The sequence below is a fragment of the Cryobacterium sp. MDB2-A-1 genome (assembly GCF_004402675.1).
GTDB lineage: Bacteria > Actinomycetota > Actinomycetes > Actinomycetales > Microbacteriaceae > Cryobacterium > Cryobacterium glucosi.
Map to the genome: position 1 here is coordinate 56,431 of NZ_SOFK01000051.1, position 57,671 is coordinate 114,101.

Consider the following 57,671-nt stretch of genomic DNA (forward strand, 5'->3'; position numbering starts at 1 on the left):
GCGGGCAACCGGGTCGCCAGGCGCCGGATCGCCCGGCGGATCCCCGCGCCGGCCGCGGGGCTGGACACCGAGCGCGGGTATCCCCTGCGCGCCACGAGGACCGCGTATCCGGTCACAGCGAGCACGGCCCCCCACAGGGCCGCCGCGGCCGGCCCTGCGGACACCGGGGCGCCCGTGAGCCACCAGGCCGTCGCCCAGGCCGTCGCCGCGGGGATCACGAGGCGTGCGTCCGCCCTGGAACTACCTCCCGTCGGCGGCCTCACACCGTCACGAGGTCTTTCAGGACCTCGAAGGTCTTGTCTCCGATCCCGGTCACGTTCCGGAGGTCCTCGATGGCGGCGAAGGGTCCGTTCGCGGACCGGTAGTCGACGATGCGCTGCGCCATGGCCGGGCCGATCCGTGGCAGCGCGTCCAGCTCGGACACCGTCGCCCGGTTGAGATTGATCTTCACCGCCGGAAGACCGGCCGCTCCACCTGAACCGGCCGCGCTTCCGCCGGTGCCGCCGATGCCACCGGTGCCGGCCGCTCCACCCGGTACCGTCTCACCGATGGCGGGCAGGTAGACCTGTTCGCCGTCCGCGAGCGGCCGGGCGAGATTGGTCCCTGCCGGATCGGCCGCCGCGGTGAATCCCCCTGCAGCCGACACGGCGTCGACCACGCGGGCACCGACCGGCAATTCGAACAGGCCCGGCCGGAGGACGGCACCGAGGACGTGCACGAGGATGACGGGTGTGCGAGCGGCGTCCGGAGACGGCGAGGCCCGCCCCGTTCCGGAGCCGGCCGCTCCGGAGGCAGGACCCTTGTCTGGGGAGGCCGGCGGGGACGCCGTCGACGTTCCGCGGCCTGCGGCTCCGCCCACCGCGGAGACGAGGACCTGCCGCCCGGCCTGCGGCCCGAGCGCGGTGACGATCACCGCGATGAGGAGAGCGGCCAGCACAAGCACGACCGCCGCGCCCAGGCCCATCCGGAGCCTGGCCCGGTTCGGCCGGCGGGCGGACGGCGAGAGGGTGTCGAGCGGCGACATCCGTTCGGGAAACGGCTCAGCCGCGTCGGCGGGGTTCGGCTCCAGGTCGTGACCCTTGCCGGACCGCCCTCCCTGCCCTGTCCCGGGTTCCCCGTCCGGCCAGGACGAGGGTCGTGGAGTCTCCATCCGGGCAGGCTATGCGCGCCGCCCCGCGGGGCGCCGGCCCGGGCCGGACCGGTGGACAACCGGACCGGCCCCAGGCCTGTCGAGGGCGCGCAACGCGCATCGGCGAGGGCACTGGCACCTCGAGGATCCTCGAGGTGCCTCAGGACCTCACGACGTCAGGACCTCAGACGGGCTTGGTGACGATGCTCACGAGCTTCGGCGCCCGGACGATCACGTGGACGATCTCCCGGTCCCCGATCGAGCGAATGACCGATGCGGATGCGCGGGCGAGGCCCTCGAGGTCGTCAGCGGAGATCTTCGGCGAGACCACGAGGCGCTCGCGCACCTTGCTGTCGACCTGCACGATCGCCGTGACGGACTCCTCGACGAGGAGCCGCGGGTCGGCCTTGCGCCACTGGGCGAGCGCGACGCACGGCTCGTAGCCGAGGCGCTGCCACATGTCCTCCGCGGTGTACGGCGCGAAGAGGTTGAGCGCCATGGCGGTCGCCTCAGCGGCCTCCCGCACCGCGGCATCGGCCGGGCCTGCGCCGGTGTCGATGACCTTACGGGTCGCGTTCACGAGCTCCATCAGGCGTGCGACGACGACGTTGAACTTGAAGGACTCGATCAGGCCGGGCGCGTCGGCGAGGAAGCGGTGCGTGACCCGGCGGAGGGCGGGGTCACCGGTCTTCCACAGCACGTCGGGCGCGCTCGTGACGTCCTTGGCCATGCGCCAGGCGCGGGCGAGGAACTTGGCCGAGCCGACCGGGGAGACGTCCGCCCAGTCGATGTCGTCCTCCGGCGGCCCGGCGAAGGCCATCGTGAGGCGCACGGCGTCGACGCCGAACTGGTCGATCTCCTCGGTGAAGTAGACGAGGTTGCCCTTGCTCTTGGACATCTTGGTGCCGTCGAGGATGACCATGCCCTGGTTGAGCAGTGCGGTGAACGGCTCGGTGAACGTCACGTAACCGAGGTCGAAGAGCACCTTGGTGATGAACCGGGCGTAGAGCAGGTGCAGGATCGCGTGCTCGACGCCGCCGACGTACTGGTCGACGGGAGCCCACTTCTCGGCTTCCTTCGGGTCGAAGGCCTGGGTGTCGTCGTTCGGGTTCAGGAACCGGAGGAAGTACCAGGAGCTGTCGACGAAGGTGTCCATCGTGTCGGCGTCGCGGCGCGCAGGGGTGCCGTCGATCGGGTTGGGTACGTTGACCCAGTCCGTGGCGCCGCCGAGCGGCGAGGTCCCCTTCGGCTTGAGATCGAGGCCCTCCGTCGAGGGCAGCAGCACCGGCAGCTGGTCTTCGGGCACGGGGATCTCTGCGCCGTCCTGGCCGTGGATGATCGGGATCGGGGTGCCCCAGTAACGCTGGCGGGAGATGAGCCAGTCGCGCAGCCGGTAGTTCTTCGCGGCCCTTCCGGTGCCGTCCTGGGTGAGCTGCTCGACGATGCGCTTGATCGCGTTGTTCTTGCTGAGGCCGGTGAGGGCTCCGGAATTGATCAGGCGGCCTTCCCCGGCCAGCGCGACACCGGTTTCTGCCGGATCGAGCGGCGTGGGGTCGAGCGGCAGTTCCTCCGTGCCGTCGATCATGCCGGGCGTGATCACGGGCAGGGTGCCGGTCAGGGGCGCCGTCGTGTCGACGACGACCCGGACGGGCAGGTCGAACTTCCGGGCGAAATCGAGGTCGCGCTGGTCGTGTGCGGGAACGGCCATCACGGCGCCATGTCCGTAGTCCGCGAAGACGTAGTCTGCGGCCCAGATCGGCAGGCGTTCGCCGTTGACGGGGTTGATCGCGAAACGTTCGAGGAAGACGCCGGTCTTCGGCCGGTCGGTGGCCTGGCGCTCGATGTCCGTGCTCTTCTGCATCTGCACGAGGTAGTCCTGGAAGCGTTTGCGCACCTCGGGAGTGGAGTCGGCGACGAGCTCGGCGGCGAGGTCGGAGTCGGGGGCCACGACCATGAAGGTCGCGCCGAAGAGGGTGTCCGGGCGGGTCGTGAAGACGCTCACGACGGCCTCCCGGCCCTCGATGGCGAAGTCGACGTCGGCGCCGATGGAGCGGCCGATCCAGTTGCGCTGCATGTTGAGGACCTTGGCCGGCCAGGTGCCCTCGAGCTGGTTGAGGTCGTCGAGCAGGCGGTCGGCGTAGTCGGTGATCTTGAAGTACCACTGGGTGAGCTTCTTCTTGATCACGATCGCGCCGCTGCGGTCGCTCGTGCCGTCCGGCAGGACCTGCTCGTTCGCGAGCACGGTCTGGTCGATCGGGTCCCAGTTGACCCAGCTGTCCTTGCGGTAGGCGAGGCCCTTCTTGTACAGCTGCAGGAACAGCCATTGGTTCCACTTGTAGTACTCGGGGTCGCTCGTGTGCAGTTCGCGCGACCAGTCGAAGGAGGCGGCGTAGAGCTTCATGCTCTTCTTCTGCTGCGCGATGTTGTCATAGGTCCAGCCGCGCGGGTCGATGCCGCGCTTGATGGCCGCGTTCTCGGCGGGAAGGCCGAAGGAGTCCCAGCCGATCGGGTGCAGCACGTTGAAGCCCTGCTGGCGCCAGTACCGGGCGACGATGTCGCCGAGCGCGTAGACCTCGGCGTGGCCCATGTGCAGGTCGCCTGAGGGATACGGGAACATGTCGAGCACGTACTTGCGCGGACGGGTGTCGTCGGGGTCGCTCGTCCGGAACGGTTCGAGCTCGTCCCAGATGGGTTGCCACTTCGCCTGGATCGCGGCGAAGTCATAGACGTCCTCGTCGATCTCTACGCCGTATGGGGTGCGGTCGTGCTCGTGTGCCACGGGACTCTCATTCTGGTGATTCGGGCGTGAACGCTTCACAGTCCAAGCTTCTAGGTTACTCAACCCGCGCCGGTAACGAGGTCAGGGCCGCAACCGAGCACGGTCAGGAGCGCCGCGGCCTTGATCCGGGTCTCCTCGACCTCCTCCGCCGGGACGGACAGGGTGGTGATTCCGCCGCCGGTTCCGATCGAGGCTCCTGCGGGATCGAGGACGATGCTGCGGATCACCATGGCGAGGTCGACGGCTCCGTCGCGGCCGAAGTAGCCGAACGCACCCGAGTAGATGCCGCGCGGACCGTCCTCGAGGCCGCGCAGCAGGCTGACGGCGCTCTGCTTGGGCACCCCCGTCATCGAACCGGCCGGGAAGCAGGACCGGACGGCATCCGTGCCCGTGAGCCCCGCGGCGAGGCGCGCCTCGACCGTGCTCACGAGCTGGTGGACGTGCGCGTAGCTCTCGACGTCGAGGAGGCGGGTGACGGCGACGGTGCCGAGTTCGGCCACCCGGCCGAGGTCGTTGCGCATCAGGTCGACGATCATCAGGTTCTCGGCGCGTTCCTTGTCACTCGCGGCGAGGTCGGCGCGGAGGCCGGCATCGGAGGCGGGATCCGCGGAACGCGGCCTGGTGCCCTTGATCGGTTTGCTCGAGAGGCTGCCGTCGGTGCCGACGGTGAGGAACTGCTCCGGCGATGCGCTCAACAGGGCGGTGTCCCCGAAGCGCAGCAGGCCGCCGTGGTGGCTCGGGCTGCCGGCCCGCAGCCGATGGTAGGCCACGACGGGGTGCGGTCGCACGTCGACGGTGATTTCGTTGGTGAGGCAGAGCTGGTAGGCGTCCCCCGCGGCGATGAAGGCCTGGCAGCGTTCGATCAGTGCCGCGTAGTCGGCTGAGCCGTGCCGCCAGCGGGCGCGGGGCGGTGATCCGGGCTGCTCGGGCGCGACGTCCGCCGCAGCTACCGTGCCGGCCGACGACAGTGGATGCCGCGCCGCAGGAGAACTGTCCCGTCGCGCCCGCACGGCGCGGGCCCAGTCCTCGGCAAGGCGGGCCGGCTCCCCCGGCTGCCTGCGGGCGAGCAGGGTGACGGTGCGGCTCTCGTGGTCGAAGGCGAGCATCCGGTCGACCTCGAGCAGGGCGGCGTCGGGGTAGCGCGAGGGAGGCTGCGGCACGTCCAGGGTCTGGGCGCCGAGCTCGTACCCGAGCCAGCCGACCCAGCCGAGGTGGAAGCCGCTAGCTCCCTCGCCGCCCGGCGAGCCGCCAGGCGTGGCGAGATCGGTGCTGAGAAAGTCGAAAACGGTGCCGGTGCTCGTGGCGGGCACGGTGAGCGGGTCGCCGGGAACCGTCACGGTCACGGTTCCATCCATTACCGAGGCGGTCACGAACCGGGAGCGTTCGGTCGGCCCGGCGAGATAGCTGAAGCCGGCCTGCGCGCCGGGGCCGGCGTCGAGCCAGATCGCGTGGGCACTGTCCCGGTAGAGCGCGTCGAAGGCATCCGCCGGGTCCCACCAGCCGTCGAGGTCCCAGCGTTCGACGTCGCCCCTGCCGGGACTGCGACGAGGACGGGCTGATGCGGACACGCCCCCAGCCTAGGGCGCTCGCCGGACCGGACCGGCAGATTCAGACGGGCGGGCCCGGGAGTGCCGGACGGGCTCGGACGCGCAGGGTCAGGCGGGAAGGGTCACCCGGGCGGTGATGAGCTCATCGGGCACCGGGGTGTGCGAGATGAGCAGGACGGCCCTGCCGTCCTCTGCCGCCGTCGCGAGGATGTCCCGAACGAGACGGTCGCCCTGCGCCTCGTCCACGTTCGCGGTGGGTTCGTCGACGACGAGCACGGGGAAGTCCGCCAGGAGCGCCCTGGCGAGGGCGATCCGCTGGGCCTGGCCGCCGGAGACGAGGGCACCGCGTTCGCCGACCCTCGCGTCCAGTCCTCCGCGCTGTGCGGTCCAGTCGCCGAGGCCGACCCGGTCGAGCACGGCGAGCAGGTCGTCGTCGCTCGCGGTTTCCCTGGCGAACAGCAGGTTCTGGCGGATGCTGTCGTCGAAGAGCCAGGGTTGTTGCTCGCACAGTCCGACGACGCGGCGCACGGCGGAGGGTGCGAGCGTGTTCGCCTCGACGCCGTCGAGCGTGTACGAACCGGTGTAGTCGAGGAAACGGACGAGCACCTGCGCGAGCGTGGTCTTGCCCGCGCCGCTCGGGCCGGCGAGGTGGACGCGTTCACCGGGGCCGAGGCGGAGGGTCACGCCGGAGACGCCGGGCTCCGTGGCGCCGGGCCAGGAGGCGCCGACCCCGCTCAGCAGCAGCACAGGCTGCGCGGAGATGGCGGATGCGACGGCGTCCGGCCCGGAATCGGCGTCGCTCTCGATCGGGATCTCCAGCGGGACCGTGGTGGGTACGGCATCCGCAACACGTTGGGCGCTCGATCGCACCTGGCGCCAGGCGCCGAGGGCGGCCGGCACGACGGCGAAGATCTCGAAGACCGCCATCGAAACGAGCACGATCACGGCGAAATCGGGGCCGGGCAGGCTGCCGCCCGAGAGCCCGCCGAACCCGGCGAGCAGCGCTGCGACGGTCGCGGCGCCCGCGAAAAGGGAGAGCACGGCGCCCTGGATGCCGACGCCGACGGATCGGCGCAGGGTGGCCAGGCGCAGCCGGTCGTCGGCGCCGGCCAGCCCTTCGAGACGGGCGTCGAGCACTCCGAAGGCCGTGAGCACGTCGATGTTCTCGACGAGTTCGAGCACCCGGTCGGCGAGGTCCCCGCGGAGTGGAGCGAGCTCCCGCTCGGAGCCGGCGGCGACGCTCCCCGACGCGGCCGTGCCGAGCACTCCGGCGAGGACGAGACAGAGCGCCAGTCCGAGGGCCGCGAGCGGCGAGAGCAGCCAGACGCCCACGACGCTCACCACGGCGAGCATCCCGGCCGTTGCCAGCGGTTGCACGACCCGCAGCGGGAAGTCCTGCAGGTCGTCGACGTCCCGGACGAGACGCGTGAGCAGGTCACCGCGGCGGGTGTTCGCGAGTCCGGCGGGGGCGAGCGGCAGGATGCGTTCGAAGACGCCGACCCGGAGCGCTGCGAGCTGGCGGAAGGCGGCATCGTGGCTCGTGAGCCGGTCGAGGTAGCGGAACGCGGAGCGGCCGAGGGCGAAGGCGCGCACGCCGACGATCGCCATCGACAGGTAGAGGATCGGCGGCTGTTCGGCGGCGCGGGTGATCAGCCAGGCGCTCGTCGCGAGCAGGGCCACGGCGGAGAGGGCGCTCGCGACGCCGGCGGCCAGCCCGGGCAGGAAACGCCGCGTGGACGGCTGGGCGAGCCGCAGGATCGCGCGGACCCTGGCGGGGGGCAGGAACTCAGACATGGGCGTCCTCCCCGAGCGAAACGGCGGATGCCGGCACCTCGGACACCGGGACGACCTGCAGAACGAGGTCGGCCGCGGCGACGACGGCCGGTCGGTGGCTCACCACGATGACGATCGTGCCGGCGGCCGCGAGCTCGCGAAGGCCCGCGATCAACCGGCCTTCTGCGGCCTCGTCGAGGGCGGAGCTCGGTTCGTCGAGGACGAGCACCGGGCATCGGTCCGCCAGCGTGCGATAGATGGCCCTCGCCGCGGCGACGCGTTGAGCCTGGCCGCCCGAGAGACCGTCCCCGTTCACGCCGAGGGCTGTCCCTGGGTCCAGGTCGCCGCCGCCGGCGAGGTCGAGTGCGCGGGCCACGAGGGCCTTGTCGACGCCGGGGGCGCCGAGCGCGACGTTGTCTGCGATCGTCCCGGAGAGGAGTCCCGGCCGTTGGCCGGCCCAGGCGAGCCAGGGCCGAGGACCCCCGGGCACGACGGCCGTTTCGCCGAGGGTGATGGAGCCGGAATACGGCACGAAGCCCTGGAGGGTCGCGACGAGGGTCGACTTGCCCGTGCCGCTCGGCCCGGCGATGACCGCGAGCCGGCCGGGCGCGAGCGTCGCGCTGAACGCGGCGAGCGTCACGGTCGTTCCGCGCCGCACGGTGACCGCGTCGAAGCGAAGGGAGCCCGTCGGCGTCGTGACCGAAGCCGGCACCGCAGGCGCCGCGGCATCCGCTGCTTCCGCTGTCTTCGCTGAATCCGCTGTCTCCGTCGCCGTCCCGGCTGCCGGACCGCCCTCGATGATCAGGAAGACTTCTTCGGCCGCGGCGAGTCCGTCGGCGGCGGCGTGGAACTGAACGCCGATCTGGCGCACCGGGAGGAACGCCTCCGGCGCGAGCAGCAGCACGAAGAGGCCGACGCCGAGTCCGAGCGAGCCGTCGACGAGCCGCAGGCCGATCGACACCGCAACGAGCGCGACCGAGAGGCTCGCCCCGAGCTCGAGCACGAAGCCGCTCAGGAATGACACCCGGAGCACCTTCATGGTGCGAGCCCGGTAGTCCTCGGTGATCGTGCGCACCCGTTCGGTCTGCCGGCGTTCCCTGCCGAAGATCTTGAGGGTGCCGAGGCCGCCGACGAGGTCGAGGAAGCCGGTGCCGAGCCGCTGCAGCGACTCCCACTGCTGCTTCTGTACGGCCTGGGTGGCCTGGCCGATCAGGACCATGAACAGCGGAATGAGCGGGAGCACGATGATCACCGTGATGCCGCTCGGGAGGTCCTGCCACAGCATCACGAGCACGAGGATCGGCGTCGCGATCCCGGCGAGGAGCAGCTGCGGCAGGTACCTGGCGAAGTAGTTGTCGAGGGCGTCGAGCCCCTGGGTCGCGAGGGTGGAGACGCGTGCGCCCTGCTGGCCGGCAAGCCAGTCCGGGCCACGCTCGGCGACCCCGCGCAGTACCCGGGTGCGCAGCTGGCTCTTGACGGATGCCGCGCCGCGGCTCGCCGCGACCTCGAGCAGCCAGACGAGCGCGGCGCGCAGGACCACGACCGCGGCGATCCCCCCGACGTACGGACCGAGTTCGGTCACGTCGTGGCCTCCCACCGCGAGCGTGATCACCTGGCTGAGCAACCAGGAGAAGACGACGACGACGAGCGTCTGCGCCAGACCAAGCACGGCACCGATGACCAGGAACCACCGCGCGGCAGAGGCGTAGCGGAGCAGCCGGGGGTCGAGGGGTCGCATGTACTCGTTCTGTTCGGTGGAAACTGTTCGCCGGTAACTATTCGGTGGCGGCGGTCGCGGCAACTACAGCTGGCGCAGCGGGAGCGCCCGCAGGTCAGAGCGCGGCGAGCTCGATGCTACTGCGGCTGACGCGCTTGCGCAGGACCCAGTATGTCCAGCCCTGGTAGAGGAAGATCACCGGGGCGGCGATCACCGCGGTCCACGTCATCACCTGGAGCGTGTACGGCGTCGACGACGCGTTGTCGATGGTCAGGCTGTTCGCGGCATCGTTGCTCGCCGGCATCACGTCCGGGAACAGCGAGGCGAACAGGGTGAGCACGGCCAGGCCGATCGTCGCCGCCATCAGCGTGAATGCCCAGCCCTCTTTGCCGCGGAGGTTGAGCAGGAACGACCCGATCAGCGCGACGGCCGCGGCAGCGGCGAACAGCGCGGTGAAAAGGCTGCCGAACGCGAGCACGGTCCAGAGCAGGAACGACGCTGCGACGACGATCGTCACGAGCCCTGCCTTGGTGGCGAGCTTGCGGGCACGAAGGCGGATGTCCCCTTCGGTCTTGAGGGAGACGAAGACGACGCCGTGGGTGAAGAACAGGAGCAGCGTCGTCACCCCGCCGAGGAGGGCGTACGGGTTGAGCAGGTCGAAGAAGGTGCCGGTGTAGTTGTGCCCGGCATCGAGCTGGACGCCCTGGACGACGTTGGCGAATGCGACGCCCCAGAGCAGGGCAGGGAGGGCGCTGCCGACGACGATCATGCCGTCGAACCACTTCTTCCATTCGGATTCCGGCCGCTGGTGCCGGTACTCGAAGGAGACCCCGCGCGCGATCAGCGCGAGGAGGATCACGAGCAGGGCGAGGTAGAAGCCGCTGAACATCGTCGCGTACCACTCGGGGTAGGCGGCGAACAACGAGGCGCCCGCGACGATGACCCAGGTCTCGTTGAGGTCCCAGACCGGTCCGATCGAGTTGATCAGCACCCGGCGGTCGGTGTCGTCCTTGCCGAGGAAGGGCAGGGACATGCCGACGCCGAAGTCGAAGCCGTCGAGGACGAAGTAGCCGATGAACATCACGGCGATGATCCAGAACCAGAGAATGTTGAGTTCCATCAGTTGCTCCTAGTAGACCGTGACGCGCTGGGGGGTGATGCCGGTCTCAGCGTCCGGCACCGGGGCATCCTCTGGGCCCTTCCGCACGGCACGGAGGATGAGCCGGAACTCGACGACCGCGAGGGCGCCGTAGATCAGCGTGAAGGCGATGAGGGAGATCAGGATGGTCAGGCCGGTCACGTTGGGCGAGACGCCGTCCTGGGTTTTCAGGAGCCCGAACACGAGCCAGGGCTGACGACCCATCTCGGTGAAGACCCAGCCGACGCTCATGGCGGCGAGGGAGAACGGGAAGGACCAGATGGCGACCTTCCAGACCCAGGTGGCCCGGGGGCTGCGGCCCTTGCGGGTGAGCCAGAGGCCGACCACGGCGACCAGGATGTGCGCGATGCCGAGTCCGATCATCCAGCGGAAGGCCCAGTAGGTGACCCAGATCATCGGGGTGTAGTCGCCGGGCCCGTACAGCGTCGTGTACTGGTCCTGCAGGTTGTTGATGCCTTCGACGGTGCCGTCGAGGGTGTGCGTGGAGAGGAACGAGAGCAGGTAGGGGATGCGGACGGAGAACAGTTCGCTCACGCCGTCGGGGGTACCGAGGGTGAAGAGCGAGAAGGACGCGTTGGCGCCCGTCGCCGTGTGGTACATCGCCTCGGCCGCGGCCATCTTCATCGGCTGGGCCTTGACCATCGCGAGGCTCAGGGAGTCGCCGAAGACGGTCGTCAGGGCACCGGAGATGACCATCATCCACAGGCCGAACTTGAGCGCCGGACGCATCGTGTCGACGTGCTGCTTGCGGTAGAGGTGGAACGCGGCGACCGAGATGATCAGGCCGGCGGACACCATGAAGCACGCGAAGATCGTGTGCGGGAACGAGGCGAGCGAGATCGGGTTGGTCAGCAGCGTGCCGATGTCGGTCAGCTCGGCCCTGCCACGTTCCTCATTGATCCGGAAGGCGATCGGGTTCTGCATGAAGGCGTTCGCCGCGAGGATGAAGTACGCGGACGCGATCGATCCGACCACGGTCAGCCAGATCGTCGCGAGGTGCAGTCCCTTGGGCAGCTTGTCCCAGCCGAAGATCCACAGACCGATGAAGGTGGCCTCGAGGAAGAACGCGGTGATGCCCTCGAAGGCGAGCGGTGCGCCGAAGACGTCGCCGACGAAGCGGGAGTATGTCGACCAGTTCATGCCGAACTGGAACTCCTGCACGATGCCGGTGACAACGCCCATAGCGAAGTTGATCAGGAAGAGCTTGCCGAAGAAGTGCGTGAGCTGGAGCCACTTGGTCTTGTCGGTGCGCACCCATGCGGTCTGGAAAATCGCGACGGTCAGGGCGAGGCCGATCGTGAGCGGGACGAACAGGAAGTGGTACACGGTTGTCAGTCCGAACTGCCATCTCGATAGCAGCAGCGGGTCAAGCCACTCGTTCATGCGCCCTCCCGGCGATCGTCATTTCTACGGTACGTAGAAAATATACACTTCTACACCCCGTAGAAGAAGGCGGAACGGCATACTAAACTCCCTGACTATGGGAAGTCTCGGTGTGCTGGAGAGATTGCTGATGGATGTCCTCTGGGATTCCGGGGAATCGTTACCGGCGAATGAATTGCGTGACCGCCTGCTCACGCCGGCCGCGAGTGCAGCGAACCGCAAGCCGCTCGCAACCACGACCGTGCTCACGGTGCTGTCGCGTCTCGAAACCAAGGGCTTCGTCGTTCGAGACCGGGGCATCCGCCCGCATCGCTACCGTGCCATGACGACCCGCGCCGAACACACTGCAGGGCTGATGCACGAGGTGCTCGGCTCCGCCCCCGACCGGCAGGATGCCCTCGCCCGGTTCATCGGCAATGTCAGTCCCCAGGAGGCGGAGACTCTCCGCCGCCTCCTCGAAACGATCCCGTTGCACCGCGAGTGAACCGGTCGTCGTGCTGACGACGGCGCTCGCCCTCGGCGTGCTCGCGGTCCTGCTGGCCTGGCCGGTTCCGGTGCTGCTCGCGCGGTCCGCCTGGCCGGCAGGCTCCCCCGGCGTCGCCCTCGTGCTCTGGCAGTCGATCGCCCTCGCGGGCGGGCTCGCGATGATCGGGGCGCTCCTCGTCTACGGGCTGATCCCGTTCGGCGCGAACCCGGTCGCCGGCATCCGCTCGCTCGCCGACCACCTCGCGACCGGCTCGGTCCCGGCAGGCACCTCCCTCGACCACGTTCTCGCCCTCTGCGGGGCGCTCCTGCTCGGCGGTCACCTCGTACTCAACCTCGCCGTGACCTTCGTGCACGCGGAGCGCCAGCAGCGCAGGCACCTCAACCTGGTCCGGCTGCTCAGCGAGCCCCTCGAGGGACGACCGGGCACCCGCGTCATCGACCACGCCTCCCCGGTCGCATACTGCCTGCCGAGCGTGACGCACTCGGCGACGGTGCTCTCGCGCGGGTTGCTCAGCCTGCTCGACCCGCCGCAGGTACGCGCCGTCGTCGCCCACGAGGAGGCCCACCTCGCCCAGCGGCACCACCTCGTGCTCGTCGCGTTCAAGTCCTGGCACAGTGCCCTGCCCTGGTTCCCGATCGCGAACCGGGCCGAGAACGCCGTCGCCCTTCTCGTCGAGATGCTCGCGGACGACCAGGCCAGGCTCGCCGTCGACGACCACACCCTCGCGACGGCGATCGCGCTCGTCGGCTCTGCGGGGCTCGGCCGGACGCCTGAGGCCCGGTTCTCCACCGGGGCGGCGGATGCCGCGGCGTTCGTTTCCCGCGACCGTCCCGTCGATCTCGTCACGCCCCGGGTCCGCCGGCTGCTGACCCCGCCGCCCCGCCTCACCGCGGCGGCCTCCGTCGCCGTTCTCGGCTCTGCCGCTGCCCTCCTCGTCCTGCCGGCCGTGCTCCTCGCCCAGGCCTGAGCGGACACAGACAGGACCGCCCGGCTGCGAGGCAACCGGGCGGTCCTGGAGGTCGCGGGTGACCGCGGTGAGAGAGCGACGAACTAGAAGAGCTTCGCCTGCGCGAGCCACGCGGAGGCGATCTTGTCCGCCGACTCCTTGTCGTTGACGCTCTGGGCGTTGAGGCTCACGAGGTCCGCAGCGGTCATCGCCGCGCTGATCTTGTTGAGGACGCCGGCAGCCTTCTCGTCGACCTTGCTGGAGACGATGGGCACGACGTTGTCCGGGAAGAACAGGCCGTCGGGGTCGGAGAGGGCGACGAGGTTGTTCGACTTGATGTTCGGGTCTGCCGTGTAGATGTTGGCGAGCTGGATCTTGTTGTCGACCAGCGCCTTGACGGTGAGCGGTCCGCCGTTGTCCTCAACGGGCACGAATCCGGCGATCGTGATGCCGTACTTGTCCTTGAGCGCCGTCGGCCCGTATGGCCGCGTCTCCAGTTCGGAGTTGCCGCCGACCGTGATGGGCTCGGTGACGTTCTTCAGGGAGGCGAGATCGGTGAGCTTGTAGGTGTCGACGAAGGCCTGGGTCGCTGTCCACGAGTTCTGGTCGCTCGCGTCGGACTTGTCGAGGGCGGTCAGGCCGCTCGGGAGGGCCTTGACGAGCTGGTCGTGAACGGCATCGCTCGTTCCGCCGGCCGCGGCCTTGTCGAGCGCCTGCAGCAGGCTTCCGGTGTACTCGGGGAAGACGTCGATCGACCCGGACTTCAGCTCGGGCAGGTAGACCTCGCGCTGTCCGATCCGGAACTGGCGGTCGACGGTGAATCCGTTCGACTCGAGCGCCTGGGCGTAGATCTCGGCGATGATCTCGTTCGAGTAGTAGTCCTGGGATCCGACGACGAGTGTCGTCGGTGCGCTCGACGCGTTACTTCCGGTGCCCAGTGGATTACTGGACGCACACCCTGCAAGGGCTACGACGGCCCCAACCGCGACCGCGGCGACTGCCGCGAGCCGGCCTTTTTTCGCTGTGAACATTGTCAGATTCCTTTCGTGATGGCGGGTTCCATCCCCGGGCGACGTCGGGTCGACGCCTTCCGGTCGACTGGGGGGCGTCCGACTGCGACGCCGCGGGGTACGACGAGTTTCTGGAGACCGGCGAACAGGCCCTCGAGAACGAGGGCGAGCAGGATCACCAGGATCGACCCGCCGAGCATCTGGGCGTAATCGTTGGTTTTGAGCCCCGCGAAGAGGAACCGGCCGAGCCCGAAGTCGGCGACGTATGCGGCAAGGGTGGCCGTTGCGACGACCTGCAGGGTCGCCGACCGCAGCCCGCCGATGAGCAAGGGCAGTCCGAGGGGTATCTCAACGTGGCGCACGATCTGAAGCTCCGTCATGCCGACGGCCCTCGCCGCGTCGATCGTCGCGCGGTTGACCGCCTCGAACCCGGTGTATGCGCCGGCGAGAATGGGCGGGATCGCGAGCACGGTCAGGGCAACGTATGGGGCGCCGAGCCCGATGCCGATCCAGAGGGCGACGAGGGTGAGCAGGCCGAGGGTGGGGATGGCGCGCAACCCGCCGGAGGTCGCGACGGCGATCCCCCGTCCGCGCCCGGTGTGCCCGATCAGGAATCCGACCGGGATGGCGATGACAGAGGCGAGCACGAGGGTCACCACCGTGAAGAGGAGCTGCTCGCCGAGCCGGGCCGGGATCCCGGTCGGCCCGGGATAGTGCGCCGGGTCGAGGAGCCAGGCGACCGCATCCGTGAAGTAATTCATGCGACACTCCGAACGACGGGCATGGGTCCGAGCACCGCAGCGGGTGCCGGGCGGATGCGCCGGGTCCGGCGGGTCCACGGCATCAGCACCCGGCCGAGCAGCACGACAGCCCCGTCAAGCACGAGGGCGAGCAGGACGGTCGCCACGATGCCGGTGATGATCTCGACCTGGATGCCGCGCTGGAAACCGTCGGTGAACAGGCTGCCGAGGCTCTTTGCTCCGATCACGGCGCCGACGGTCGCGAGGCTCACGGTGCTGACGGCGACGACGCGCACCCCGGCGAGGAGCACGGGGCCGGCGAGCGGGAGTTCGACGAGCCAGAACCTGCTCCACGCCGAGAAACCGACCGCGGTGGCCGACTGCCGCACGTCGGGGTCGACGGACGCGAGTCCGTCGGCGACGACACGCACCATGAGCGCGAGCCCGTAGAGGGTGAGTGCGGCGATCAGGTTCGCCGGCGAGCGGAGGCTCGTTCCGATGATCACCGGCAGGATGAACAGGAGCGGCAGGGACGGAATGGCGTAGAACAGGCCGGCGATCGACAGGATCGCCCCGCGGGTCGGCCGGTACCTGTTGGCCAGCCAGCCGAGCGGAAGCGCGAACACGAAACTCAGCAGGATCGGCGGCAGGCTCAGCACGATGTGGTCGAGGGTGCGGAGCCAGACCAGGTCGAGGTTCGACCAGAGCCACGTCACCGGGGCGGGCCTTCCGTCGGTACGATGTGCGGGACGTCTGACCGGGCCCCGCCGGACGGGCCAGCGCCGGAGCGCTGGCCGACGAGAACGCCAGCGGGTCGCCCGTCCGAGTCGACGAGCACGTCCGAGCCGTCCTGGCTCTCGACGTGCAGGGCGCGCTTTCCCCGGTCGGCACCGACGAAGCTCGCGACGAAGTCGTCGGCCGGGTTGGCGAGGATCTCGGCCGGGGTGCCGAGCTGGGCGATCCGGCCGCCCTCCCGCAGGATGGCGATCTGGTCGCCGAGCAGGAACGCCTCGTCGATGTCGTGCGTCACGAACACGACGGTCTTGCCGAGCTCGTGCTGCAGCCGGATGAGCTCCTGCTGCAGCTCCGCGCGCACGATCGGGTCGACGGCGCCGAAGGGCTCGTCCATCAGGAGGATATTGGGATCGACGGCGAGGCCGCGGGCAACGCCGACGCGCTGTTGCTGGCCGCCGGACAGCTGGCTCGGGTACCGGTCGGCGATGGCGCGGTCGAGCCCGACGGTGTCCAGCAGGCGCAGCGCATCCGCCCGCGCCGTCCTGCGCGGCACACCACGCAGAAGGGGCACGGTCGCGACGTTGTCGACGACGGTGCGGTGCGGGAGCAGTCCCGAATTCTGCATCACGTAGCCGATGCTGCGCCGCAGCTTCACGGGTTCGAGGGACGCGACGGAGACGCCGTCGATCTCGATCGTGCCGGACGTCGGATCGACCATGCGGTTGATCATCCGCAGCAGGGTGGTCTTCCCGGAGCCGGAGGATCCGACGAGCACGGTCGTGCGGTGCGAGGGAACCGTGAGGCTGAAGTCGTCGACCGCAAGGGTGCCGTCCGGGAATTCTTTCGTCACCGATCGGAACTCAATCATGGAAGTGGCCCATTCCTCGCTTGATGTCGAATCAACACGTGCCAGCGATCTCCCACCCAATCAGGAAAGCCGCCGGATGCCAAGCTCTACTCAGCAGATTCCAAGACTGGGACTGCTGCACCGTCCTGCTCGAGTTCCTCGCCGTAGTAGCCCGCCAGGTATACCGCGATGACCCGTCTCGCCTCCGCGATGTATCGCTCGTCGCCCAGGACGTTGGACTGGAACCCTCTCGACAGGACCGCTGCGGCCATCTCGACCATGACCTCAAGCCGGAACAGCAGATCCGGCCCGTACGGGAGGCCGAACCGCTCGGAGAGAGCGATTGCGAGCTGGCCGGCCAGGAAGCCGACCTCGATCCCGTCGGCCGGGCTCGCCGAGCTGATCGGAAGCCGTTCCCTGTCGGCGAAGTGCATGATGCGGAAGCCCGGTTCGGTCCGGTACATCTCGACGAAGGCCGTGATGGCGCAGTCGATGGTCTCCCAGGCGGTCTTCGGGTCTGCAAGCTTGATTTCCCTGGCGACGCGGAGTCGATATCGCTGAATGGCCCGCTCACGCAGGGCATGCAGTACTGCGACCCGGTCCGGGTAGTAGCGGTACACGGTTCCGATCGATGCCCCCGCGCGTTCAGCCACCATCGCGGTCGTGATCCGGTCGAAGCCGACCTCGTCGACGACGACGGCAGCGGCATCGAGCAGGCCGGACAGGCGTGCCGTGCTGCGCTGCTGGATGGGTTCGATCCGGACCTGTGCGCCGGCCTCAACGATGTCCCCCTCGAAAAGGTCACTCACTGACACTTGTCCTCCTTGAAGTAGGACCCAATCCTACGGGTCTTGTCCCCCCGGCGATGCCAAACGGGTCGCGGCACGACTGGATCCTCCCGAAAGGGGCGGCACATGACAAACTAGGAGGCGTGCCGAAGCCTTCCAGAACAACGAATGCGGGCCGACCTGCGAAAATGATGCATCGCGCAGCCCGGATCGAAGACTGGATGCACGAACGTCGCGAGCGTAGCGCCCGCAAACGCGGTTATCTGCCCACGGTCATCCCGTACGCGGGATACGGAAGCACCGAATGGGTGCGGATTCTCTGCCGGGTTCTGCTGGCCAAGCCGGCTCGGACCAAGAAGGCCGTCACGCGCAGACGCTGGCGAGCCGAACGGCGCGAGGCCGGCATCCGCGGTTGGCGCAGTTTCACCGCGGTTCCCGTGCACGACGTCACCGTCACGATCGAGATCAACGGCTTCAGCCACCGCGTGAGCGCCGACCGCGGCGGCGTCGTCGACACGGTCATCCGGCTGCCGCTCACGCCGGGCTGGCAGGTCGCCCGACTCAGCACGGATGCCTCGGCACCCGTCGATGCGCCGCTCTTCATCGTCGCTCCGCTCGTCGATCGTGGCATCATCTCCGACGTCGACGACACGGTGATGGTCACGACCCTCCCCCGGCCGTTGCTCGCCGCCTGGAACACGTTCGTGCTCGACGAACACGCGAGGGTGCCCACCCCCGGCATGGCCGTACTCCTGGACCGTCTCACCGCGGCGGCGCCGGGGTCCCCGGTGATCTACCTGTCGACGGGCGCCTGGAATGTCGCGCCGACCCTGACCCGGTTCCTCTCCCGTAACCTCTACCCCGCCGGCGCGTTGCTGCTCACCGACTGGGGCCCCACCCACGACCGGTGGTTCCGCAGCGGCACCGACCACAAGCGCGCCAACCTGCGTCGCCTGGCCCTGGAGTTTCCCGGGATCCGCTGGATCCTGGTCGGGGACGATGGCCAGCACGACGAGGACATCTACAGCGAGTTCCAGCGCGAGTTCCCCGGCAGCGTCGAGGCCGTCGCCATTCGCGAGCTCTCCCCGAGCGAGGCGGTTCTCGCCGGACGACGGGCAAAGGATGCCGCCCTCGAGTCCACGGACCCCCGCTGGGTCTACGGGCCGGACGGTGCGAGCCTCGCCAGGCAACTCGTAGCGCTCGGAGTCCTCGCGCCGGGCGCACCGCTCATCTGAGCGATCGGCGGATGCCCGCGCACCTCGCACCGGCCGCTGACGTCAGGCGGGGAGGTTACGCGCGGAGCCGGTCGAGGCCGCGGTTGACCTGGCGCGCCCAGAGCGGGCCACGGTACAGGAACGCCGTGTAGCCCTGGACGAGGGTCGCCCCGGCATCGAGCCGCTCGGCGACGTCGGCGGCGGTGTCGATTCCTCCGACGGAAATCACGCAGAGGCCGGCGGGAACGCTCGCGCGGATCAGGCGCAGTACCGCGAGCGAGCGGGCCCGGAGTGGGGCCCCCGACAGGCCGCCGGCTCCGATGGCCTCGATCCTGGCGGCATCCGTCGAGAGACCCTCGCGTGAAATGGTCGTGTTGGTCGCGATGATGCCGTCGAGGCCGAGCCGCACGACGAGTTCGGCGATGCGGGTGACTTCCTCGTCGCGAAGGTCAGGGGCGATCTTGACGAGCAGGGGGGTGCTCCCGGACGCCGCCCGGACGGCGGTGAGAAGCGGGGCCAGCTGGTCGAGTTCCTGCAGGCCGCGGAGGCCTGGGGTGTTCGGCGAGCTCACGTTGACGACGAGGTAGTCGGCGAGGGGCGCGAGGGCCCTGGCGCTCACGAGATAGTCGCTCGTGGCGTCGTCCACCGCGGTCGCGCGGCTCTTGCCGATGTTGATGCCGAGCACCGGCCGTCCTGCGATCGAACGCACCCAGGCGAGGCGCATTGCTGCCGCTGCAGCGCCCTGGTTGTTGAAGCCCATCCTGTTGATCACGGCGCGGTCGGCGACCAGACGGAACAGCCGCGGTTTCGGGTTTCCCGGCTGCGGCAGCGCCGTGATCGTGCCGACCTCGACGTGACCGAAGCCGAGGCGGCCCAGGCCGATCACGGCGAGGCCGTCCTTGTCGAAGCCTGCGGCGACGCCGAACGGGGAATCGAAGCGCAAGCCGAGGGTGTGCACGGCCTGGTCGGTTCTCGGCCGGGTGAACGCATGGACAAGCCGCCCGATGCCCCGGCTCGGAATGAGACGGATCACCGTGAAGGCGAGGTGGTGTGCGCGCTCGGGGTCGAGCCGCGCGAGCACGTGCCGGAAGAAGAAGGGGTACACCGGCTACAGTTCGGGCTCGTCGTCGAGGGCCCCGTTGCGGAGACTCTCCTCGTGTTCGCTGCGGAGCTGGTCGATGGCGCTCTCGAAGTCTTCGAGGGAGTCGAACGCGCGGTACACACTCGCGAAGCGGAGGTAGGCGACCTCGTCGAGTTCACGCAGCGGCGGCAGGATCGCGAGGCCGACGTCGTTCGCGGCGACCTGGGAGGCACCCGTCTGGCGGATGGTCTCCTCGACGCGCTGGGCGAGGAGGGCGAGGTCGGAGTCCGTCACCGGCCGCCCCTGGCAGGCCTTGCGGACACCGGTGACGATCTTGTCCCTGCTGAACGGTTCGACGACGCCGCTGCGCTTGACGATGTTGAGGCTCGCGGTCTCCGTCGTGCTGAACCGGCGACCGCATTCGGGGCACTGGCGACGGCGACGGATGGAAAGTCCGTCGTCGCTCGTGCGCGAGTCGATGACTCGGGAGTCCGGGTGGCGGCAGAACGGGCAGAACATTGTGCTGCCAGCCTAGCGCCCCTTTCCGGGGGATTCGCCGTCGCCCGGGCGCGTCGCGCCACACCCTCGCCCCGACGCCCTGACCGATTCGACGGGCGCTCGGTCTGAAACACCCCGGAACGGCACTCCCCCGTGGCTTCCGGACACAATCTCCGTCGAATCGGTTCGGGTCAGGCGAAGCGGGCGGTCACGGCCGCGCCGTGCGCGGGGAGATCCTCGGCGTCCGACAGCGCCGCGATATTGGCGGCGACACCGCGGAGTGCGTCCCTGCTGTACTCGACGACCTGCTGCGGGCGGAGGAACGTGTACGCCCCGAGGCCGGACGAGAACCGGGCCTGGCCGCCGGTCGGCAACACGTGGTTGGAGCCCGCTGAGTAGTCGCCGAGGCTCACCGGTGAGTTCGGGCCGAGGAAGATGGCCCCGGCGTTCTCGATGAGCGCGAGTTCGACGTGCGGGTCCCTGGTCTGGATCTCGAGGTGCTCCGGCCCGAAGGCGTTGCTGAATGCGGCGGCGGCGGCGAGGTCGTCGACGAGCACGATCGCGGACTGGGTTCCGGAGAGCGAGGCGGTCACCCGCTCACCGTGAGGGGTTGTCACCGCGAGCACGGCGAGTCGCGCGGTGACGGCATCCGCGAGCTCGACCGAATCGGTGACGAGCACGGCGGCCGCGAGTTCGTCGTGCTCGGCCTGGCTGACCAGGTCGGCCGCGACGAGGAGCGGGTCTGCGTCGGAGTCTGCGATCACGAGGATGTCGGTGGGGCCGGCTTCCGCGTCGATGCCGGTGACGCCGCGGACGAGCCGCTTGGCGGCGGCGACGTAGACGTTGCCGGGGCCGGTGACGAGCTGGACGGGGTCGAGGCCGAGGCTCGGCACCCCGTATGCGAACGCGCCGACAGCGCCGGCGCCGCCCATGGCGTAGATCTCGGTGACGCCGAGTAGCCCGGCGACGGCGAGGATGGTCGGGTGCACGCGTCCGCCGAACGCCTGCTGCGGCGGTGAGGCGAGCGCGATCGAGCTGACCCCGGCGACCTGCGCGGGCACGACGTTCATCACGACGCTCGAGGGGTAGACGGCCTTGCCGCCCGGCACGTAGAGGCCCACGCGACGGATCGGCTGCCACCGCTGGGTGATCACGGCTCCCTCGGCGATGGTCGTGGTCACGTGCGGCGGCACCTGGGCCTCGCTCGCGAGCCTGACCCGCCGGATGGTCTCCTCGATGGCGATGCGCACCTCGGGCGAGAGCCCGGCCAGGGCATCGGCGATGTCGCCGGCCGGGACCCGGAGCGCGTCAGGGCGCACCCGGTCGAGCCGTTCGGCCTGGTCGTAGAGCGCCGCCTCGCCGCGCGCGCGGACGTCGGAGATGAGCTCGGCGGCCACGGCGCTCGCGGCGGTCACATCGGTGACGGCGCGCGGAATGGTGGCGAGCAGTTCGGCCGGCGTCGGCCGGGTGCCTCGTAGGTCAAGTCTCTGGATCATGTCTGACCAGCCTAGCCACCAACATCCATCACACGGGAATAGGGTGGCCTTCACAGACCTTGGGGCAAGTGACATGAACGAACTGAACGACATCCGCGAAACACCGACCGTTCCCCGGCTCGAGGGAGATCCGAACGCCCCTCTCGACCTCGCCGCGTTCAAGCAGGCGTTCCGGCGCCACGCCGCCGGTGTCGCGTGCGTGACGGCGCGCCAGACCGACGGAACCCCCGTCGGCTTCACGGCGACCTCACTTGCCTCGCTGTCGTCCGTGCCGCCGCTCGCGACCTTCAACATGGCCAGGACGGCAAGCTCCTGGCCGGCGATCGCCGAGACGGAGCGCGTCGTCATCCACACCCTCGGCGCACGCAATCGCGCCCTCGCCGAGCGGATGAGCGGGCCGAACGCCCTGCGCTTCGCCGGTGACCACTGGCATGAGGGTCCGCACGGCCTGCCGGTGCTGAACGACGTGACGAGCTGGATGGTCGGCCACATCATCGAGCGGGTCTCTGTGCACAACGGCGCCGTGATCGTCGTCCAGATCGAGGAGGGCGGCCTCGGCGACGAAGACGAGGCGTTGCTCTACCACGAGCGGATGTACCGGGTGCCCGGGCCGGAAGCGGCGCTCTGAGCCGAGGCGAACGACCCGTTGGCCGGGTCAGGCGTCGTCGCGTGTCGCGGCAGTGCGCTTGAGCGCGCGGAGCCGCTGGCGTTCTGCCTCGACGACCGCAGCCTCCTCCGGGGTCGGAGCCGCGCCGCCGAGATGGCGCGGCTGCCACCACTGGCCGGAACCGTCGACGGGATACCCGGCCTGGAGTTCGTCGACCATGGCCTGGAGGGTGTCGTGGAGCTGCGCGGTGAGCTCCTGGGCGTCGACGGCGGGGTCGAGCTCGAACGGCGCTCCCACGGAGAAGCGGATCGGCACCCGGTACGCCTCCCGCAGGGTGGGCTTGTGGTTCTTCGTCAGCAGCCGGTGGCCGCCCCAGACCGCGACAGGGATCACCGGGACGCCGGCCTCCCTCGCCATCCGGACCGCGCCGGACTTGAGCTCGCGCACGGTGAAGGAGGCGTTGACCCCGCCTTCCGGGAACACCCCGAGGAGTTCACCCGCGCGCAGGGCGGCGACGGCCTCGCCGTATGCTGCGGCCCCCGCCTGCATGTCGACGCTGATGTGGTGCATACCGCGCAGCAGCCAGCCGACGACGGGCTTGTCGAAGGCGCCCTTCTTGGCCATGAAGCGGATGTGCCTGCGGTTGTGCAGCCAGGCCTGCCATTCGACGAGGGCGAAGTCGGCATAGCCGAAGTGCGTGATCGCCAGGACGGCTCCCCCGGTATCGGGGAGGTTCTCGAAGCCGGTCGCCGCAGCCTTGAGCCGGAAGACCCCGAAGATGGCCCGGCCGGCCACGATGGCCGGGGTGTAGAACGGTTCGCTCGTGCGACGTGTCATGGTCCAAGGCTATTCCCGGGCGCATAGCCGACGGGCTATGCGCCCGGCGCGGCGGACGCGGCCGGCTCGGCTGGGACGGCGACCTCTAGCTGAGGCAGAACGGGCCGAGCAGGCTCTTGAGCTCGCCGAACAGGTCTGCGCTGATCGTGACCTGGTACGGCAGTTCGAAGACGCGGGCCGAATCGTTCTTGATCAGCTTGAGCCGCACCTCGGAGGAGCCACGGTGCCGGATCAGCACGTCGCCGAGCGCGGTGACGGTGTCGGTCGTCGCGCGCGCCTCTGTGAGGGTGATCGCGAGGGTGCCAGAGTCGCCGGTCTGTCCGAGGTCCGGCGCGAAGAGACTGTATGCGTGGATGTTCATGCCGTCGTCCCGGAGGCTCACCCGACCGCGCACCACGACGATCGAGTCGTTGATGAGCGCGGGCGCGAACTCCTGGTACGCCTTGCCCATGAACATCACGTCGATGTCGCCGCCGAAGTCCTCGACCTGGATGATGCCGTACTGGTTGCCGCTCTTCTTGGCGATCCGGTGCTGGACGCTCGTGATGAGGCCGGCGATCGTGACGGTGTCAGCGTCCTGGGTCTGTTCGGAGGCGAGCAGGTCGGCGATGGAGGTCGAGGCGTGTTTCGCGAGCGGGATCTCCAGGCCGGCGAGCGGATGGTCGGAGACGTAGAGGCCGAGCATGTCGCGTTCGAAGGCGAGTTTCTCCTTCTTGCTCCATTCCGGACGGTCCGGGACCTGTTCGGTCTCCTGCGGGTCGTCGAAGAGGCTGTCGAAGTCGAAGCCGACCATGCCGTGTTCCTCGTCGCGCTTGATCTTCACGGCGGACTCGACGGCGCCCTCGTGGATCTCGACCATGGCCCGGCGGGTCGCTCCGAGGGAGTCGAAGGCGCCGGCCTTGACGAGGGATTCGACCGTGCGCTTGTTGGCGACCTGGATCGGCACCTTGCGGAGGAAATCGTGGAAGGACTCGAAACGGCCCTTCTCGTCGCGCGAGGCGCGGATCGCGTCGACGACGTTGAAGCCGACGTTGCGCACGGCGCCGAGCCCGAAGCGGATGTCCGGACCGACGGCCGCGAAGTAGCCGATGGACTCGTTGACGTCCGGCGGGAGCACCTGGATGCCCATCCGGCGGCACTCGTTGAGATAGAGCGCGAGCTTGTCGCGGGAGTCGCCGACGCTCGTCAGCAGGGCCGCCATGTACTCGGCCGGGTAGTGCGCCTTGAGGTAGGCGGTCCAGTAGCTGACCACGCCGTACGCCGCGGAGTGCGCCTTGTTGAAGGCGTAGTCGGAGAACGGCAACAGGATGTCCCAGACGGTCTTCACCGCCTCCATGGAGTACCCGTTGGTCTTCATCCCGGCGGAGAACCCGGCGAATTGCTTGTCGAGCTCCGATTTCTTCTTCTTGCCCATGGCCCGGCGCAGCAGGTCGGCCTGGCCGAGCGAGAAGCCGGCGAGCTTCTGCGCGATCGACATGACCTGTTCCTGGTACACGATCAGGCCGTATGTGGTGCCGATTACGTCCTTGAGGGCTTCCTCGAGTTCGGGGTGGATCGGCACGATCTCCTGCTGCCCGGTCTTCCGCAGCGCGTAGTTGGTGTGCGAGTTCGCGCCCATGGGCCCCGGCCGGTAGAGCGCGATGACGGCGGAGATGTCCTCGAAGTTGTCGGGTTTCATCAGGCGGAGCAGTGCGCGCATCGGGCCACCGTCGAGCTGGAAGACGCCGAGGGTGTCACCGCGGGCGAGCAGCTCGTATGCGATGGGGTCATCGAGGCCGAGGTCCTCGAGCACGGGCCGGTGGCCGCGGTTGACGGCGATGTTGTCGAGGGCGTCGTCGATGATCGTGAGGTTGCGGAGCCCGAGGAAGTCCATCTTGATCAGTCCGAGGGACTCGCACGCCGGGTAGTCGAACTGGGTGACGATCTGGCCGTCGGCCTCGCGCTTCATCACGGGCACGATGTCGATCAGCGGGTCTGACGACATGATCACGCCGGCCGCGTGCACGCCCCACTGGCGTTTCAGGTTCTCGAGGCCGAGCGCGGTGTCGAAGACCGTGCGGGCCTCGGCATCCGTCTCGATGATCGCGCGGAAGTCGACGGCCTCGCGGTAGCGCGGGTGGTCCTTGTCGAACATGCCGGTGAGCGGCATGTCCTTGCCCATGATCGGCTGCGGCATGGCCTTGGTGAGCTTGTCGCCCATCCCGAACGGGAAGCCGAGTACCCGGCTGGAGTCTTTCAGGGCCTGCTTGGCCTTGATGGTGCCGTAGGTGACGATCTGGGCGACGCGCTCGGAGCCGTACTTCTCGGTGACGTAGTGGATGACCTCGCCGCGGCGACGATCGTCGAAGTCGACGTCGAAGTCAGGCATGGAGACACGGTCCGGGTTGAGGAACCGCTCGAAGATCAGGCCGTGCACGAGCGGGTCGAGGTCGGTGATGCCCATCGCGTACGCGACCATCGACCCGGCTCCCGATCCGCGCCCTGGGCCGACCCGGATGCCGTTCGTCTTGGACCACATGATGAAGTCCGCGACGACGAGGAAGTAGCCGGGGAAGCCCATCTGGGCGATGATGCCGACCTCGTAGTCTGCCCGGGTGCGCACCTCGGCGGGAATGCCGTTCGGGTACCGGCGGGCCAGGCCGAGCTCGGTCTCCTTGACGAACCAGCTTTCCTCGTTCTCACCCTCCGGGGTCGGGAAGCGCGGCATGTAGTTGGCCTGGGTGTCGAACTTCACCTCGCAGCGCTCGGCGATCAGGAGCGTGTTGTCGCAGGCTTCCGGGTTGTCGCGGAAGAGGTGCCGCATCTGGGCCGCGGTCTTGAGGTAGAACTCGTCTGAGTCGAACTTGAACCGGTTCGGGTCGTCGAGGGTCGACGCCGACTGCACGCACAGCAGGGCGGCGTGCGCCGTCGCATCGTGGGCGTGCGTGTAGTGCAGGTCGTTCGTGGCGACGAGCGGGAGGTTGAGCTCCTTGGCGAGGCGGAGCAGCTCGCTCATGGTGCGGCGCTCGATGTCGATGCCGTGGTCCATGATCTCGCAGAAGTAGTTCTCCGGTCCGAAGATGTCCCTCAGCTCCCCCGCAGCCTTCTTCGCCTCGTCGTACTGGCCGAGACGGAGGCGGGTCTGCACTTCGCCGCCGACGCAGCCGGTCGTGCCGATCAGGCCGTTCGAGAACTCGCTCAGCAGCTCGCGGTCCATGCGGGGCTTGAAGTAGTAGCCCTCGAGTGAGGCCTTCGTCGAGAGCCGGAAGAGGTTGTGCATGCCCGCGGTGTTCTCGGCGAGCAGCGTCATGTGCGTGTACGCGCCGCTGCCGCCGACATCGTCGCGGTTCTGGCCGCTCGTGCCCCATTTGACCCTGGTCTTGTCCCGCCGGTCGGTGCCGGGGGTGATGTAGGCCTCAGTACCGATGATGGGCTTGATGCCGGCGTCCGTCGCGGACTTCCAGAAGTCGAACGCGCCGAACATGTTGCCGTGGTCTGTGATGGCGACCGCGGGCATTCCCTGTTCGACGGCCTCTTTGATCAGCGGTTTGACCCGCGCGGCTCCGTCGAGCATGGAGTATTCGCTGTGCACATGCAGGTGCACGAAAGAATCATTCGATCCGTTCGCGCTAGTGGTATTCGACACGGATGCTCCGGTAGATGGTGTGTGGTGTTCCTGGCCTAGACATCCCTGAGCACGGTCAGGGCATGCTCGAGGTCCGCGGGGTATTCGGCGGAGAAGGTGACCCATTCCCGGGATTCCGGGTGGAAGAACGCAAGCTGTTTGGCGATCAGCCACTGCCGGGTGAGTCCCAGCCTGGCCGTGATCGAGGGGTCTGCACCGTACATGGCGTCGCCGACGCACGGATGCCGCTGGGCGGCCATGTGTACCCGGATCTGGTGGGTGCGTCCCGTCTCCAGGTGCACTTCGAGCAGGGACGCCGAGGGGAAGGCCTCGAGGGTCTCGTAGTGGGTGACCGAGTCTTTGCCGCCGGCGATGACCGCGAATTTCCAGTCGGAGCGCGGGTGCCTGCCGATGGGCGCGTCGATCGTGCCTGCACTCGGGTCGGGATGGCCCTGCACGACGGCATGGTAGATCTTCTCGACCTCGCGGTCGTGGAAGGCCTTCTTGAGGGCGACGTACGCCGTCTCCGACTTCGCGACGACCATGAGTCCGCTCGTGCCCACGTCGAGGCGATGCACGATGCCCGCGCGCTCCGAGGCCCCAGAGGTCGCGATCCGGTAGCCGCCGGCGGAGAGCGCGCCGAGAACCGTCGGGCCCGTCCAGCCGACGCTCGGGTGGGCCGCGACACCGGAGGGCTTGTTCACGACGACGATGCTCTCGTCGTCGTAGACGATCGTGAGGTCGGGGACCTCGATCGGAACGATTTCGAGAGCGTCCTTCGGTTGCCAGTTCACCTCGAGCCAGCTTCCCGCGTGCAGGCGGTCGGACTTGCCGACCACGACGCCGTCGATCGCGACACCGCCTGCCTCGGCGACCTCTGCGGCGAAGCTGCGGGAGAAACCGAGGAGTTTGGCGATGCCGGCGTCGACGCGAACGCCGGCGAGGCCGTCCGGAAGGGGGAGGGAGCGGGTTTCCATGGGGGGAATCAGGGTGCTAACTGGGTGGGTGTTGCCGGGGTGCCTTCGGCGGGCAGGGGCGGGGCCGGGGCCGAGCCGGGGTCGGCCGGATCGGCATCATCGGCGGTGGCATCGGAGGTGCCGGCCGGCTCGCGCACGGCCCTGCGTCCGTCGAGGCCGATGCCGCGGATGGTGAGGATCATGAAGATCACCATGCTCGTGACGATCGACGCGTCCGCGACGTTGTAAATGGCGGGGATCAACCAGGGTGTCGTGATGAAGTCGACGACGTGGCCCAGGCCGAAGGACGGCTCCCGGAAAAGCCGGTCGGTGAGGTTTCCGAGCACGCCGCCGAGGAGCAGGCCGAAGACGAGCGCCCACGCCAGGGAGCGGATGCGCCCGGCGAAGATCACGATGAACACGACGACCGCCGCGGCGATGATCGTGAAGATCCACGTCATGCCGGTGGCGAGGCTGAACGCCGCGCCCGGGTTCCGGACGTAGTGCCATTGCAGCACATCCCCCAGAACCCGGACGGTACTTCCTTCGGTCAGCGAACTGACGACGAGGAACTTGGCCGTCTGGTCGAGCGCATAGACGCCCAGCGCGGCGAGGCCCAGAACGATGAGCGCGCTGGATCGCCCTTTCGTTCGGACCTTAGGAGCCAAAGCCCTGGTAGCTCGGCTTCTGCGCGCTCTCGGCGCCGACCGGTGAGGCAGCGTCGAGGTCGTGCAGCTGGCCCTCGATGTAGCTCTTCAGCTTCTGGCGGTATTCGCGCTCGAAGGTGCGGAGCCCGTCGATCTTGTTCTCGAGGACGGAGCGTTCCTTGTCCAGGATCGTGTTCTGTGCGCGCTGCTTGGCTTCGGCCTCCGCAACGAGGCGGGCCGCAGTTGCGTGGCCCTCCGCGATGAGGGCGTCGCGCTTCTCGGCGCCTTCCTTGACGTGTTCCTCGTGCAGGCGGCGGGCCAGCTGCAGCAGGTTCGTGGTGCCGGCGGTCTCGTCGATCGGCTCGGCCACGGGAGCCGCTGCGGCGACGACCGCGGGAACGACGACGGGCGCGGGAACGACCTCGGGAGCCTTGACGGCTTCGACGGGGGCGACGACGGGAGTGCTTCCGGCTTCGGTGCTGACACCGGCGCGGAGCTCCTCGTTTTCGGCAGTCAGGCGGCGAAGCTCGACGACGACCTCGTCGAGGAAGTCATCCACCTCGTCCTGATCGTATCCTTCACGGAACTTGGTCGACTGGAACCGCTTGTTGACTACATCTTCCGGAGTTAGCGCCATGGCTTTCCACCCTTAAAACTCAGTTGAGAACTTTTTGTCGAACGAATAGTTGACGCTACCGGACGGAGCGTGTTGCACACGTGAACCCGGTACGCCTCGATCAAGAATACATGCCGCACTCCGGAACGGACGCGAGAACTACCGGAGAGCGCCGACGACGCCCATGCCGATGATCGTGCAGAGCATGGTCAGGCTCCAGCCGAAGTCGAATGCGATCGGGCCGACGCGCAGTGGCGGCAGGATGCGCCGGAAGAATTTGACCGGTGGATCGGTGACCACGTAGATGAATTCGACCAGAACGAGCGTGATTCCCTGCGGGCGCCACGAGCGATTGACGCTGCGGACGAGGTCGACGATGAAGCGTCCCCACATGACGAAGAAATACAACAGCAGGGCGTAATAGATGATCCAGGCGAGCAGTGTGACGACGAACACGGCCGAGACTATGACTGCGCGAAGAAGGACGACTCCGTGTCGGACTCCTCGGCGGCGTTGTCGCCCGAGACGACGATGTGGGACGGCGAGAGCAGGAACACCTTGGCGGTGACCCGTTCGATCTTGCCGTAGAGGCCCTGGGAGAGGCCGCTTGCGAAGTCGATGAGCCTGCGCGCGTCGGCGTCACTCATCTGGGAGAGGTTGATGATGACCGGAATGCCCTCGCGGAAGGATTCCGCGATCAGCTGGGCATCGCGGTACTGGCGCGGGTGGACGGTGAGGATTTCATTCATTTCTGAGGCAGCCACATTCTTGGGAGTGGAGGTCTTGCGCAGCGGGGTCACCGGGGCGCGGCCATTGGTGCCGTGAGAGCCCTCGACGCGCGTCGCGGACGGGCCGGCCTGGTGCGGCGCGGCAGTCTTCGGCTGGGCGGAATTCGAGACGGCATTCTGATCGGCCGCGGGTGGGGCGACGGGCGCCTCGTACTCCAGCTCTTCGTCTGCCAGCCCCAGGTAAACCATGGTTTTCTTGAGCGGGTTGGACATCTCGACCTCCGTGTTGGTGATTCTTCGTACTCAGATTAACCGAGAGTCGGGCGATTCCCGGTGATTGCGGTGCCAATTCGAAGGTGTGTCGCCCCTTCGCGGATGGCCTCCGGATAGTCCTGCGACATGCCCATCGACAGGAATCGCGCCTCGGGCGCGGCCCTTCGGATGCCCTCCCCGAGTGACCGGACCCTGGCGAACTCCGCTGCCGGTTCCGCCCCGAGCGGGGCGACGGCCATGAGCCCGAGCAAGCGCAATCCCGGCGTGCCGAGCACGTGCTCGACGAGCGCATCGAGCCCGGAGGGATCGACGCCCCCGCGAGCGGGGTCGTCCGTGAGGTTCACCTGGATGAAGCAGTCGATGGACGAATCGGCAGAGCCGAGGGCCGTCGCGAGGGACGCCCGGTCGACGGAATGCACGACGTGAGCGTATGAGCGCACCTGCCGGGCCTTCTTGCCCTGGACCTGGCCGACGAAATGCCAGGTGAGGTCGCGGCCGGCCAGGGCGCCGGCCTTTTCCTGGGCCTCCTGGTGGCGATTCTCGCCGAAATCGTGCACACCGAGCCGGAGGAGTTCCTCGATCATCGTGACGGGATGGAACTTGGTCACGACGATCGTCGTCACGTCCGCCGGGTCCCTGCCCGCGTCCCTGGCGGCCGAGGCGACCCGTTCGCGCACGACGTCGAGCCGCCCGGCGAGGCCGGACGGCTCAGGACGCAATTCGGTCACGATGGGTTTACTTGAGGAAGTCGGGGATGTCCAGGTCGTCGGGGTCTTCTTCGAAGGCCGGGTCGGCGACGGCCGTCCCTGCTTCTCCGGCGGACCAGGTCGCGACGCTTGCCTCTTCGGTGCCGAAGACGCTCGCAGCGCCGCCCGATGCAGCATCCGCCGTAGCGGAGACGGCGCCGGCGGCGACACCCGCGGCCACGAGGTCCGCGTGGCGCACCTCGACGGCCTTGACACCGGGTTCTCCGCCGTCGAAGCCTGCTGCGATGACCGTCACCCGGACCTCGTCACCGAGGGTGTCGTCGATGACGGCACCGAAGATGATGTTGGCTTCGGGGTGCACGGCCTCCTGGACGAGGCGGGCCGCGTCGTTGATCTCGAAGATGCCGAGGTTCGAGCCGCCCTGGATCGAGAGGAGCACTCCGTGTGCGCCGTCGATGGACGCCTCGAGCAGGGGGGAGGCGACGGCGAGTTCTGCCGCCTTGATGGCGCGGTCTGCACCGCGTGAGGAGCCGATGCCCATGAGCGCGGAACCCGCGCCCTGCATGACGGACTTCACGTCGGCGAAGTCGAGGTTGATCAGACCGGGGGTCGTGATCAGGTCGGTGATGCCCTGCACGCCGGCGAGGAGGACCTGGTCGGCCGTTGCGAAGGCCTCGAGCATGCTGATGCCGCGGTCGCTGATTTCCAGCAGGCGGTCGTTCGGCACGACGATGAGCGTGTCGACCTCGTTCTTGAGGGAGGCGACACCCGCCTCGGCCTGGGCCTGGCGGCGCTTGCCCTCGAAGCCGAACGGCTTCGTGACGACGCCGATGGTGAGCGCGCCGATGGACTTCGCGATGCGGGCGACGACGGGTGCTCCGCCGGTGCCGGTGCCGCCGCCTTCGCCGGCGGTCACGAAGACCATGTCGGCTCCCGCGAGGGCTTCTTCGATTTCTTCGGCGTGGTCCTCGGCGGCACGACGGCCGACCTCGGGGTCCGCGCCGGCGCCGAGGCCACGGGTGAGGTCGCGACCGACGTCGAGCTTGACGTCGGCGTCGCTCATCAGCAGCGCCTGGGCATCGGTGTTGATGGCGATGAACTCGACGCCACGGAGGCCGAGTTCGATCATGCGGTTGACAGCGTTGACGCCGCCGCCGCCGATTCCAACAACCTTGATGACAGCGAGGTAGTTCTGGTTTGTTGTTGACACGTCCGGCCTCCGGTGGAACCCTAAACCTCTGGTCGAAGTTTAAAGTTATGCTGAGTATGCAATTCCTGATTCCGAAGGTAAGCGCCACGCATCCCCCTCCGGGGAGGCGCGCCCGCGTGTCGCGAACAACCCCGGAAAAATCACCGTGCGGATTACGCGTGGCGGGACGACTCGGTTCCCCGGCCGGCGGATGGCCCGCGGATCAGCGGAGGACGGCGCTGTCCGGAGAAGAGACGTCGTATTCCTTGACGGTGCCGACGGGGTGGCTCACGATGAGCGCGGCGAGCACGACGGCCTTGTACTCCGATCGCTCCGCACTCCCCCACACCACCCGGGCCCCACCGGTCAGGACCAGGGTCACGTCGTCGGTGGTCGCCGCCGTGACCGTGTCGAGCTGCTGGCGGACGGCATCCGGGACGGCAGCGATGACGGCCGTCGCGGCCTGGAACCCGGCGCTGCCGACGCCGGCCCGCGCGTCGATCACGGGATAGTCGGCCAGGCGTGCAGGGCCGTTCTGGATCACGACGCCCGCGGCATCGACGAGGTTGAACCCGCCGGGGACGACGACCGTGCCGACGGGCGTCCGTTCGACGATCCGCACCACGAGGGTGCCCGGTGGCCTGCTCTCGGTCACGTAGCTCTGGATCAGCGGGAACGTACCGAGGTCCTCGCGAATCCGCGCGAAGTCCACGAGGGGCAGCGGGGTGCCGAGCTGGTCGCCGAGCGCGGCGGTGACCTGGTCGGCGGAGATCCGGCTGGTCCCGACGACCTCGATCGTGCGGAGCGCCATCAGCGGCGAGTACGTCCCGATGAGAACGAACCCGAGGAGAGCGGCCACGGTACCGAGCGCGACGAGCCAGGCCGTGCGGCGGCGGCGCGAGCGCCAGGTGAAGCGGCGCACCTCCTCGCGTTCGTAACGCTTGCGCGCACGTCGGGCGGCGCGGAACTTGCGCCGGGCCGTTGCGGGGGTCAGCGCGGGCTCTGCGTCCTCCCCTGCCGTACCGGCGGTCTCCGTCTTTGCGTCAGACGCCCGCCCCTTCGGCGGCCGTGCGCCCGGTGACCGCGCCGGCACCGTCGTGATCGGCTCGGTGACGGGTTCGGCCTGCTGCGCTCCTGACGAGTGCAGAGGCGAGACGGAGGCGAGGTGCGGCTGCTCTGGCCGGCGTTTCGGGACCGTGATGGGTTCGGTGCTGGTGCCGTCGGTCGTTCCCCGGCCGCCGGCGGGAGTCGCGGTGTCCGCGGGGCGGCGCGACGAACGCTTCGTGCCCCGGCCGCCGGGTGTGGCAGCGCTGGGCGCGGCGCCGTCCCTGGTGGGCGGCTGCTCCGGCCGGTCGAAGCCCTCTGGTCGCCTCATTCCCCCGTGCTATCCCTGGGCCTGGACGCGGTCGCCGAGCGATTCGAGCAGCTGGGGGACGATCCGGTAGACGTCACCGCAGCCGAGTGTGACGACGAAGTCGCCGGGTCTGGCGATGCGCGCAACGTAGTCGGCGGCCTCCTGCCAGTCGGGCACGTAGGCGACCTTGGATGCGTCGTGGAACTTTCCGGAGACCAGAGCGCCGGTCACGCCGGGCTCGGGATCCTCGCGGGCGCCGTAGACGCCGAGCACGACCGTCTGGTCAGCGGTGCGTTCGAGGGTGTCCGCGAACTCCTGCGCGAAGAGGCGGGTGCGGCTGTACAGGTGCGGCTGGTGCACGGCGATGATGCGCCCGGTCCCGACGACGGTCCGTGCCGCGGTGAGCGCGGCCGCGACCTCCGTCGGGTGGTGGGCGTAGTCGTCATAGACACTGACGCCGTTCACGGTGCCGTGCAGTTCGAAGCGGCGCTGGGTGCCTCCGAAGGTGGCAATGGCCGCGAGCGACGCTGCGGGGTCGCAGCCGAGTCCGACGAGCACGGCGAAGGCGCCTGCCGCGTTGATCGCGTTGTGCCTGCCGGGGATCCGCAGGGTCGCTGAGTAGTCCTGGCCCGCATACGAGACGGAGAAGCTCACGGGACCATCCGTCACGACGGAGTGCACGCGCACGGTCGCGTCGGCGGCCTCGCCGAAGGTGACGACCTTCTGGCCGGTGAGGCTCCGGGTGACCCGGACCGCGCCGGGGTCGTCTGCGGAGATCACGACGAGCTCGGTGGCTGCGTGGGAGAACTGCACGAAGGCGGCCTCGAAAGCTTCGAGGGACCCGTAGTGGTCGAGGTGGTCCGGATCGACGTTCGTCACGAGCGCGATGGCCGTGTTGTACAGCAGGAAGGACCCGTCGGATTCGTCGGCCTCGACAACGAACAGGTCATCGGTTCCCGCGCCCGCCGAGACGCCGAGGGACTCGATCACTCCGCCGTTGACGAAGCTCGGGTGCTTGCCGATGCCGAGCAGGCCCGTGACGATCATCCCGGTCGACGTGGTCTTGCCGTGTGCGCCGGCGACGGAGACGAGGCGGTGCTTCTGGATCAGCCAGGCGAGCGCCTGGGCCCGGTGCAGCACCGGGAGGCCGCGCTCGAGGGCGAGGACGTACTCGGGGTTGTCCTGCCAGAGCGCCCCAGTGACGACGAGGGAATCGGCATCCCCGACATTCTCCGCGGCGTGGCCGATGCTGATCCGCGCTCCGAGCTCGCGCAGGGCGAGCACGTTCGCCGACTCGCGCACGTCGGAGCCGGTCACGGTGTGGCCGGCCGCAAGGAAGAGCCGCGCGATGCCGCTCATTCCGGAACCGCCGATGCCGACGAAATGTACCGTTCCCAGGTCCGCAGGAATGACGAGGTTCAGGTCGGGCTTGATCACGTGGTGCCGCTCTTCTCAGTGTCGAATCTCAGTGTCGAAATCGGGTGTGGTGCGGCCTCTACGTTACGCGTCGGCGCCAGGGATTGCCGGATTGACGCCGCCGTGTGGTTGGCCGAGGGCATCGCTGACGAGGTCCGCCATCCGCTCGGCGCCGTCGCGGCCTCCGACGGATGCCGCGAGCTCCCCCATCCTGCGCACGCGCGGCCGGTCGGTGAGGAGCGGCACGAGCTCGTCAGCGACCCAGGCGGGCAGGAAGGCCGCGTCGTCGACGATGATCCCGCCACCCGCGGCGACGACGGAGGCCGCGTTGAAGCGCTGTTCCCCGTTTCCGACCGGGTAGGGCACGTAGACGGCGGGGATGCCGAGCGCGCTGAGCTCGCAGACCGTCCCGGCCCCTGCCCGGGAGACGGCGAAGTCCGCGCTCGCGAGGGCGAGGTCCATCCGGTCGCAGTACTCGATCATCCGGTAGTGGTCGATGGCCGGGTCGGAGACCTCGGATTTCTGCCCGGTGATGTGCAGCACCTGCCAGCCGGCCGCGACCAGCGCCGATGCTGACTGCACGGCCGTGCCGTTGAGGCGCCGCGCGCCGAGGGACCCGCCCGTGACGAGGAGGGTCGGCCGGCCGGGGTCGAGGTCGAAGAAGCGCAGCGCCTCCGCCCGGACGCCGGGGCGGTCGAGGTTCTGGATCTCCGGCCGCAGCGGCATTCCCACGACCCGGCCGTGGCGGATCCGGGTTCCGGGGAACACGACGCCGACGCGCGTGGTCAGCCAGGCCCCGAGGCGGTTCGCGAGTCCCGCGCGGAAGTTCGCCTCGTGGATGGCGATCGGGATGCCCGCCCGGCGGGCCGCGAGGTAGGCCGGCGTCGAGACGTAGCCGCCGAAGCCCACGACGACGTCGACCTTCCTGGCGCGGAGCACGGCGGCGAGGTCGCTGACGGCGCGGTTGAACCGGGGCAGGAAGAGCACGGCGGCGCGGTTCGGGCGGCGCGGGAACGGCAGCCGTGGCACGAAGATCAGCTCGTAGCCGCGTGCGGGTACCAGGCGGGCCTCGAGGCCTTCCCTGGTGCCGAGCACGATCATGACCGCGTCGGGTTCGCGCGCGCGGATCGCATCGGCGACCGCGAGCAGGGGGTTGACATGGCCGGCGGTCCCGCCGCCGGCCAGGAGGTACGTGGTCACTCGGACACCCGTCTCGGTCCGGGCCGTGCCGCCGGGTGCTCGGTTCCGCCGGGGGTGCGCCCGGCCGGATCGGGGTGCGCGCGGGCGAAGGACAGCACGATGCCGATCGCGATCAGGGTCGAGAGCAGGGCTGTGCCGCCCGCGGAGACGAGCGGAAGCGGGACGCCGAGGACGGGGAAGACGCCGAGGACGACACCGATATTGACGAGCGCCTGGCCGATGACCCAGACCATCACGGCGGCCGTCGACACGCGCGCCTGCACGCTCGTGCTCGAGCGCATGATCCGCAGGAAGGCGAACGCGAGCAGGATGAACATGCCGAGCACGACGATGGCGCCGATCAGGCCCAGCTCCTCGCCGATGATCGCGAAGATGTAGTCGTTGTCCGCAGCGGGCAGCCAGGACCATTTGGCCTTGGAGTTGCCGAGTCCGACGCCGAAGATCCCGCCGTTGGCGAGTGCCCAGGTGCCGTGCAGCGGCTGCCAGCACGCCGCGGAGATCGTTCCGGTGTGGTCGTCGCAGCCGGTGTTCAGGAAGGAGAGGATGCGGGTCATCCGGTTGGAGCTCGAGACGGCGACGAGCACGCCCGCGACCGTGCCGACCAGGAGCGGGAGCGCGAGCATCCGCAGCCGGACGCCCGCGAAGAAGAGCGCGCCGAAGAGGATTCCGGCCATGATGATGACGGTTCCGAGGTCGCCGCCGATCAGTACGAGCATGATCGATCCGCCGCCGACGCCGAACACGGGAATGTAGACGTGGCGCCAGTCGTCGAGCAGGTCCTGCTTCTGGGAGAGGATCATGCCGAGCCAGATGACGAGCGCGAGCTTGATCGCCTCGGACGGCTGGAACTGGACCCCGCCGAGGGACAGCCAGTTCGTGTTCCCTGCGACGGTGATGCCGAGCGGGGTGAAGACGACGAGGCACTGCAGCAGGCACGCGATGATCAGGGTCGGCCAGGCCACCCGCTGCCAGAACTTGATCGGCATCCGGCTGACGAAGAGCATCAGCGGGACACCCACGGCCGCGAAGCCGCCCTGGCGGAGCACGGTGCCGAAGAAGCCTGCGTTCTCGAGGTAGGAGTCGACCGACGATGAGGACAGCACCATCACGAGGCCGAAGGCGACGAGGAAGAGGGTCGTTCCGAGCAGCAGGAAGTAGCTCGTCGATTCCGCCTTGAACACGCGTCCGAGATGGATGCGGGTGGCGGGGTTGTGCGCCTCGGGCGCCGGCTGGTGGGGGGCTGCGGTCCTAGGCGTTCGAGCCAGGGGCAGTCTCGCCATCCGCCTCACCTCCCAGATAATCGTGAACGGCTTCCGCGAAGAGGCGGCCGCGTGCTGCGTAGTCGGAGAACTGGTCCATCGATGCCGCCGCCGGTGCGAGCAGCACGACGTCACCTGACTCGGCGATGCCTGCCGCGGCAGCGACGGCGTTCGGCATCACCTGTCCAGTGTCAGCGGCATCGATCTCGAATACGGGCAACCCGGGGGCGTGTCGCAGGAATGCCGCCCGCAGGGCGTCCCGATCGACGCCGATGATGACGGCGCCCCGGAGCCTGGGCACGTGGGTGCTGACGAGGTGGTCGATGTCGACGCCCTTGAGCAGGCCGCCGACGAGCCAGACCACGGAGTCGAACGCGGCGAGCGACGCATCCGCTGCGTGCGGGTTCGTGGCCTTCGAGTCGTCGACCCAGCGGATGCCCGCTGCGTCTGCCACGATCTCGATGCGGTGTTCGTCGAGCTGGAAGGTCTCGAGCACGTCATGGATGATCGGTGCGTCGACGTCGAAGGACCGCGCGAGGGCACTCGCGGCGAGGATGTCGGCCACGAGGTGGGCGGCGCCGAGGCCGCGGGCGCGGAGCTCGGGCACGGTGGTCAGTTCGATCGCGGTGTCGAAGCGTTCCTCGAGGAAGGCGCGGTCGCAGAGGATGCCGTCGACGACGCCGAGGTCGCTCGGACCGGGGACGCCGAGGCCGAAGCCGATGGCGCGGGCGCCCTCGCGGACTTCGGCGTCCTCGACCATCGTGCGGGTGGCCTCGTCGTCCTTGTTGTAGACGCACGCGATCTTGGTGTTGGCGTAGACGGTGGCCTTTGCCTCGCGATAGGCGGCAGCGGAGCCGTGCCAGTCGAGGTGGTCGTCCGCGATGTTCAGGCAGACGCTCGCCCACGGCACGAGGGCGCCCGGCCCTGTGCGTGGCAGGTGGTGCAGCTGGTAGCTCGAGAGTTCGACGACGAGCACGTCCCAGCCGAGCGGGTCGCGGACGGCGTCGAGGACGGGCACGCCGATGTTGCCGCAGGGGGCGACCCGGTGGCCTGCTGCGGCGAGGATCGTCGCGGTCAGCTGCACGGTCGTGGTCTTGCCGTTGGTGCCCGTGACGAGGATCCACTCTGCCGGGGCGCCGACCTTGTCGCGCAGGCGCCAGGCCAGTTCGATGTCGCCCCAGACGGGGATTCCGGCTGCGGCGGCCCAGAGCAGCAGCGGGTGGTCGGGGTGGAAGCCGGGGCTGACGACGAGGAGTTCCGGACGGTGGGCGGCGAGTTCAGCGGGGACTTCGCTCAGGTCGGCCTGGACGAGCCCGGCGCCGATCACGCCGAGGAGCCTGGCCCGGTCGTCCGGGGCGTTACCGGCGACGACGAGGACGTCCGCGCCGAGTTCGGCGAGGGTGTCCGCCGCGGCGAAGCCCGTCACGCCGAGGCCGAGGACGGCGACCCGGAGCCCGGTCCAGTCGGCGTGCCAGCTGATGAGGCCGTCGAGGCGGCGATGGCCAGAGTGCGTGTCGTATGGGTTGTTGCTCATCATCATGCGGTCAGCCATTCGAGGTAGAACGAGCCGACGCCCGCCGCGACGAGGAGTCCGCCGACGATCCAGAACCTGACGACGACGGTGACCTCGGCCCAGCCCTTGAGCTCGAAGTGGTGGTGGATCGGGCTCATCAGGAAGATCCGTTTGCCCCGGGTGACCTTGAAGTACGCCCTCTGGACGATCACGGAGCCGGCTTCGATCACGAACAGGCCGCCGAGGAGCACGAGCAGGAGCTCGGTGCGGCTGAGGATCGCGAGTGCGGCCAGCGCCCCGCCGATGGCGAGGGACCCGGTGTCGCCGAGGAAGATCTTGGCGGGTGAGGTGTTCCACCACAGGAAGCCGATCAGGCCGCCGACGATCGCTGCGGCGACGATGGCGAGGTCGAGGGGGTCGCGCACGTTGTAGGAACGGTAGAGGTCGCCGATGTCCGCTCCCCCGTACCTGGCCTGGTTGGACTGCCAGAAGCCGATCACGATGTACGCCCCGATGGCGAGGATCGATGACCCGGTCGCGAGCCCGTCGAGGCCGTCCGTCACGTTCACTCCGTTGGAGGTCGCCGCGACGAGGAAGCAGATCCAGACGATGAACAGGGCGATCCCGACGATGGTCCCGAGCTTCATGAAGTCGAGGGGCAGGTCGCGCAACAGTGAGATCTTGGTGGATGCCGGGGTGAGGCCGTGCCTGTTCGGGAACTGCAGCGCCAGAACGGCGAAGACGCCGGCGACGAGCACCTGCCCGCTGATCTTCTGCCAGCCGCCGAGGCCGAGGCTGCGCTGGTTCCGGGTCTTGATGAAGTCGTCGAGGAATCCGACGAGCCCGAGTCCGACCATCATGAACAGCACGAGCAACGGGGACGCCGTGATCGGGGTGCCCGTGAGCCACATCGCAAGGAAGTAGCTGATCAGGGTGCCGAGGATGATGACGATGCCACCCATGGTCGCGGTGCCGCGCTTGGCGTGGTGGCTCTTCGGGCCGTCATCGCGAATGAACTGTCCCCAGCCGAGCTTGTGGAAGAGCCGGATGAACAGCGGGGTCAGGGACAACGTGAAGACGAGCGACATCGCGCCGGACATCAGCAGGGCTCTCATGAGAAGAACTCCCCGAGGCGGTCGCCGAGGAACCTGAGGCCCGCGGAGTTCGACGACTTCACGAGCACCGTGTCACCGGGGCGGATGGTCGCGGTGAGGAGGGCGAAGGCGTCGTCCTGGTCGTCGACGAAGAGCGACTCCCCGTCCCAGGACCCCTCGTTGATCGTGCTGATGTGCATCCGGCGGGCGGCGAGTCCCACCACGACGAGCTGGGAGATGTTGAGTCGCACGGCGAGCAGTCCGATGCGGTCGTGCTCGTCCCCGGAGAATTCGCCGAGTTCGCTCATTTCGCCGAGGACGGCGACGGTGCGTTCTCCCGGCCGCCGGATCTGGGCGAGGGTCTTGAGGGCCGCCGTCATCGAATCGGGGCTCGCGTTGTACGCATCGTTGATGACCGTGACCCCGTCACGCCCGCCGAGCACCTGCATCCGCCAGCGTTCGGCCGTGACGACGGATTCGAGTGCCGCGACGATGTCGTCGATGCCGATCCCGAGCACCTCTGCGGTGGCCGCAGCGGCGAGGGCGTTCATCACGTGGTGCTCTCCGAGTACCTGGAAGGTCACCGGGCGGGTGTCGCCGCCCGCGAGGTGCAGGGTGAACGTCGTTCCGCTGCTCGAGACCTCGATCCCGGTCGCGTGCACGCCGGAGAAGTCCGTTCCGTCCGGTGCGCGCGAGGTGCCGGTGGCGTCCTGGCCGAACCAGACCACCCTGGCGCGGGTGTGTGCCCGCATTCCGGCGACGCGGGGGTCGTCGGCGTTCAGCACGGCGACATCCGTTGCGAGGAGGTCGGTGACCATTTCGGTCTTGGCGGCCAGGGTCGCTTCGATTCCGCCGAATTCGCCGGCGTGGGCGAGGCCGACCTTGAGGACGATCCCCACGTCCGGACGGACCATCCGGATCAGCCTGGCGATCTCGCCGATGCCGCTCGCGCCCATTTCGGCGACGAGGAACCGGGTGTCGAAGTCGACGGCGAGCATCGTGATCGGCGCGCCCACCTCGTTGTTGAAGGAGGCGCGGGCGGCGACGGTCGGGCCGACGCGTTCGAGGATGGCGCGCAGCAGGTTCTTGGTGGTCGTCTTTCCGTTGGACCCGGTCACGCCGATCACCCGGAGCCGACCCTCCGCGCGGACGCGGGCCACGACGAAGGTGGCGAGGTCGCCGAGGGCGACCACCGCGTCTGCGACGATGATCTGGGCGACGGGGAGGTCGAGCGCGCGCTCGACGATGAGGAGCGCGGCGCCGTTGTCGATCGCGGCAGGAGCGAAGAGGTGACCATCGGTGGTCTCCCCCGGCTTCGCGACGAAGATGCCGCCGGGGCGGATCTCACGCGAGTCGGTGTCGACGGCACCGGAGACGACGGTCGCCGGCGTCGTCGGCGAGCCGTCGGCGTTCAGGGCTCCGTCGAGGTGCAGGGCGCCGTTGACGGCGCCGGCGATCTCGGAGAGGGAGAGGGCGATCATCTACTGCCACCCCGCTTCGCGCAGCGCGAGCCGGGAATCGTCGCGGGCGGAATAGGGGATCTTGACGCCGTTCACTTCGTGATAGTTCTCGTGGCCGGGGCCCGCGTAGAGGATCGAGTCGCCCTCGACCGCGAGGCCGAGCGCGGTGCGGAAGGCGGTGCGCGGGTCGGCGACCTCGTAGAGCTCCACGTCGGGGACGGCCTCTCGGGCGCCGGCGATCAGGGCGGCCCTGATCGAGGCCGGGTCCTCGTAGCGGGGGTGGAAGTCGGTGATGACGACGACGTCTGCGCCCCTGGCTGCGATGGCACCCATGGCCGCGCGCTTGGTGGTGTCGCGGTCGCCGTCGGCGCCGAAGACCATGAACAGTCGCCCCGGCGTGAAGGTGCGGATGGCCGCGAGGGTGTTGAGGAAGGCGTCCGGGCTGTGACCGTAGTCGATGTAGACGAGCGGTCCGCGGTCGCCGGAGATGCGCTCGGTGCGCCCCGGGATGTAGACGTCGATGCCGCCGTCGCGGGCGAGGGTGTGATTGATGGCATCGAGGTCGTAGCCGGATTCGACGAGCATCAGGATGGCCAGTGCGGCGTTCGCGGCCATGAACCAGCCGATCAGCGGAACACGGGTCTGCAGACGGCGGCCCTCCGGCCCCTCGAGCAGGAACTCCGTGTAGAGGGCGTCCTCCGACACGATCGAGAGGTGCCAGTCGGCGTCGACCTCTGGATGGATGCTGAGGGTCGTCACCGGGATGCGGCACTCTGCGACGATCCGCTGGCCCCATTCGGAGTCCACGGTGATGACGCCGCGCCGGGACCGGTCGGGCTGGAAGAGTTCGAGTTTGGCCTGGAAGTACTCGTCGAGGCTGGCGTAGTCGTCGAGGTGGTCGTGGCTGAGGTTGGTGAACCCTGCGACATCGAAGACGAGCCCGTCGACGCGGTGCCTGCTGAGGGCCTGCGCGGAGACCTCGATCGCGACGGCGCGCACTTCGGCTTCGCGCATCCTGGCGAGAAGGGCATGCAGTTCGGTGGCCTCCGGGGTGGTGAGCGAGCTCACGACGGCGAGGTCGCCGATGCGGCGTTCCGCGGTCGAGGTGAGGCCTGTGACGACGCCGAGCTGGTTCAGGATGGCGACGAGGAGGTAGACGACGCTCGTCTTGCCATTCGTTCCGGTCACTGCGAAGAGCGTTGCCGGGTTCTCGTCGGTCCGGTAGATCCAGGCGGCGACCGCGCCGAGAGCGGCGCGCGCGTCCGGGGTGACGAGGATCGGCAGGCCGCTTCCGGCGGCGACGAGCGCACCGGCCTCATCGGTCAGGATGGCGACGGCTCCGGCCTCCCTGGCGTCGTCGGCGAAGCTCGCGCCGTGGAAGGCTCGCCCGGGAACACCGACGTACAGGTCGCCCGGCTGGACGGAACGGGAGGAGATACTCACGCCGGAGACTTCGAGACCCTCGATGTCGCCGCGCAGGAAAAGTTCGAATTCATCAACCATGCCCGACAACGACCGCGCAACCGGGTGCTGAGGACGGAGAGCCGATGGTGCCAACTCGGTCACGGGGCTCGCTTTCTTACCAGGTACCGGGAAGGGCAGGCGCTGGAGCGCCCGATGGAACTGCCCGGTACTTCTTCAGCACCTGGCTCATGACCTCCTGGAAGATCGGAGCGGGCGCTGCAGACGAATTCAGTTTAACAGGATCGGCGAGACTGACCGAAACGACGTACTCCGGATCGTCTGCGGGAGCGAACCCGGAAACCGACACAAGGTACCCGTGGGTGTACCCGCCGTGGCCGTCCGGCATCTGGGCCGTTCCGGTCTTCGAGGCGACCCGGTAGCCGGGAATGTTCCAGACCTTGGACAGCCAGGCCTTCTGGTACACCATCTCAAGCATGTCCGAGGTGTCGTGCGCGGCCGATGCCGAGACGACCTGGGTTCCCGCTGCTGCCGGCACATTCGTCATGGTGCCGTCCGCCTGGCGGCAGCCGGCGACGAGCTGGACGGGCAACCGGACGCCCTTGTTCGCAATGGTCTGGTAGATGCTCGCGATCTGGAGCGCCGTCGTGGTCAGGCCCTGGCCGAACATGGTGGCGTACTTGGTCTGGGGGTCCCATTCGTCGTAGGGATGCAGGATTCCGGAGTCTTCGGCGGGGAACCCCGCCTCCGTCGCAGTGCCGAGGCCGAACTTGGTCATGTAGTCATAGCGCTGCTTGTCGGTCAGCAGTTCGCCGAACTTGGACATACCGGTGTTCGAGGATTCGATCAGCACGCCGGTGAGGGTGAGGTGCAGGTCGGCGTGACCGGAACTGTCGTTGATGTTCGCGCCGTTGCCCGGCAGGTATCGATAGGGCGCGACGACCTGGGTATTCACCGTGGCCTTGCCCGCATCGAGAACGGATGCCGCGGTGAGCGCCTTGAAGGTCGACCCCGGTTCGAAGGAGGCCGTGAAAGCGCGCGAGCCGCGGTCATCGGGGTTGGTCGTTCCGTTGACGTTGTTCGGGTCGACACTGGGATAGTCGGCGACCGCGACGAGCTTCCCGGTCTTGACCTCCTGCACCACGACCGTTCCCCACGCCGCGCCGGTGGCCTGGGCCTGCTTGGCCAGGGCCTGCTGGACGAACCACTGCAGGTCGGAGTCGATCGTCGTCACGACATCTCCGCCGTCGACGGCCGCCTTCTCCGTGACGGTGCTCTGCGGCAGCCGGACGCCGTCTGCGCCCTTCTCGTAGGTCTCCGTTCCGTCGGTGCTCGCGAGGCAGGAGTCCTGGCCGATTTCAAGGCCGGCCTGGGCTTCACCCTCTGACGACACGAATCCGACGAGGTTGCCTGCGACCGCACCGTCCGGGTACACCCGGCCGGGCTTCTTCTCGAAGTAGATCCACGGGATCTCGAGCGCGTCGACCGCCCGGAACACAGAGACATCCACTGCCTTGGTCACCATGGCGTAATCCGACGCGGGATTGGCGGCGAGCGACGAAGAGATGATCGCGAGGATCGCGTCTCCGGTCTGACCGGTGATGGCGCCGACCTCCGCAGCGGCCTGGGCGACGGTGACCGTCTGGTCTCCCGCCGCCGTTGTGCGGGTGAACTCGACGGCATTGCGGGGAGACAGCGTGATGTTGTAGCGCATCACCGTCCCGGCGAGTACGACGCCGTTGGCGTCGACGATGTCACCGCGTGAGCCGTAGATGGGCTGCTCGACCGATCGGTTGCCGAGTGAATCGGCGCTGAGGGTGTCGGCACGGACGACCTGGATGTCGACGAGCCTGACCACGAAGAGTGCGACGATCGCGAAGAGGAGAACGACCGTGATCGCGATGCGGCGCTTGCCGCTGCGCGTCGACCTGGCACTGACACCCACAGTTTCGGTTCCTTACTGCGGACGGGGCCGCGGTTGTGGCACCCCGGCTCGTGCGGGAATGCGTTCTAGCGAGTCGTGGGCGTCGGGAGTCCGGCGCCAGGGGCTGGCACGGCGGCGGTTGAGGTTGTCGGGGCGGTCGTGGTGGCTGGTGACGTCGCGGCGCCGGCGACGCTCGCGCCCTGCCCGGTGGCCTGGGCTGGCTGTGTCACCAAAGGTACGCCGGTGAGCAGCGCGTTCGGCACGAGACTCGCCGCACCGGCCTGACTGCCCGTTGCGGAACTCGGGGCGCCGAGCACTGCGGAGTCGGAGAGGCGCAGGTAGACCGGGTTGGAGTTGCTGATCATGCCGATGGCCTCGGCGTTGGCCGCGAGGCTCTGCGGGGAGGAGACCCGGACGAGGTCCTCCGTGACGCTGTCGGCGGTGCGGCTGAGTTCCGTCTGGCTGGCCTGCAGGCGGGACACCTCGTACGCGCCCTGCGAGATTCCGACGCTCAGCAGGAGCTGCGCGACAATGATCACCGCAACCCCGGCGACGGCGGACAGGGCGAAGGCGATCTTGGGTCGTGCCCGGCGCTGGCTGCGCGTTGCGACGATCTCGATGTGGCGAAGCCGCGAGCCTGGCTGGCCTGCCGGAGCGTCCAGCGGTTTCTGGTCGGGGGTGTCGTGCCGGGGGGCACTTTCCCAGTTCGGTCGCAGCACGCGTGCGAGATTGTCGCTCATCCGGCTCTCCTCAGTCGCTCGGCGGCGCGAAGTCTGACCGACGTCGCACGGGGGTTTCTCGCCTTTTCTTCTTCCGAGGCGAGTTCGGCGCCCCGGATCAACTGTGTGAACAGTGGCTTGTGTTCCGGCAGCTCGATGGGCAGGCCGGCGGGGGCGCTCGAGGTGGATGCCCGGGCGAGCGCCTTCTTGACGATCCGGTCCTCGAGCGACTGGTAGGCCTCCACGACGATCCGGCCGTGCACGGCGACGGCGTCGAGGGCGGCGGGGATCGCGCGTTCGAGAACGGAGAGTTCCTGGTTGACCTCGATGCGCAGGGCCTGGAAGACCCGCTTCGCCGGGTGTCCGGTGCGCTGGACGACGACGGGGGTGACCTTCGTGAGGATCGCGACGAGCTCGGCAGAGCGGACGAGAGGGGCGGTGGACCGAGCCTCGACGATGGCCTTGGCGTAGCGTGCCGCGAGTTTCTCTTCGCCGTACTCGTGGAAGATCCGGCGCAGTTCGGACTCGCTGTACGTCGCGAGGATGTGCTCCGCCGTCAGGTCGCTCGTGTTGTCCATCCGCATGTCGAGCGGAGCGTCCTTGGAGTACGAGAAACCGCGTTCGACCCGGTCGAGCTGGAGCGAGGAGACTCCGAGGTCGAAGAACACGCCCTGGACCTCTTCGATGCCGAGGGAGTCGAGGGCGTCCTGGATGCCGTCGTAGACGGTGTGCACGAGGTGGATCCGGTCGCGGAACGGCTTGAGGCGCTCCTCGGCGATCGAGAGCGCCTCGAGGTCACGGTCGAGGCCGACGAGGGTGAGTCCTGGGAAGCGGGTCAGGAAGGCCTCGGAGTGCCCGGCCATGCCGAGGGTCGCGTCGACGAGCACGGCGCCGGGCTGGTTCAGGGCCGGCGCGAGGAGCTCGACACAGCGTTCGAGCAGTACGGGGGTATGGATTTCGTCGATGTTCATGGTCCCGGGGAGTAGTTCCTGGATCCTGATCCCCATCCGGCAGTCCTGGCACCGGGGAAGTGTGTCAGGGCGTACGGCTGGGAGTCAGGCGCCAGGTTCTAGAAGAGTCCCGGAATCACCTCCTCCGTGGTGTTGGCGAACGAGGTTTCCTGTTCGGCGAGGTACAGGTCCCAGGCCTCGGTATCCCAGATCTCGACACGGTCGCCCGCACCGATCACCGTGAGTTCGCGGTCGAGGCCGGCATAGCTGCGGAGGTTGGCGGGGATGGTGACGCGGTTCTGGCTGTCGGGAGTTTCCGCACTGGCTCCGGAGGTGAAGACCCGGAGGAAGTCACGGCCCTGCTTGCTCGTGATCGGGGCCTGCTTGATCTTTTCGTGCAGTTCCTCGAACGCCCGGGTCGTGAAGACGTAGAGGCAGTGCTCCTGGCCGCGGGTCATCACGATGCCGGTGGACAACTGCTCACGGAACTTCGCGGGGAGGATGACGCGTCCCTTGTCGTCGAGCTTGGGGGCATAGGTCCCGAGGAACATTCATCACCCCTTCTCTTCCGGCCAAGTTCAGGTGTTACTCCACTTTACTCCACTTTGGACCACGAAAACGGGAAATGCCACGATCAACGAGTAAATTTCTAGAAAAATACCAGATGAACAGGCTAAGTGATGGGTGGAGGGAAATCCAAGGGCGAGCGGGGTCGAGAGTCGATTTTGGGCACAAAAAAAGGGCCGATCTGTGATCGGCCCTGCTTTTGTGAAGTTTCGGTCGTGCTGTGGAGGATGGGAGCCGAAGGGCTAGTTGCCGTCCTGGCGTCGATCCCAACGGTCATTGAGACGGTCCATGAACCCGCGGCCGGACTTGCCGGAACCCGACGGGCGTGACCCGCTCGTCCCGGACGGTGACGTGCCGGAGGATGAGAAGCCGGAGGACGACAGCCTGCGGGCGGCCTTGCCCGGTGACGTGGCGAGCAATACCCCTGCGAACATGACGACGAAGCCGAGGATTCCGAGCCACAGCTGCTGCACTGCGACTCCGGCGATCAGTCCCCCGATACCGGCGACGACCGCGAGAACGCCGAGGGCGATCGAGCGGTAGTTCGGGCGAAGCGATGAACCGCCAACGGTCGCGACGAAGTCGGAGTCGTTGTGGTAGAGCCCGCGCTCCATCTCTTCAAGGAGTCGCTGCTCTTGTTCCGAAAGCGGCATCTTATTCCTCCTCTGTAGGATCACCGGTGAATCCCAATTCTAGCCCCGCCGCGATAGCTAGGCTAGGCGGGTGGCTGAAAGCAATCAACTGGTCGATCTGGTTCAAACTCGCATCGACGAATTCCTGAAAACCCGTCAACTAATTGTGACTACTGTCAGCCCGGATCTTAGCGCGCTGGTGAACTTCTCACGGCAGTTTCTCAGCGGTGGTAAGCGCTTCCGGGCCCAGTTCTGCCACCAGGGCTGGCAGAGCGTCCCCGGTTCGGACGCGCTCGATTCCGCGCCGGTCATCGCGGCGGCCGCCGCCCTCGAAATCTTCCATGCCGCCGCCCTCGTCCACGACGACATCATCGACAATTCGGACACCCGCAGGGGTTCGGCGTCCGCCCATAAACTCTTCGAATCCCTGCATGCCACGGGCGGCTGGGCCGGCGCTCCTGTCGAGTTCGGCCGGGCCTCCGCCATCCTTCTCGGGGACCTGCTCCTCGGGTGGAGCGACGAGCTCCTCGACGAGGGCCTCCAGGCCTCCGCAGATCCTGTGGCGGCCAGGCTCGGTCGCCACGAATTCAACCAGATGCGCACGGAGGTGACAGCCGGTCAGTACCTCGACATCCTCGAGGAAAGGGCCTGGCTCGTGCAGCAGGAGGAGGAGTTGCTCGAACGCGCCATGCGGGTCATCGTCTTCAAGTCCGCGAAGTACAGCGTCCAGGCTCCCCTCGTCATCGGGGCGGCACTCGCGGGCGCCGACACGGCCCACCTCGACGCGTTGCGCGCCTTCGGGCTTCCGCTCGGCATCGCATACCAGCTCCGGGACGACCTTCTCGGAGTGTTCGGCGACGCGGCCGTGACGGGCAAACCGAGCGGTGACGACCTGCGGGAGGGCAAGCGCACCGTGCTCATCGCACTCGCCAGGCGCGCGCTCGAACCGGCCGCGCGGGAGTACCTCGACGGACTCCTCGGAGACCCGGGGCTCGACGCGGCCCAGATCCTGTCGCTGCAGGAACTCATCAGGGCCAGCGGAGCCGTCGAGAGCGTCGAGACGCTCATCACGGACCAGGTCGCGGATGCGCGCGGCGCGCTCCACGCCTCTCCGATCGCCCCCGACATGCGGGACCAGCTCGAGAGGCTCGCCGAAACCGTGACGCGCCGGTCGTTCTGAGACCGGGGCGACCCGGGAGCGGGGCGAGCCGAGGGGTTCGCCCTGTGAAGGGGCTCGCCGTGTGAACTGGGCCCGGGGTCGAACCTGTGGCTAGGCGAGCGCCTGGGCGACGCGGCGGACCTCGGCCTTACGACCGGCGAGAAGTGCCTGGATCGGCGGGACACCGAGGCTGTCGTCGACCTCGAGCAGCCACTGCATGGCCTGCTCGTCGGTGAAGCCGTCATCGGCGAGCACGATCAGGGTGCCGCGGAGTTCAGGGAGCGGGGAACCGTCCTTGACGAATGCGGCCGGCACCGAGATCACACCGTTCCGGCGGATCGCGAGGAGCTGCTTGTCATCGATGAGTTGGCGAACCCGGCTTTGACTGGTCCCGAGCAGGGAAACGAGGTCGGGGATGGTCAGCCAGGGTTGATCTGAAAACGAATCGGTCACCCTCCAAGCCTCCCATGATTCCCGGGCCACTTCAAACACCGAATGCCCCGGTGCGCGCTCCGTGCGGCCCGGATGGGGGTCATACCGATTGACTCCGGCAGTCATGTGTGAAAACGTTGAAGGTCGTGGACAAGTTAACGCTCGTGGACACGGTGAAGGTTGTAGCCAGTCTCAAGCTCGGGCGGCGGTTTTCGGCTCGACAGCATCTGAGTGTCAGACCAATCTGAATGGAGCGTCATGTCAGCACAGTCCAACAGGATCGTTCGACCGCCGGCCAGTGGCGAGCTCGTCCCTGCCAGGCCCCGCAAGTCCTCGGCCATCCGTTCCCGCGCGCTCGGCATTTTCGCGGCCCTGCCGCTCGCCGTGGCGTGCACGGTCGCCATCGGTCTCAATCTTGCGTCGCCCGCCGAGGCAGCCTCCCTGAGCCGGAAGCCGCTCAAGAACCCGGCGCAGCTGCCGGCATCCGCTGGGACCAGCGCCCCTGCGCAACGCGTGCAGGCCGAGGCTGCACCGAACCAGTACACGGTCGTCGCCGGCGACACCGTGAGCGGCATCGCGAGCAGGTTCGGGCTCTCGACCGCTGCCGTCCTCGCGAGCAACGGGCTGAGCTGGTCGACGAAGATCTTCCCCGGCCAGCAACTCACCCTCGCCGAGGGTGCCGCCCCGGCAGCGGCCCCTGCCCCCACGCCGGTTGCCAGTGAACTCACGCGCTACACGATCGTGACGGGCGACACCATCAGCGGGATAGCGGCCGCGCACGGCATCGCGGTCGCGGCCGTGCTGAGCGCCAACGGCCTCGACAGGGCGAGTATCATCTTTCCGGGCCAGGCCCTCGTCATTCCCACCGGTTCGGCCCCGGCAGCAGCGGCCCCGGCTGTTGCGCTCGTCAGCGCGACGACCGCCGCGCCCGGCGCGAGTCACACGATCGCAACGGGAGAAACCGTCTCGACGATCGCGGCAGCCGCCGGAGTGTCCATCCGCGCGATCCTGCAGGCGAACAACCTCGGCTGGTCGAGCATCATCTACCCCGGCCAGCAGCTCTCGATCCCCGCGCCCGCGGCGGAATCGGTCGCCACGGCGTCCGTCACCCCGTTGCCGGCGCCCGAACCCGGGCCGGCTCCCACTGCCGTCCTCGGCCAGGTCACGCCGCTCTCCGACGAAATGCGCGCCAACGCCCGGATCATCGTGGCGACCGGCCGTGCGGCCGGCGTGAACGACCAGGGCCTCGTCATCGCCCTCGTCGCCGCCGCCCAGGAATCGGGACTGCGGAACGTCCACTACGGCGACCGGGACTCACTCGGACTCTTCCAGCAGCGCCCAGGCAAGGGGTGGGGGTCGCCGGACCAGGTGATGGACCCGGTCCGGGCGAGCCAGGCGTTCTTCGGCGGCGCCGGAAACCCGAACCCCGGGGTCACCAGGGGGCTGCTCGACATTCCCGGCTGGGACGGACTCTCCGTCACCCAGGCGGCGCAGGCCGTACAACTCTCCGCCTTCCCCGACTACTACGCGAAGTGGGAGACCTCTGCCCGTTCCTGGCTCTCCGAACTCGGCTGATCAGCCGTGCCGTGCGAGTGTCCAGCAGCGGATCTGCCCGCTTCTCCCTAGACTCGACTGGTGAGCGATAGTCCTGCCGATCCGATGATCGGCCGTCTGATAGACGGCCGATATCAGGTGCGCTCTCGCATCGCCCGGGGCGGAATGGCGACCGTTTACCTCGCCACCGACCTGCGCCTCGAGCGCCGGGTGGCGCTCAAGGTGATGCACGGCCACCTTGCCGACGACAATGCCTTCAAGGCGCGGTTCGTCCAGGAGGCCCGTTCGGCTGCGCGCCTCGCCCACCCGAACGTCGTCAACGTCTACGACCAGGGCCAGGACGCCGACATGGCGTACCTCGTGATGGAGTACCTGCCGGGCATCACGCTGCGCGACCTGCTCAAGGACTACGGGCGCCTCACGAGCGAACAGACCATCGACATCCTCGAGGCGGTGCTGTCCGGCCTCGCCGCAGCGCACAAGGCCGGCATCGTGCACCGCGACCTGAAACCCGAGAACGTGCTGCTCGCCGATGACGGGCGGATCAAGATCGGCGACTTCGGGCTCGCCCGCGCCGCGAACAACAACACCGCAACCGGGCAGGCGCTGCTCGGCACGATCGCCTACCTCTCCCCCGAGCTCGTCACGCGCGGTATCGCCGATGCGCGCAGCGACATCTACGCCCTCGGGATCATGACCTACGAGATGCTCACCGGCGAACAGCCGTACGTCGGCGAGGCTCCGATGCAGATCGCATACCAGCACGCCAATGACACGGTGCCGATGCCGAGCCTGCGCGTCATGACCGTCCCGCACGAACTCGACGAGCTCGTGAGCTGGGCGACCGCCAGGGACCCCGAGCAGCGCCCCCGGGACGCGAAGGTCATGCTCGACCAGCTCCTCGACGTCGAGAAGCAGATGCGCCCCTTCGACGGCGAAACCGGAGTGCAGCAGACCCTGCTGATGCCGAGCGGTGCGGCGGCCGCCCAGGCCGATGCCGACACCATGATCTTCGGCGCCGCGGCGCAGGCGCAGGCCCCCGGTGCGACGACCGTGCTGCCCGCGCCCGTCGTGAAGCCGCCGAAGGACGCGGAACTCCTCAGCACGAAGACCCGACGCCGCAAGGTACGCGGGTACTGGCTCTTCGCGCTCGTTCTCCTGCTCGCCGGCCTCGGCACGGGCACCGGCTGGTACTTCGGCAGCGGCCCCGGGTCACAGGTCGAGGTGCCGTCACTCGTCTCCGTCGCCCCGGACGCCGCCGCCGCCCAGCTCGCCGAACTCGGACTCCAGTCCGCTCTCGCGCAGCAATACAGCGGAACCATTGCGGCAGGACTGGTCGCGAGCACCGACCCCGGCGAAGGCGGCCACGTGAAGAAGGGCAACGCGGTCACGCTCTACGTCTCGCAGGGGCCGCAGCCGATCACGCTTCCCCCGCTCGCCGGCCTCACCACGGATGCCGCGTCCTCCGCTGTCACGGGGCTGAACGCCGCGATCGGCACGGTGGACCAGGTCTTCTCCGGCGAGGTCGCCGCCGGCATCGTCATGTCGGCGACCCGGGAGAGCGATGGCACCGAGGTCTCCCAGGGCGGCCCGTACTTCGAAGGCATGAAGGTCAACCTCGTCGCCTCGCTCGGCTCGGTGCCGAACGTCTCCGGCAAGTCGGTGAACACGGCGACGTCGCTGTTGAAGGACAAGGGCCTGCTCGCCACCACCGGCGACTCCGTCTACAGCGACACGATCGACGAGGGAGACGTGGTCAGCGCCGCTCCCCAGAAGGACGGCCCGGTCCGCGCCGGAGACACCTACGTGCTCACGACGTCGAAGGGCCCCGCGCCGATCCCGATTCCGGATGTCGTCGGCAAGAACTGGACCGACGCCAAGAAGATACTCGAGGCAGCGGGCCTCACGCTCGACTACAACCTCTTTGCGGATACGCCGGGGGCCGGCTCCTTCTTCATCGTGACGAAGACGGACCCAGCTGCGGGAACGCTCGTTCCGCCAAAGTCAAAGGTCAAGATCAGCTTCTCCGCCTGATTCGCGCGCCGTGTGTCCATCACCATGCGTCCGCTCGATGCAACCGTCGCGCCAGATGCGCTGTTCCGCTGCCGGCATGCCTGGCGCGCAGCGGCGCGGCGGGCGCGCGTCCCTGTTCCGGGAGCGCGGCATCCGCTCAGACCTCGAGAGGCGCCGGATGCGCCGAGTGCCGCCGCCCTGCCGGGTGATCTCGGCGGGTACGGCGGCACTCTGGCGGGATGCCTGCGGGTCAGCGGGCTGCGAGCTCCTCGGCGACGAGGAAGGCGAGCTCGAGGGACTGCATGTGGTTGAGCCGCGGGTCGCAGAGCGATTCGTAGCGGGTCGCGAGGTCGGCCTCGTCGATGTGCTCCGAGCCGCCGAGGCACTCGGTGACGTCGTCGCCGGTGAGCTCGACGTGCACGCCGCCCGGGTGGGTTCCGACCGCGCGGTGGGCCTCGAAGAAGCCGCGGACCTCGTCGACGACGTCGTCGAAACGACGCGTCTTGTACCCGGTCGGCGTGGTCACGCCGTTGCCGTGCATCGGGTCCGTGATCCAGAGCGGCTTGGCCTCGCTCGCCTTGATCGCCTCGAGGAGCGGCGGGAGCGCGTCGCGCACCTTGCCTGCTCCCATCCGGGTGATGAAGGTGAGGCGGCCGGGCTCGCGGTTCGGGTCGAGCTTGTCGACGAGGCGCAGCATGTCGTCTGCCGAGGTGCTAGGGCCGAGCTTGACCCCGATCGGGTTCCGCACCCGGGACAGGAAGTCGACGTGGGCGCCGTCGAGGTCGCGGGTGCGCTCACCGATCCAGATGAAGTGCGCTGAGGTGTTGTACGGGGTTCCGGTGCGGGAGTCGATCCTGGTCATCGGGCGCTCGTAGTCCATCAACAGGCCCTCGTGGCTCGTGTAGAACTCGGTGCGACGCATCGCCTCGAAGTCAGCACCGCACGCGATCATGAACTTGATGGCCCGGTCGATCTCCTTGGCCACCTTCTCGTAGCGCTGGTTCGCGGGGTTCGCGGCGAAGCCCTGGTTCCAGCTGTGCACCTGGCGCAGGTCGGCGAAACCACCCTGGGTGAACGCACGGATCAGGTTGAGCGTCGACGCGGCCGTGTGGTACCCCTTGACCAGTCGGGCAGGGTCTGCCTCGCGGGATTCGGGGGTGAAGTCGTAGCCGTTGACGATGTCGCCGCGGTAGGCAGGCAGGGTGACGCCGCCGCGGGTCTCGAAGTCGCTCGAGCGCGGCTTCGCGAACTGGCCGGCCATCCGGCCCATCTTGATCACGGGCATCGAGGCGCCGTAGGTGAGCACGACGGCCATCTGCAGCACGGTCTTGACCCGGTTCCGGATCTGCTCGGCGGTCGCACCGCTGAAGGTCTCCGCGCAGTCGCCGCCCTGGAGCAGGAACGCGTGCCCTGCGGCGGCCTGGGCGAGCCGGTCGCGCAGGATGTCGACCTCGCCGGCGAAGACCAGGGGCGGCTGCGTCGACAGTTCGGCGGATGCCGCTGCGACGGCGCCTGCGTCCGGCCACGTCGGCTGCTGCTTGATGGGAAGAGTGCGCCAATAGTCCAGACCGGCGATCACAGCTTCATCGGCCACAACGACGGGTTCGGTAGTGTCTACCACAGGACTATCTCTGTTTTCTCTTGGTTGGCGCGCGGAGTGCGCGCCAGGGGACTGGCTGGAAGAGCCGGGAAGGGATACGCGATCTTATCGCGAAAGACTGGCGCGCTTTTCTTTCACGCTCGTGGCGTACACGTCGACGTACTCCTGCTTGCTGAGGGCCTGGAGCTCGTACATCAGCTCGTCGGTCACGCTGCGGAGCACGAACCTGTCCCCCTCCAGCCCCTCGAAGCGGCTGAAGTCGAGGGGTTTTCCGATCACGATCCCGATCCGGCGGATCTTCGGGATCCTCGTGCCGGTCGGCATGGCCTTCTCGGTGTCGATCATCGCAACGGGAACGACGGGCACCCCGGCCTCGAGGAGCATCCGGGCCACCCCGGTGCGGCCTCGGTACATCTTCGCGTCGGGGCTGCGGGTGCCCTCCGGGTAGATGCCGAGCACGCCGCCGCCGGAGAGGACCCGCAGGCCAGTGTTGAGCGAGTCCTCGGAGGCCTTGCCGCCCGAGCGGTCGATGGGGAGCTGACCGGTCGCCTTGAAGAACTGCTTCGTCGCCCAGCCCTTGAGCCCGGTTCCGGTGAAGTATTCGCTCTTGGCGAGGAAGATCACCCGGCGCGGCACCACGAGCGGCAGGAACACCGAGTCGATGAACGAGAGGTGATTGCTCGCGAGGATGACTCCCCCTGTCTTGGGAATGTTCTCGAGGCCCACCACCCACGGCCGGAAGAGCCCCAGTAGGAGGGGTCCGACGACAATGTTTTTCATGATCCAGTAGAACATCGGTCGCTCTCTTCTTGGGTCGGGCACAGCCTAGATCGGGAAGACGTGCTTCCGCGCCAGGTCTGCAGCGCCGACAACTCCGGCATCGTTGACGAGTTGGGCAATCGCGAATTCCGCTTCGGGATGGTAGCCCCGTGCCGGAAGGTTTTCGAGGTACGCGGTGCGAATCGGTTCGAGGAGCAGCTCGCCGGCGTCGGCGACTCCCCCGCCGAAGACGAAGATCTGCGGGTCGAGCACGGCCGCGAGCGAGGCGCAGGCCTGGCCGAGCGCGTCGCCGAGCTGGCGGAGGGCCGCGAGTGCCCCCGGGTCGCCGTCCTGGATCAGGCGGCCGACGTCCTTGCCGCTGAGCTTGCCCTTGCGGTCACGGGCGGATGCGAGGCCGAGGCCGATACCGCCGGCATCCGCAAGGGAGTTGGCGATGCGGAGCAGGGCCCTGCCAGAGCCGTACTGCTCGATGCAGCCCTGGGCACCGCAGCCGCACGGCAGGCCGTCCGGGACGATGCGCACGTGGCCGAGCTCTGCGCCGCAGCCGAAGCCGCCGCGGAACAGGCGGTCGTTGGAAACGATCGCGCCGCCGACACCGGTGCCGATGGTCAGCGTGACCATGTCGCTGTAGACCTGGCCGGCACCGAAACAGAATTCGGCCCAACCGGCCGCGTTCGCGTCGTTCTCGATCAGGATCGGGAGGTTGAGCCGCTCCTCGAGGGTCGCCCGGAGCGGTTCGTTGCGCCAGTTGATGTTGGGGGCGTAGTACACCGTGGACTGCGCGGAGTCGATGAAGCCGGCAGCTGCCACGCCGGCCGCGATGACGTCCTCTCCGACGGCGAGTTTCTGGATCATCTCGACGACGGCGTCTTCGATGGCGCGCGGGTCCCCCGCCGTTGTGGGCGTGCGCTCGGAACGGAGAATGGTGCCGAACTCGTCGACCAGGGCTCCAGCTATCTTCGTGCCGCCGATGTCGATTCCAATGGCGTGCACAGCCGGCCTCTTTCGTAGATAGTCTCGGGCATCCGCCCAGCTCAGCACACACTTATGCTGAGGCGTCCCTCTAGAGTGTACTGAGCCGCGGCGCTGCGAGTCGAAACGACTGCTCCGCATTCCGCCCGGCTAGAGTGTGCACATCCGCCCGGTACCAGAGGAGTTGCCGTGAAACAGTTCGATATGCCCGCAGTCGTCCCTGCCGATCCAGGGGCGAACATCACCGACCTCCTCGCAGATCGCCTCGCCGCGACCCCGGATTCCGTGCTTTTCTCGGTTCCCCGCGGTGCCGGCTGGGCTCCCGTGACCACATCCGAATTCCACCGTCAGGTCGTTGGCCTCGCCAAGGGGCTCGTCGCAGCAGGCATCGAACCCGGCGACAAAATCGGCCTGATGTGCAAGACGCGCTACGAGTGGACCCTGATCGACTTCGCGACCTGGTACGCCGGCGCCGTCCTGGTCCCGGTCTACGAGACCAGCTCTCCCACCCAGATGCAGTGGATCCTCGGCGACTCCGGCGCCGCCGCCGTGATCCTCGAGACCGCAGACCACTTCGCCAAGTTCGACGAGGTGCACCCCGACCTTCCGAACATCGGAACCGTCTGGCAGATCGACCTCGGCGACCTGGCGAAGATCGTCGCCGGAGGCGTCAACGTTCCGGATGCCGAGATCGAGCGCCGCCGCCACCTCGCGACCGGCGCAGACATCGCGACCCTGATCTACACCGCAGGAACCACCGGACGGCCGAAGGGGTGCGTGCTCACGCACTCCAACTTCGTCGAGACCTCCCGGAACGCGGGCGTCGCCCTCTCGGACGTCCTCACCCACGAGGACGGCGCATCCACCCTGCTGTTCATCACGACCGCGCACGTCTTCGCCCGGTTCATCGCCGTGCTGTGCGTGCACGGGAACGTGCGGGTCGGCCACCAGCCGGACACCCGGCAGTTGCTGCCTGCGCTCGCGACCTTCAAGCCGACGTTCCTTCTCGCGGTTCCGCGGGTGTTCGAGAAGGTCTACAACTCGGCGGAGCAGAAGGCAGAGGCCGCCGGTCGCGGCAAGATCTTCGAGGCGGCCGCGCACCTCGCCGTCAAGCACTCCAAGGCACTCGCCGAGGGAACCCCGGTGAGCCTCTCGATGAAGATCCGGTTCGCGATCTTCGACCGTCTCGTCTACAGCAAGCTCCGCACGGCCATGGGCGGGAAGGTGCGCTACGCCGTCTCCGGCTCCGCTCCCCTCGGCGAGTTCCTCGGCCACTTCTACCACAGCCTCGGCATCAAGATCCTCGAGGGCTACGGGCTCACCGAGACCACGGCCCCTGCGACGGTCGGCCGCACAGACCAGTTCAAGGTCGGTACCGTCGGCCCTCCCATCCCCGGCGTCTCGATCCGCATCATGGACGACGGCGAGATCGAGGTGAAGGGCGTCAACGTCTTCAAGGAGTACTGGCACAACCCGGAGGCGACCCAGGCCGCCTTCGACGACGGCTGGTTCCGCACGGGCGACATCGGCGACTTCGACGCGGACGGCTTCGTCACCATCACGGCACGCAAGAAGGAGATCATCGTCACGGCGGGCGGCAAGAACGTCGCCCCTGCCGCGCTCGAGGACCCGATCCGCTCCAACCCCCTCGTCGGCCAGGTCATCGTCGTCGGGGACCGCAAGCCCTTCATCGCTGCGCTCGTCACACTCGACCCCGACATGCTCGCGGTCTGGCTGCACAACAACGGCGAGGATGCCTCGATGTCACTTGCCGAGGCGGCCGTCAATCCTGCGGTGCTCGCCGAGGTGCAGCGTGCCATCGACCACGCCAACTCCCACGTGTCGCGTGCGGAGTCGATCCGCAAGTTCGTGATCCTCACCGTCGAGCTCACCGAGGACAACGGCTATCTCACGCCGAAGCTCAGCATCAAGCGCGACGTGATCATGCGGGACTTCTCCGCGACCATCGAGGGCATGTACCAGGGCGTGCCCGTCGTCACCGAGCAGAACCCGGTCGTGCGCTGACGGTCGGTCAGAACCAGTCCGACTCGCGGATCTCCTTCATGGCCGCCCGGCGGTTCTCCTTGTCGAGCTTGTCGATGTAGAGGAAACCGTCGAGGTGGTCGGTCTCGTGCTGCAGGGCCTGGGCCATCAGCCC

General features: G+C 68.4%; 50 protein-coding genes (1 of these 50 running past the window's edge). 8 read left to right on the forward strand and 42 right to left on the reverse strand.

Annotation, left to right across the window (positions count from 1 at the left end):
• Nucleotides 1-259 precede the first annotated feature (259 nt).
• The 7 genes from E3O39_RS18080 to E3O39_RS18110 all read right to left on the reverse strand — a co-directional run bounded on the left by E3O39_RS18080 (nt 260) and on the right by E3O39_RS18110 (nt 11,487).
• A complete protein-coding gene (locus tag E3O39_RS18080; RefSeq protein WP_241985131.1) occupies nt 260-1,150 on the reverse strand; it encodes a ComEA family DNA-binding protein in 891 nt (296 codons plus the stop codon).
• Between the two features lie 163 nt (nt 1,151-1,313).
• Nucleotides 1,314-3,908 (reverse strand): leucine--tRNA ligase, encoded by a 2,595-nt coding sequence (leuS, locus tag E3O39_RS18085; RefSeq protein WP_134446069.1) that lies wholly within the window; start codon nt 3,906-3,908, stop codon nt 1,314-1,316.
• 59 nt (nt 3,909-3,967) lie between these two features.
• Complete coding sequence (locus E3O39_RS18090) at nt 3,968-5,476, reverse strand: anthranilate synthase component I family protein (RefSeq protein WP_134446070.1); 1,509 nt, start codon at nt 5,474-5,476, stop codon at nt 3,968-3,970.
• Nucleotides 5,477-5,563: 87 nt separating this feature from the next.
• Nucleotides 5,564-7,249: a thiol reductant ABC exporter subunit CydC gene (gene cydC, locus E3O39_RS18095; protein ID WP_134446071.1), complete on the reverse strand. Its 1,686-nt coding sequence runs from the start codon at nt 7,247-7,249 to the stop codon at nt 5,564-5,566.
• Nucleotides 7,242-8,966 carry a thiol reductant ABC exporter subunit CydD gene (gene cydD / locus E3O39_RS18100; protein ID WP_134446072.1) on the reverse strand — a complete coding sequence of 575 codons (1,725 nt, stop codon included), beginning with the start codon at nt 8,964-8,966 and terminating at the stop codon, nt 7,242-7,244. Before cydD ends, cydC begins: the two co-directional genes overlap by 8 nt.
• A gap of 94 nt (nt 8,967-9,060) precedes the next feature.
• The gene (gene cydB / locus E3O39_RS18105; protein ID WP_134446073.1) at nt 9,061-10,065 is read right to left on the reverse strand and encodes a cytochrome d ubiquinol oxidase subunit II; all 1,005 of its coding nucleotides are present in this window, start codon (nt 10,063-10,065) and stop codon (nt 9,061-9,063) included.
• A gap of 9 nt (nt 10,066-10,074) precedes the next feature.
• Nucleotides 10,075-11,487, reverse strand: coding sequence for a cytochrome ubiquinol oxidase subunit I (locus E3O39_RS18110; protein WP_134446074.1), 1,413 nt, complete (start codon nt 11,485-11,487; stop codon nt 10,075-10,077).
• Nucleotides 11,488-11,584: 97 nt separating this feature from the next.
• Here E3O39_RS18110 and E3O39_RS18115 point away from each other — a divergent pair, with 97 nt between their 5' ends.
• Together E3O39_RS18115 and E3O39_RS18120 are read left to right on the forward strand one after the other, a co-directional pair.
• Nucleotides 11,585-11,971, forward strand: coding sequence for a BlaI/MecI/CopY family transcriptional regulator (locus tag E3O39_RS18115; RefSeq protein ID WP_134446075.1), 387 nt, complete (start codon nt 11,585-11,587; stop codon nt 11,969-11,971).
• Nucleotides 11,972-11,981: 10 nt separating this feature from the next.
• Complete coding sequence (locus E3O39_RS18120; RefSeq protein ID WP_241985132.1) at nt 11,982-12,941, forward strand: M56 family metallopeptidase; 960 nt, start codon at nt 11,982-11,984, stop codon at nt 12,939-12,941.
• A gap of 83 nt (nt 12,942-13,024) precedes the next feature.
• Here E3O39_RS18120 and E3O39_RS18125 read toward each other — a convergent pair whose 3' ends face one another.
• The 5 genes from E3O39_RS18125 to E3O39_RS18145 form a co-directional block, all read right to left on the reverse strand.
• Nucleotides 13,025-13,951, reverse strand: coding sequence for an ABC transporter substrate-binding protein (locus E3O39_RS18125; protein ID WP_134446076.1), 927 nt, complete (start codon nt 13,949-13,951; stop codon nt 13,025-13,027).
• Between the two features lie 2 nt (nt 13,952-13,953).
• The gene (locus E3O39_RS18130) at nt 13,954-14,691 is read right to left on the reverse strand and encodes an ABC transporter permease (protein ID WP_134446077.1); all 738 of its coding nucleotides are present in this window, start codon (nt 14,689-14,691) and stop codon (nt 13,954-13,956) included.
• Entirely contained in the window at nt 14,688-15,386 is a 699-nt protein-coding gene (locus E3O39_RS18135; RefSeq protein WP_134446078.1) for an ABC transporter permease, read from the reverse strand. Before E3O39_RS18135 ends, E3O39_RS18130 begins: the two co-directional genes overlap by 4 nt.
• The gene (locus E3O39_RS18140; protein WP_134446079.1) at nt 15,383-16,273 is read right to left on the reverse strand and encodes an ABC transporter ATP-binding protein; all 891 of its coding nucleotides are present in this window, start codon (nt 16,271-16,273) and stop codon (nt 15,383-15,385) included. The genes E3O39_RS18135 and E3O39_RS18140 overlap by 4 nt, the downstream gene beginning before the upstream one ends.
• Before the next feature lie 86 nt (nt 16,274-16,359).
• Complete coding sequence (locus tag E3O39_RS18145) at nt 16,360-17,061, reverse strand: TetR/AcrR family transcriptional regulator (protein WP_241975252.1); 702 nt, start codon at nt 17,059-17,061, stop codon at nt 16,360-16,362.
• Between the two features lie 167 nt (nt 17,062-17,228).
• Between E3O39_RS18145 and E3O39_RS18150 the strand changes: the two genes are divergently transcribed.
• On the forward strand, nt 17,229-18,275 hold the full coding sequence (locus E3O39_RS18150; RefSeq protein ID WP_166787235.1) for an App1 family protein: 1,047 nt from the start codon (nt 17,229-17,231) through the stop codon (nt 18,273-18,275).
• Between the two features lie 55 nt (nt 18,276-18,330).
• Here the strand turns inward: E3O39_RS18150 and E3O39_RS18155 are convergent, their stop codons facing one another.
• The 3 genes from E3O39_RS18155 to hisD all read right to left on the reverse strand — a co-directional run bounded on the left by E3O39_RS18155 (nt 18,331) and on the right by hisD (nt 21,329).
• The gene (locus E3O39_RS18155; RefSeq protein WP_134446081.1) at nt 18,331-19,359 is read right to left on the reverse strand and encodes a quinone-dependent dihydroorotate dehydrogenase; all 1,029 of its coding nucleotides are present in this window, start codon (nt 19,357-19,359) and stop codon (nt 18,331-18,333) included.
• A 3-nt stretch (nt 19,360-19,362) separates the two neighbouring features.
• Entirely contained in the window at nt 19,363-19,854 is a 492-nt protein-coding gene (nrdR, locus tag E3O39_RS18160; protein ID WP_134446082.1) for a transcriptional regulator NrdR, read from the reverse strand.
• Nucleotides 19,855-20,024: 170 nt separating this feature from the next.
• Nucleotides 20,025-21,329: a histidinol dehydrogenase gene (hisD, locus tag E3O39_RS18165; RefSeq protein WP_134446083.1), complete on the reverse strand. Its 1,305-nt coding sequence runs from the start codon at nt 21,327-21,329 to the stop codon at nt 20,025-20,027.
• Nucleotides 21,330-21,402: 73 nt separating this feature from the next.
• Between hisD and E3O39_RS18170 the strand changes: the two genes are divergently transcribed.
• Nucleotides 21,403-21,957 carry a flavin reductase family protein gene (locus tag E3O39_RS18170; protein WP_134446084.1) on the forward strand — a complete coding sequence of 185 codons (555 nt, stop codon included), beginning with the start codon at nt 21,403-21,405 and terminating at the stop codon, nt 21,955-21,957.
• A 27-nt stretch (nt 21,958-21,984) separates the two neighbouring features.
• Here E3O39_RS18170 and E3O39_RS18175 read toward each other — a convergent pair whose 3' ends face one another.
• The 22 genes from E3O39_RS18175 to E3O39_RS18280 all read right to left on the reverse strand — a co-directional run bounded on the left by E3O39_RS18175 (nt 21,985) and on the right by E3O39_RS18280 (nt 47,024).
• Nucleotides 21,985-22,773, reverse strand: a complete 789-nt coding sequence (locus tag E3O39_RS18175) for a 1-acyl-sn-glycerol-3-phosphate acyltransferase (protein ID WP_134446085.1) — start codon at nt 22,771-22,773, stop codon at nt 21,985-21,987.
• 85 nt (nt 22,774-22,858) lie between these two features.
• A complete protein-coding gene (gene dnaE / locus E3O39_RS18180; protein WP_134558368.1) occupies nt 22,859-26,326 on the reverse strand; it encodes a DNA polymerase III subunit alpha in 3,468 nt (1,155 codons plus the stop codon).
• A gap of 107 nt (nt 26,327-26,433) precedes the next feature.
• A complete protein-coding gene (locus E3O39_RS18185; protein WP_134446087.1) occupies nt 26,434-27,354 on the reverse strand; it encodes an RluA family pseudouridine synthase in 921 nt (306 codons plus the stop codon).
• 8 nt (nt 27,355-27,362) lie between these two features.
• Nucleotides 27,363-28,001 (reverse strand): signal peptidase II, encoded by a 639-nt coding sequence (lspA, locus tag E3O39_RS18190; RefSeq protein WP_134446088.1) that lies wholly within the window; start codon nt 27,999-28,001, stop codon nt 27,363-27,365.
• Nucleotides 27,991-28,617, reverse strand: a complete 627-nt coding sequence (locus E3O39_RS18195; protein ID WP_134446089.1) for a DivIVA domain-containing protein — start codon at nt 28,615-28,617, stop codon at nt 27,991-27,993. Before E3O39_RS18195 ends, lspA begins: the two co-directional genes overlap by 11 nt.
• Nucleotides 28,618-28,755: 138 nt before the next feature.
• On the reverse strand, nt 28,756-29,052 hold the full coding sequence (locus tag E3O39_RS18200; RefSeq protein WP_134446090.1) for a YggT family protein: 297 nt from the start codon (nt 29,050-29,052) through the stop codon (nt 28,756-28,758).
• 8 nt (nt 29,053-29,060) lie between these two features.
• Nucleotides 29,061-29,597 carry a cell division protein SepF gene (locus tag E3O39_RS18205; RefSeq protein WP_134446091.1) on the reverse strand — a complete coding sequence of 179 codons (537 nt, stop codon included), beginning with the start codon at nt 29,595-29,597 and terminating at the stop codon, nt 29,061-29,063.
• A gap of 35 nt (nt 29,598-29,632) precedes the next feature.
• Nucleotides 29,633-30,325, reverse strand: a complete 693-nt coding sequence (locus E3O39_RS18210; protein ID WP_241975251.1) for a YggS family pyridoxal phosphate-dependent enzyme — start codon at nt 30,323-30,325, stop codon at nt 29,633-29,635.
• Nucleotides 30,326-30,332: 7 nt separating this feature from the next.
• The gene (ftsZ, locus tag E3O39_RS18215; protein WP_134446092.1) at nt 30,333-31,514 is read right to left on the reverse strand and encodes a cell division protein FtsZ; all 1,182 of its coding nucleotides are present in this window, start codon (nt 31,512-31,514) and stop codon (nt 30,333-30,335) included.
• A gap of 202 nt (nt 31,515-31,716) precedes the next feature.
• Nucleotides 31,717-32,868: an FtsQ-type POTRA domain-containing protein gene (locus tag E3O39_RS18220; protein ID WP_134446093.1), complete on the reverse strand. Its 1,152-nt coding sequence runs from the start codon at nt 32,866-32,868 to the stop codon at nt 31,717-31,719.
• Between the two features lie 9 nt (nt 32,869-32,877).
• The gene (gene murC / locus E3O39_RS18225; RefSeq protein WP_134446094.1) at nt 32,878-34,284 is read right to left on the reverse strand and encodes a UDP-N-acetylmuramate--L-alanine ligase; all 1,407 of its coding nucleotides are present in this window, start codon (nt 34,282-34,284) and stop codon (nt 32,878-32,880) included.
• 63 nt (nt 34,285-34,347) lie between these two features.
• The gene (locus tag E3O39_RS18230; protein WP_134446095.1) at nt 34,348-35,463 is read right to left on the reverse strand and encodes a glycosyltransferase; all 1,116 of its coding nucleotides are present in this window, start codon (nt 35,461-35,463) and stop codon (nt 34,348-34,350) included.
• Nucleotides 35,460-36,743, reverse strand: a complete 1,284-nt coding sequence (ftsW, locus tag E3O39_RS18235) for a putative lipid II flippase FtsW (protein WP_134446096.1) — start codon at nt 36,741-36,743, stop codon at nt 35,460-35,462. The genes E3O39_RS18230 and ftsW overlap by 4 nt, the downstream gene beginning before the upstream one ends.
• Nucleotides 36,712-38,256, reverse strand: a complete 1,545-nt coding sequence (gene murD, locus E3O39_RS18240) for a UDP-N-acetylmuramoyl-L-alanine--D-glutamate ligase (RefSeq protein WP_134446131.1) — start codon at nt 38,254-38,256, stop codon at nt 36,712-36,714. The genes ftsW and murD overlap by 32 nt, the downstream gene beginning before the upstream one ends.
• 2 nt (nt 38,257-38,258) lie before the next feature.
• Nucleotides 38,259-39,350, reverse strand: a complete 1,092-nt coding sequence (mraY, locus tag E3O39_RS18245; RefSeq protein ID WP_134446097.1) for a phospho-N-acetylmuramoyl-pentapeptide-transferase — start codon at nt 39,348-39,350, stop codon at nt 38,259-38,261.
• On the reverse strand, nt 39,347-40,810 hold the full coding sequence (gene murF / locus E3O39_RS18250; RefSeq protein ID WP_134446098.1) for a UDP-N-acetylmuramoyl-tripeptide--D-alanyl-D-alanine ligase: 1,464 nt from the start codon (nt 40,808-40,810) through the stop codon (nt 39,347-39,349). Before murF ends, mraY begins: the two co-directional genes overlap by 4 nt.
• Nucleotides 40,811-42,355 carry a Mur ligase family protein gene (locus tag E3O39_RS18255; RefSeq protein ID WP_134446099.1) on the reverse strand — a complete coding sequence of 515 codons (1,545 nt, stop codon included), beginning with the start codon at nt 42,353-42,355 and terminating at the stop codon, nt 40,811-40,813.
• A 13-nt stretch (nt 42,356-42,368) separates the two neighbouring features.
• Complete coding sequence (locus E3O39_RS18260; protein ID WP_241975250.1) at nt 42,369-44,156, reverse strand: penicillin-binding protein 2; 1,788 nt, start codon at nt 44,154-44,156, stop codon at nt 42,369-42,371.
• 65 nt (nt 44,157-44,221) lie between these two features.
• Nucleotides 44,222-44,875 (reverse strand): hypothetical protein, encoded by a 654-nt coding sequence (locus tag E3O39_RS18265; RefSeq protein ID WP_134446100.1) that lies wholly within the window; start codon nt 44,873-44,875, stop codon nt 44,222-44,224.
• Nucleotides 44,872-45,825 carry a 16S rRNA (cytosine(1402)-N(4))-methyltransferase RsmH gene (rsmH, locus tag E3O39_RS18270; RefSeq protein ID WP_134446133.1) on the reverse strand — a complete coding sequence of 318 codons (954 nt, stop codon included), beginning with the start codon at nt 45,823-45,825 and terminating at the stop codon, nt 44,872-44,874. Before rsmH ends, E3O39_RS18265 begins: the two co-directional genes overlap by 4 nt.
• 98 nt (nt 45,826-45,923) lie before the next feature.
• Complete coding sequence (gene mraZ, locus E3O39_RS18275) at nt 45,924-46,355, reverse strand: division/cell wall cluster transcriptional repressor MraZ (RefSeq protein ID WP_134446101.1); 432 nt, start codon at nt 46,353-46,355, stop codon at nt 45,924-45,926.
• 258 nt (nt 46,356-46,613) lie between these two features.
• On the reverse strand, nt 46,614-47,024 hold the full coding sequence (locus E3O39_RS18280; RefSeq protein ID WP_134446102.1) for a DUF3040 domain-containing protein: 411 nt from the start codon (nt 47,022-47,024) through the stop codon (nt 46,614-46,616).
• A gap of 70 nt (nt 47,025-47,094) precedes the next feature.
• Here E3O39_RS18280 and E3O39_RS18285 point away from each other — a divergent pair, with 70 nt between their 5' ends.
• Nucleotides 47,095-48,183 carry a polyprenyl synthetase family protein gene (locus tag E3O39_RS18285; protein ID WP_134446103.1) on the forward strand — a complete coding sequence of 363 codons (1,089 nt, stop codon included), beginning with the start codon at nt 47,095-47,097 and terminating at the stop codon, nt 48,181-48,183.
• Nucleotides 48,184-48,273: 90 nt separating this feature from the next.
• On the opposite strand, the gene E3O39_RS18290 is transcribed toward E3O39_RS18285, so the two are convergent.
• A complete protein-coding gene (locus E3O39_RS18290; RefSeq protein WP_134446104.1) occupies nt 48,274-48,615 on the reverse strand; it encodes an Rv2175c family DNA-binding protein in 342 nt (113 codons plus the stop codon).
• Between the two features lie 237 nt (nt 48,616-48,852).
• Between E3O39_RS18290 and E3O39_RS18295 the strand changes: the two genes are divergently transcribed.
• Both E3O39_RS18295 and pknB read left to right on the forward strand, forming a co-directional pair.
• A complete protein-coding gene (locus tag E3O39_RS18295; RefSeq protein WP_134446105.1) occupies nt 48,853-50,169 on the forward strand; it encodes a LysM peptidoglycan-binding domain-containing protein in 1,317 nt (438 codons plus the stop codon).
• A 60-nt stretch (nt 50,170-50,229) separates the two neighbouring features.
• Nucleotides 50,230-52,182 (forward strand): Stk1 family PASTA domain-containing Ser/Thr kinase, encoded by a 1,953-nt coding sequence (gene pknB / locus E3O39_RS18300; protein WP_134446106.1) that lies wholly within the window; start codon nt 50,230-50,232, stop codon nt 52,180-52,182.
• A gap of 229 nt (nt 52,183-52,411) precedes the next feature.
• Here the strand turns inward: pknB and E3O39_RS18305 are convergent, their stop codons facing one another.
• The 3 genes from E3O39_RS18305 to E3O39_RS18315 form a co-directional block, all read right to left on the reverse strand.
• Entirely contained in the window at nt 52,412-53,782 is a 1,371-nt protein-coding gene (locus E3O39_RS18305; RefSeq protein WP_370295004.1) for a class II 3-deoxy-7-phosphoheptulonate synthase, read from the reverse strand.
• Nucleotides 53,783-53,866: 84 nt separating this feature from the next.
• Entirely contained in the window at nt 53,867-54,556 is a 690-nt protein-coding gene (locus tag E3O39_RS18310) for a 1-acyl-sn-glycerol-3-phosphate acyltransferase (protein WP_134446107.1), read from the reverse strand.
• A gap of 30 nt (nt 54,557-54,586) precedes the next feature.
• Nucleotides 54,587-55,534, reverse strand: coding sequence for an ROK family glucokinase (locus E3O39_RS18315; protein ID WP_134446108.1), 948 nt, complete (start codon nt 55,532-55,534; stop codon nt 54,587-54,589).
• A gap of 168 nt (nt 55,535-55,702) precedes the next feature.
• Here E3O39_RS18315 and E3O39_RS18320 point away from each other — a divergent pair, with 168 nt between their 5' ends.
• Entirely contained in the window at nt 55,703-57,538 is a 1,836-nt protein-coding gene (locus tag E3O39_RS18320) for a long-chain fatty acid--CoA ligase (RefSeq protein ID WP_134446109.1), read from the forward strand.
• Nucleotides 57,539-57,545: 7 nt separating this feature from the next.
• Here the strand turns inward: E3O39_RS18320 and def are convergent, their stop codons facing one another.
• Nucleotides 57,546-57,671, reverse strand: the 3' end of a protein-coding gene (gene def / locus E3O39_RS18325; protein WP_134446110.1) for a peptide deformylase. The gene runs 366 nt beyond the window's last position; only the last 126 of its 492 coding nucleotides appear in the window; its start codon lies beyond the right edge, outside the window; its stop codon occupies nt 57,546-57,548.

Excerpts from the sequence above, each read along its gene's own strand:
- E3O39_RS18265 (WP_134446100.1), bottom strand. The coding sequence starts at position 44,875 with ATGAGCGACAATCTCGCACGCGTGCTGCGACCGAACTGGGAAAGTGCC.
- E3O39_RS18115 (WP_134446075.1), top strand. The coding sequence starts at position 11,585 with ATGGGAAGTCTCGGTGTGCTGGAGAGATTGCTGATGGATGTCCTCTGG.
- E3O39_RS18130 (WP_134446077.1), bottom strand. The coding sequence starts at position 14,691 with ATGAATTACTTCACGGATGCGGTCGCCTGGCTCCTCGACCCGGCGCAC.
- mraZ (WP_134446101.1), bottom strand. The coding sequence starts at position 46,355 with ATGTTCCTCGGGACCTATGCCCCCAAGCTCGACGACAAGGGACGCGTC.
- nrdR (WP_134446082.1), bottom strand. The coding sequence starts at position 19,854 with ATGTTCTGCCCGTTCTGCCGCCACCCGGACTCCCGAGTCATCGACTCG.
- E3O39_RS18220 (WP_134446093.1), bottom strand. The coding sequence starts at position 32,868 with ATGAGGCGACCAGAGGGCTTCGACCGGCCGGAGCAGCCGCCCACCAGG.
- murD (WP_134446131.1), bottom strand. The coding sequence starts at position 38,256 with ATGAGCAACAACCCATACGACACGCACTCTGGCCATCGCCGCCTCGAC.
- cydC (WP_134446071.1), bottom strand. The coding sequence starts at position 7,249 with ATGTCTGAGTTCCTGCCCCCCGCCAGGGTCCGCGCGATCCTGCGGCTC.
- E3O39_RS18150 (WP_166787235.1), top strand. The coding sequence starts at position 17,229 with ATGATGCATCGCGCAGCCCGGATCGAAGACTGGATGCACGAACGTCGC.
- E3O39_RS18310 (WP_134446107.1), bottom strand. The coding sequence starts at position 54,556 with ATGTTCTACTGGATCATGAAAAACATTGTCGTCGGACCCCTCCTACTG.
- E3O39_RS18295 (WP_134446105.1), top strand. The coding sequence starts at position 48,853 with ATGTCAGCACAGTCCAACAGGATCGTTCGACCGCCGGCCAGTGGCGAG.
- E3O39_RS18080 (WP_241985131.1), bottom strand. The coding sequence starts at position 1,150 with ATGGAGACTCCACGACCCTCGTCCTGGCCGGACGGGGAACCCGGGACA.
- E3O39_RS18170 (WP_134446084.1), top strand. The coding sequence starts at position 21,403 with ATGAACGAACTGAACGACATCCGCGAAACACCGACCGTTCCCCGGCTC.
- hisD (WP_134446083.1), bottom strand. The coding sequence starts at position 21,329 with ATGATCCAGAGACTTGACCTACGAGGCACCCGGCCGACGCCGGCCGAA.
- E3O39_RS18195 (WP_134446089.1), bottom strand. The coding sequence starts at position 28,617 with ATGGCGCTAACTCCGGAAGATGTAGTCAACAAGCGGTTCCAGTCGACC.
- E3O39_RS18125 (WP_134446076.1), bottom strand. The coding sequence starts at position 13,951 with ATGTTCACAGCGAAAAAAGGCCGGCTCGCGGCAGTCGCCGCGGTCGCG.
- E3O39_RS18140 (WP_134446079.1), bottom strand. The coding sequence starts at position 16,273 with ATGATTGAGTTCCGATCGGTGACGAAAGAATTCCCGGACGGCACCCTT.
- ftsW (WP_134446096.1), bottom strand. The coding sequence starts at position 36,743 with ATGGCGAGACTGCCCCTGGCTCGAACGCCTAGGACCGCAGCCCCCCAC.
- cydB (WP_134446073.1), bottom strand. The coding sequence starts at position 10,065 with ATGGAACTCAACATTCTCTGGTTCTGGATCATCGCCGTGATGTTCATC.
- E3O39_RS18280 (WP_134446102.1), bottom strand. The coding sequence starts at position 47,024 with ATGCCGCTTTCGGAACAAGAGCAGCGACTCCTTGAAGAGATGGAGCGC.
- cydD (WP_134446072.1), bottom strand. The coding sequence starts at position 8,966 with ATGCGACCCCTCGACCCCCGGCTGCTCCGCTACGCCTCTGCCGCGCGG.
- mraY (WP_134446097.1), bottom strand. The coding sequence starts at position 39,350 with ATGAGAGCCCTGCTGATGTCCGGCGCGATGTCGCTCGTCTTCACGTTG.
- E3O39_RS18175 (WP_134446085.1), bottom strand. The coding sequence starts at position 22,773 with ATGACACGTCGCACGAGCGAACCGTTCTACACCCCGGCCATCGTGGCC.
- murF (WP_134446098.1), bottom strand. The coding sequence starts at position 40,810 with ATGATCGCCCTCTCCCTCTCCGAGATCGCCGGCGCCGTCAACGGCGCC.
- E3O39_RS18185 (WP_134446087.1), bottom strand. The coding sequence starts at position 27,354 with ATGGAAACCCGCTCCCTCCCCCTTCCGGACGGCCTCGCCGGCGTTCGC.
- dnaE (WP_134558368.1), bottom strand. The coding sequence starts at position 26,326 with ATGCTCGACGGAGCCGCGCGGGTCAAACCGCTGATCAAAGAGGCCGTC.
- rsmH (WP_134446133.1), bottom strand. The coding sequence starts at position 45,825 with ATGAACATCGACGAAATCCATACCCCCGTACTGCTCGAACGCTGTGTC.
- E3O39_RS18205 (WP_134446091.1), bottom strand. The coding sequence starts at position 29,597 with ATGTCCAACCCGCTCAAGAAAACCATGGTTTACCTGGGGCTGGCAGAC.
- E3O39_RS18110 (WP_134446074.1), bottom strand. The coding sequence starts at position 11,487 with ATGAACGAGTGGCTTGACCCGCTGCTGCTATCGAGATGGCAGTTCGGA.